Raw genomic sequence first — 57369 nt, forward strand, 5'->3', positions numbered from 1 at the left:
GCGCCTCGATCACGGGGCAGCCGGTGCACCTGCAGTCCCCGCTCGTGCCCGCGATCCTGCTGCTGGTGTCCCTGGCGAGCGTCAACCTCGGCGACCACCACAAGAAGGTGCTGTGGCGCGCCGTGATCGTCTCGCTGGCGATGCTGGTGGTCGGCGTGCTGGTTGGCGCGATCCCGTTCGCCGGCTGATCACACCGCAGGATGGTCGGCACGGTACCTTGTTCTCGTGCTGACCATCCTCGCCACCACCGGCCGCGTGCTGCTGCGCCACTGGCCGGCACTGCTGGCGTGGTACCTGGGCGGCATCCTGGTGCACTACTGGGTGACGGCGCTCGCCGGCTTCGTCGGCGCCTACAACTCCACCGGCGGTCTGCTGATCCTTCCGGTCGCCGTGCTGGCACGGCTGGTCAGCATGGTCGGGATGCTCCTGGTGCTGCGCGACGGGCTGCGATCGCTGCAGGCCGTCGCCCCGCTGCCCGAGTCGGCAGCCGAAAGGCGCCGCACCTTCGTGACCGCGCTGCTGGCGAGCATCCTGCCGTTCTTCGCGGTGTACTCGGCGCAGGGGATGCTGCGCGAGGATGCGCAGTCCTACGCGCTGCGCGCGCTGGCGAAGACCCGGGAGGAGATCGGCGCGACGCTCGGCACCGACCGCACGTTCGACCCGGGTGACAATGTGCTCGACCTGTCGTTCAACGTCTGGACGATCTCGGTCATCGTCATCGCGTTCGCCGCACGCTGGGCGTGGGGGCGCTGGGCGGATCGTCTGCCGAAGGGGCTTTCCCTGCTGGCCGTGTACTGCGAAGTCGTGTGGGTGTTCTTCTCGCTGATCCTGCTCGGGCAGCTGACGGACTCCGTGAACGGCTGGGTGGACACCCGCGTGGCGATGGCGTGGGTCGCCGACGCCCGCGAGACGGTCTCCGGCTGGTTCGTCCCGTTCGTGTGGCTGGGCGACGGGATCGGCTGGCTGCTCTCGCAGGTGGGCCCGGTGCTGCTCGCTCCGCTCGCCTGGCTCACCGTCGCCGGTGTGGTGTTCGGGCAGGCGATCGTCGCCGAGAAGCTCAGCATCCAGCACAGACTCGTCACCGAGATGCGTGAGCGCGCGGCGCGCGTGCCGAACCCGGTGATGCGACGGCTGCGCGATCTCGGCACCGAGCTGGGCTCGCGGTTCGTGCCGATCTGGCGCGCGATCCTGCTGATGTGGCGTGCGGGCCCGGTGATCATCGCCTCGTACGCGCTGCTGTACACCGTGGTCATCGTGGGGGAGTCGTGGCTGCGCTATGGCGAGAGCCGCCTGATCGGACCGCACGACCTGAGCACGTTCTGGGTGGTGTACTGGCCGGTGATCTACCTGCTGCCGCCGCTGATCATCGAGCCGATCCGCCTCTCGCTGATCGCCGCCGCCTACGACACCACGTTCGGGATGCTGCGACGCGCGCAGGACGCTCGGACGGATGCGGATGCCCCGACCACGGCGGAGGAGGCGGATGCCGCGGCGATCACCGCCGCGGCCGGCGTGCTGCCGACCGCGCCGCTGCCGGCCGGCGCCCCGGCACCCGTTGCCGCCCCGCCCGCGATCTGATCAGGGATCGATGCTGAATCGGACGTACTCGGAGCCGGGTCTGTGCGGCTCGATCACGACCCAGTACGGACCTTTCGCGTCGTCGGGGACGACGTAGGGCAGCACCAGCTGGTAGGGCTTCGCCTTCTCGTCCTCCGAGAACGTGACGCAGGTCTCCGGTTCGTCGGAGTTGTACTGCACACCGAGCTCGAGCCGTGCGGTGTCCCACTCGCGCCCGGTGCGCTGCTCGATGAGCCGCGGCGGAAGGCAGTAGGTGCCCTTGTCGTCGTGCGGGGTGACGTCGATGCCGACCAGGATGACCGTCGAGTTCTTCGGAACGTCCAGGCCGGTGGTGTCGGTGAGTGCCTTCGACTTGATCGGCCCCCAGGTCGACTTCGCGAGGTCGACGGTGCCGGACTTTCCGACATCCACGGCCCAGAGCGGCTGAGAGGAGTCGGGGAAGGCGTGCTTCCACTCCCACCAGGCCGCGCCGAGCACGGTGGCGGGGAGGAGGACGGCCAGGGCGATGAGCGCCGCGGAGTTGCTCCGCCACCATCCGCGGCGCTGCGCGGTCATTTCGCCCATCCGATCTCGTCCAGCGTGACCTCGTTGCGGATCGTCACGTCGTCGAGGTCGAGCGCGACCTCGATCACGCCGTCGGGGGCATCGTCGGTGGTTCGGGACAGGATCAGCGTGGCGGGGCCGGCGATCGCGCCCTCGGGCAGTTCGAAGGCGAGACTGCCGTGCCGAGGGACCCCCGTGAACAGGCCCATGTCGCGTGCGGTGGTGCCGCGTTCCGTGGCGGAGAACAGTCGATCTCCGATCCGCAGTCGCGCCACCAGTCGGGTGTTCACCGGAGTCTGCACGGCCGCCGCGTCGATGTCCACCACCAGCCAGGTGCCCTCGGCCCGCCAGCCGCGCTCGTCGACCACGGCGCGCCCGCCCCGAACCTCGGTGACCGTGACGGAGAGGTTGCGGGCCTGGGCGTGCTCTCCGACCGTGGTCGATGTCACGAAGCTCTCGTAGACCGCGTCCTCGGGCTGCTTGATCTGGGTGAGGAACCAGGCCGCGATGACGAGCAGGATCGACAGCACCCAGGGGGCCGCCGTGCGCAGGAGGCCGCGTCGTGGGGGCGCCGGCTCTGCCGCCGGGGTCGCGGGAGGCGCGGGGACGGTCATGGCGTCTCCTCCTCGGGCAGTGCCTCGACGGGGACGGTGACGTACGCGCCGGTGCGGAAGTCGTACCAGTACCCTCCGCGCCCCACGAAGCTGGCCTGGTAGTGCGTGGCGTCGGGCAGCGTGACGCGGATCTCGTCGCCTGCCGAGACGGCATCGGCGTCGACGACCCAGGCCAGCTGCACGCGCGTCGGCACTCCGGGCTGCAGGGTGGACGCGCTGCTCCCGTCCGCGACGCGATTGCGGCTGGGGGCGGCCAGCTTCATGCCGTCGACTCCGATCCCGCCGAGTGCATCCTTCTCACCCGTGGGGCGCGGCTCGTCGAACTCGTTGGTGACGTCGAGCACGACGACGAGAGTGCGCTGCCCCTCCTCGGGCGTGACTCCGCTGCCGCGCACGTACCCGCCGACGCCCGCACTGACCACGGTCATGTCCAGCTGCGAGCCGGTGTAGCTCTCGCCGGCGGAGATCTCGACGGGCTTCGGCTGCTCCTGCGGGGCGAGTCCGCCGAAGGCGGCCGTCGCGCCGAGCAGGATCGCGCCGGCGCCGGTGATGATCCATCCTGTGGGGACCTTGTCGGTCGTCTTCCTCACCCAGGACGTCAGGCGCGCTTCTGACTCCGCGCGCCCTGCCGCGTCGGCATCCGCCTCGTCGTTCTCCCCCACGGGCGCCCCTCCTGTCGGCACAAGCATAAGGTTCCCGGCCCCGCTGTCACCCACGTCATAGGCTGGATGCATGCCAGAGCCGTCTTCGTCCGCGGGGACTCTCCTCGCCGGTGCCGCTGTCGAACTCGCCCGCCGCTGGGTGGCCGAGGAGGCGGCGGAAGAGGTCGACCCCGCCGCCGCCCGCCTCGCCGGAGTCCTTCAGGACCGCAACGGACTGCCGTTCACCCTCGGCTTCGTCGACGGCGTGATGCGTCCGGAGAGCCTCGGCGCCGCAGCATCCACCCTGCACAGGGTCGCCCCGCTGACCCCCGACTTCCTGCCCTGGTACCTGCGCGGGGCGGTGCGTGTCGGCGGAGCCGTCGCGCCGGTGCTGCCGATGCCGACCGTGCCCATCGCCCGTCGCGTGCTGCGCGAGATGGTCGGCCACCTCATCGTCGACGCCCGGCCCGAGAAGCTGGGGCCGGCGATCGAGAAGCTGCGCGCCGACGGCTCTCGACTGAACCTCAACCTGCTCGGCGAGGCCGTGCTCGGTGAGGCCGAGGCGAAGCGCCGGCTCGATGGCATCCACGAACTGATCCGCCGCCCCGACGTCGACTACGTGTCGGTCAAGGTGTCGGCGGTGACCAGCCGCATCTCGATGTGGGCCTTCGACCAGGTCGTCGAGGAGACCGCGAAGCGGCTGCTGCCGCTGTACCTGACCGCCGCACTGACGAACACCTTCATCAACCTCGACATGGAGGAGTACCGCGACCTCGACCTGACGATCGCGGTGTTCACCCGCATCCTCGAGGACCCGCGGCTGCGCGACCTCGAGGCCGGGATCGTGCTGCAGGCCTACCTGCCCGACGCCCTTCCTGCGCTGCGCGAACTGACCGCATGGGCGCGCGAGCGCGTCGCGCACGGCGGCGCACGCATCAAGGTGCGCCTCGTCAAAGGCGCGAACCTCGCCATGGAGCACGTCGACGCCGTCACGCACGGCTGGACGCCCGCTCCCTATGACACCAAGCTCGACACCGACGCGAACTACCTGCGCTGCCTGGACGAGGCGCTGTGGCCGCGGAACACCTCCGCGGTGCGGGTCGGTGTCGCCGGGCACAACCTGTTCGACATCGCCTACGCCTGGCTGCTGGCGGGGGAGCGCGGTGTGCGACCCGACATCGAGTTCGAGATGCTGCTGGGCATGGCGCAGGGCCAGGTCAAGGCCGTCTCCCGCGAGGTCGGCAACGTGCTGCTGTACGTGCCGGTGGTCGCGCCCGCCGAGTTCGACGTCGCGATCAGCTACCTGGTGCGCCGCCTCGAGGAGAACGCGTCCCCGTCGAACTTCCTCTCCGCCGCGCTCGACTTCGGCACCCAGCCGCAGCTGTTCGAGCGCGAGAAGATGCGGTTCCTCGACTCGGTCACCCGCTCCCGCGATCACTCGCTGCGCATCGGCCCGCGCCGCCGGCAGGACAGGACGGCTCCCGCGCACGAGTCCGTGCGCCCGGCATCCATGGCTCCCGCTGCCGACGCCGACCTGACCGGCGTCGTGCTGGGCATCGCCGCAGGCACCGAGACGGATGCTGAGGACGAGGACTACCTGCAGACCGCCGTGTACGCACGGCGCGAGGCGACCAGGCCGCAACCGTCGGACGGCCTCCGCCGCGGTCGCGGAGGCGCCGAGCCCGGGGAGGGTGCACCCGGCTTCGCCAACACGGCCGACAGTGACCCGTCGCTCCCGGCGAACCGGGAGTGGGCGCGCGGCGTGTTCGATCGCATCACCGCCGCAGGCGTGTCGCAACTGGGGCTCTCCACCCTCGCCGCGGCGCGCATCGACGACGCGGACGTGCTCGCGGGCACCGTCGGACGGGTGCGGGATGCCGCGGCATCCTGGGCCTCACGCTCGGCGGCGGAGCGCTCCGAGATCCTGATGCGCGCGGCAGCGGCCCTCGAGGCACGGCGTGCAGACCTGATCGAGGTCGCCGCGATCGAGACCGGCAAGGTGTTCTCCGAGGGTGACATCGAGGTCAGCGAGGCCGTCGACTTCGCCCGCTACTACGCGTCGACGGCCAAGGAGCTCGACGCGATCGCCGGCGCCGCGTTCACCCCGGCGCGCGTGACCGTCGTCACCCCGCCGTGGAACTTCCCGCTGGCGATCCCGTCCGGCGGCGTGCTGGCCGCGCTCGCCGCGGGCTCCGGCGTGGTGTTCAAGCCCGCGCACCAGGCCCGCCGCTGCGCCGCCGTCATCGCCGAATGCCTCTGGCAGGCAGGCGTTCCGCGCGATGTGCTGAGCCTGGTGGACATCTCCGAGAGCGGGCTGGGCAAGCAGCTGATCACGCATCCGGACGTCGACAGGGTGATCCTCACCGGGTCGTGGGACACCGCCGCGCTGTTCCGCTCCTGGCGCCCCGACCTGCCGCTGCTCGCCGAGACCAGCAGCAAGAACGCCATCATCATCACCCCCACGGCCGATCTCGACCTCGCGGTGGCTGACCTGGTCAAGAGCGCCTTCAGTCACGCAGGGCAGAAGTGCTCGGCGGCCTCGCTCGCGATCCTGGTCGGGCCCGTGGGGCACTCGAAGCGCTTCGCACGCCAGCTGGCCGACGCAGTGAAGTCGCTGCACGTGGCCTGGCCCTCCGACCCCGAGGCCGAGATGGGCCCGGTCATCGAGAAGCCGCAGGGCAAGCTCGAATGGGCGCTGACCACGCTCGAGGGCGAGGAGAAGTGGCTGATCGAGCCGAAGCGCGTTCCCGGCGACGAAACGGGGCGGCTCTGGACTCCCGGCATCCGCACCGGCGTGCGACCCGGTTCGCGCACCCACCTGGAGGAGTTCTTCGGGCCCGTGCTGGGCATCATGCACGCGCACACGCTCTCGCAGGCGATCAACCTGCAGAATCAGGTGGCCTATGGGCTGACAGCGGGCCTGCACACACAGGACCCCGACGACCTCGCGGTCTGGCTCGACCGGGTGCAGGCCGGCAACCTGTATGTGAACCGCGGCATCACGGGAGCGATCGTGCAGCGGCAGCCGTTCGGCGGCTGGAAGCGCTCCTCGGTCGGCGCCGGTGCGAAGGCCGGCGGCCCGAACTACCTGATCGGGCTGGGCACCTGGCGGGCGCAGTCCCGCGGCAAGACCTCGAAGACCCTGCATCTTCGCGGGCTGGACAGCCGCATCTCGGCCGTGATCGAGGCCGCGCAGCCCTCGCTGGAGTTCGAGCAGTTCGAGCGGCTGCGTCAGGCGGCTCTCTCCGACGCCGTCGCATGGGACCGCGAGTTCGGGCAGGTGCGCGACGTGTCCCAGCTGATCGTGGAGCGCAACCTGTTCCGGTATCGGCCGGTGCCGGTCGCCGTGCGCGCGACCGCGGATGCCGGGCTCGCCGACGTGCTGCGCGTCGTGATCGCCGGCATCCGAGCCGGGGCGCCGTTCCTGCTCTCCGTGCCCGACGGGCTGCCGGCCGCGGTGCGCCGCTTCCTCGGCATCCTCGATCTGCCGATCTCGGTCGAGACGGACGCCGAGTGGATCGATCGCGTGCGCGGAGGGGATGCCGCGGAGCAGGAGGGCGTCGAGGCGGTCGTCGAGCACACGCCGATGCCCGGCCGGGTGCGCCTGGTCGGCGGACGCGACGCGGTCGCCGAGCTGCACGCGGCGCTCGCGACGGCGGTCGCCGGCGACCCCGACATCGCGGTCTACGACGGCGAGGTCACCATGGCGGGCCGCATCGAGCTGCTGCCCTTCGTGCACGAGCAGTCCGTGACGATCACCGCGCACCGCTTCGGCAACCCCGACGACTGGAGCGCGGGCATCATCTGAATGGTGGGCCGCGCGTTCGACTGTCCGGCATCCGGCGTGCGAAAATATGAGTGGCGTGCCTGAGTCGCATCTTCCCCGCACCGCAGCGGGTCGAACTTCCGCAAGGCCCCTGGACAGCGTCCGCCGCATCCTGAATTCGAGGAGCACCCATGACGACGCCTGAGACCGCGACCGCTGTCGCCCCGGCCCGCATCGCCCACCACCGCCGCTACCTGATGTGCAGGCCCACGCACTTCACGGTGAACTACAGCATCAACCCGTGGATGGAGCCGGCCAACCCGACCGACACCTCCAAGGCCGTCGAGCAGTGGCAGAAGCTGTACGACCTGTACCTCGAGCTGGGCCACGAGGTCGACCTCATCGAGCCCCTCGCCGGCTACCCCGACATGGTCTACACGGCCAACGGCGGCTTCGTGATCGACGGTCGCGCCTACGTGCCGGCGTTCTACTACGAGCAGCGCAAGGGCGAGGCCCCGGCGTTCGCCGACTGGTTCCGCGCGAACGGCTTCGACACCGTCATGCCCAAGGAGATCAACGAGGGCGAGGGCGACTTCCTGCTCGCCGGCGACGTGATCCTCGCCGGCACCGGCTTCCGCTCCGCCGGCGACAGCCACCGCGAGGTGCACGAGGTCTTCGGCCGCGAGGTCATCACGCTGAAGCTCGTCGACCCGCGGTTCTACCACCTCGACACCGCGCTGACCATCCTCGACCCGGTCGTCGAGCCCGGCCAGACCGCCGGCATCGCCTACCTGCCGCACGCTTTCGACGAGGCATCCCAGAAGATCCTCGCCGAGCGCTTCCCCGACGCGATCCTCGTCGCCGACGAGGACGGCGCGGTGTTCGGCCTGAACTCGGCGAGCGACGGCTACAACGTCATCATCTCGCCGCGCGCCACCGGCTTCGAGAAGCAGCTGCGCGAGCGCGGCTACAACCCCCTCATGGTCGACCTGTCCGAGCTGCTGCTCGGCGGCGGCGGCATCAAGTGCTGCACCCTCGAACTGCGGGGTGCCTGATGGGCGGCGTCGTCGACACGGCCCTCGAGCCGCACGTCGCCACCAACTACGCACCACTGCCGGTGGTCATCGCACGCGCCGAGGGTGCGTGGGTGACGGATGTCGAGGGCAAGCGCTACCTCGACCTGCTCGCCGCCTACTCGGCGGTGAACTTCGGACACCAGCATCCGGCCGTCGTCGCCGCGCTCACCGAGCAGCTCGGCCGCGTCGCCCTGACCAGCCGCGCCTTCATGAACGACCGGCTCGAGCCGTTCGCCGAGGCCCTCGCCCGGCTGAGCGGCAAGGAGATGGTGCTGCCGATGAACACCGGCGCCGAGGCCGTCGAGACCGGCATCAAGGTCGCGCGCGCCTGGGGCTACCGGGTCAAGGGCGTCGAGAACGGCAAGGCCCGCGTGGTCGTCGCCAAGGGCAACTTCCACGGCCGCACCACCACGATCGTCAGCTTCAGCGACGACGAGGAGGCGCGCGCGCCGTTCGGCCCGTTCACGCCCGGCTTCGACCAGGTGCCCTACGGCGACGCGGATGCCATCGCCGCGGCCATCACCGACGACACGGTCGCCGTTCTGGTGGAGCCGATCCAGGGCGAGGCCGGAGTCATCATCCCGCCCGAGGGCTACCTGCGCCGCATCCGCGAGATCTGCGACGAGCGCAACGTCCTGTTCATCGCCGACGAGATCCAGTCCGGTCTCGGCCGGGTCGGCGAGACCTTCGCCTGCGACCGCGAGGGCGTCGTGCCCGACCTGTACCTGCTGGGCAAGGCGCTCGGCGGCGGCATCCTCCCGGTGTCGGCCGTCGTCGGAAACCGCGACGTGCTGGGCGTCATCCGCCCCGGTGAGCACGGCTCGACCTTCGGCGGCAACCCGCTGTCGGCGGCCGTCGGCCTTCGGGTGGTCGAGATGCTCGAGTCCGGCGAGTTCCAGGAACGCGCACGCGCGCTCGGCGAGCACCTCGCAGGCGCGCTGCAGCCGCTGATCGGCCACGGTGTGACCGCAGTGCGCATCGCGGGCCTCTGGGCCGGAGTCGACATCGACCCGGAGCAGGGCACCGGACGCGAGGTCGCCGAGAAGCTCATGGAGCGCGGCGTGCTCGTCAAGGACACGCACGGCCAGACCATCCGCATCGCACCGCCGCTCGTGGTCCGCGCGACCGAGCTGGACTGGGCCGTCGAGCAGCTGAGGCTCGTGCTGGGGGCCTGAGAGTCAGCAATCCCCTGCGAGAAGCGCCTCCCGGCGCGAGACTCAGCGCGTGAGCGCTCGTCTCGTGTCGGGAGGCGCTTTTCGGTCAGGTCAGTCCTTCAGGAACGGCCCGGTGTCCTGCTCGCGCACCGTCGGGTCGTCGAGGCCGGCCAGCTCGTCCTCGCCGACGAGTTCGTCGATGTCGAGTGTCGATGGCGACGCATCGCCGTGGCTCTCGGCCGACAGCGCGCCCGGCGTGATCCGGATCGGCTCGGTCGGCGCCACAGGCAGGCCGAAACGACGCTGGATCCGCCGCATCCACCGCGGCTGCGCACCGAGCACGCCTGTCTCGTCGTGCGATTCGACCTCGAGCCCGTAGTACTCGCCGATCCTGTCGATGAACTGCGCCCGCTCGGCCTTCGCGTACGCGCGGCGCTCGCGGGTGAACGCCACGACCGTCGACCAGCACATCAGCAGCATCACCACGCTGAACGGCAGGGCGATGGTGATCGCCGCGGTCTGCAGCGCCGTGAGGCCGCCCGAGAGCAGCAACGAGATGGCCAGCAGGGCGGTGATCGCGACGAAGAACGTGCGGATCCAGCGCTTCGGCTCCGGCTTGCCGCCGGTGGCGATCATGCCCATCACCAGAGCGCCCGAGTCCGCGGACGTGATGAAGAAGATCGCGAGCAGCACGATCGCGCCGACGCTGACGATCGCCGAGCCCGGCACGTGCTGCAGCATCTCGAACAGCGCACCCTGCAGGTCGACCTGCCCGTCGGGGCCGGTCAGCGTGCCCGGGTTCGCGAGCTCCATCGCGAGTGCCGAGCCGCCGAGCACCGAGAACCACAGGATGCCGATCAGCGTCGGCACCAGGATCACGCCGACCACGAACTCGCGCACGGTGCGGCCCTTCGAGACCCGGGCGATGAAGATCCCCACGAACGGCGCCCAGGAGATCCACCAGCCCCAGTAGAACGAGGTCCAGGACGCCTGCCACTGCTCGCCCGCCTCGCCCTGGAAGGCGCTGACGTTGAACGACAGGCCGACGAAGTTCTGGATGTAGTAGCCGATCGACTGCACGAAGTCGCGCAGCAGGAACTCTGTGGGTCCGACCGCCAGCAGATAGAGCACGAGCAGGCCCGCGAGCATCAGGTTGATGTTCGAGAGCCATTTCATGCCCTTGGTCACGCCCGACAGCACCGACATCAGCACGAACACCGAGATGATCAGGATCAGGACGACCTGAGTCGTCTCATCGGGGTCGGCGATGCCGGCGGTGTGCAGGCCCGAACTCATCTGCAGCACGCCGAGACCGAGCGAGGTGGCGACGCCGAACAGAGTGCCGACCAGGGCGATGACGTCGATCGCGTGCCCCCAGCCGCCCTCGACACGCTTGCCGAGCAGCGGCTCCAGAGTCCACCGGATCGACACCGGCCGGCGACGCCGGTGGATGGCATAGGCGAGCGCGAGGCCGATCACCACGTAGATCGACCAGGCGTGCACGCCCCAGTGCAGGTAGGTCTGCCCGAGAGCGGCCTGAGCGAGCTGCTCGGGGGTGCCGGTGACGCCGGGGCGCGGGTTCGCGAAGTGGCTGAGCGGTTCGCTCACGCCGTAGAACACCAGCCCGATGCCCATGCCTGCCGCGAACAGCAGCGAGAACCAGCTGATCAGCGAGAACTCCGGCTCCTCGTCATCGCGGCCGAGCTTGATGTCGCCGAACCTGCTGAAGCCGAGGAACAGGCAGAACGCGACGAAGAACGCCGCGATCAGCACGTAGTACCAGTTGAAGGCGTTCACGATCGTGGTCTGGATGGTCTGGAACAGCGCCTCGGCGATCTTCGGCGCCAGCAGGGCGAACAGTACGAACAGCACGACGATCGCTGCGGAGGGCCAGAACACCCACCCCAGCACCTCTGGCGATCGGCGCTTCGCGCCCGCCCTCGCTTTCTGTGCTGCGCCCGTCGGATCAGCCCCGCCTCTGTCTCCGGTCATGCCTCCACGCTATCCGCGGGTGTTGCCCGCCGACAGGGCATGACACGGGAGTCGGAGGATCGAAGGGGCGCGGATACCCTGGTGCGGTGAGCGAGACGAGCGAAGCCGTGGACGCGCCGACGGCCCGCGAGGTCCCGCCGGACCGGTTCCTGTCCTTCGTGTGGCAGGCCTGGCCGTGGATGAACTGGCTGATGCCGGCGTTCTTCTGCGTGAGCGGCCTCTTCCGCGAGGGAGGCTGGATGGCCCTGATCATGCTCATGGTCTCGCCGATCCTGATCCCGGCCGCCGGCCTGCTCCAGTCCCTGCCGAGGATGCTGCTGCGCAGGAGCGGTGCCCGTCAGGCTCCTGCGCCGATCGCGCCTCTGCTCTTCGTGACCTGGTGGAGCTGGTTCCTGCTGGCGATCTCGATGCAGGATGCCGGCGACGGCCCCACGACGCCGTCGATCCTGGAGAACATCACCGGCACCATCCAGTCCTCGTCCTTCCTCGGCGCGGTCCTGGGGGCCGCGGCGCTGGGGATCCTGTTGTCGGGGTTCGCGATCCTGATGCTCGCCGTGACCCTGCCGCGCGGTGCCGCCTCCTCGCGACCGTGGCGGATCACCGCGATGGTCTCGGTCGTCGCCGTGCCGGCGCTGATCTTCGGGTTCGTGTTCGCGTTCGCCTCCGCAGCGGCGGCCGAGGTGCAGGCTCGGACCGATGCCGCGGGCGACACCGTCGCAGAAGCGCAGGCGCGAAGTCTCGAAGAGCAGGGCCAGCTGGCCGCGCAGCGCTACGAGAAGAACCAGCGCACGCTGTCCGAGGTGCGCGCGCTCATCGCGCCGGACGGCTGGGCAGAGGCGGCCGGCGGCGGCGCTCCCACCCGGGATGCGCCGGGATGCAGCAGAGAGGTCGACTGCTACGACGTGTTCGCCGGCTTCAGCAGCGATGCATTCGGTGAGGACGGGCCGCGGATCGACCTCGACGCACTGGAGACCCGGCTCACCGCGCAGGGGTGGGAGAAGGGGCGCTGGTTCGGCGCGGAGGATCGGGGGCTCGTGGTGACCGACGCCGACGGGGCTGAGCTGACGGTCACCGACTGGGGCGAGATCTCGCTGAACAGCCCGGCCTGGTGGGGCGACTGGTACGACTTCGCCGATCAGATCGAATCCGATCGGGACATCGCCGATCAGGAGCTCGCGCCGACGTACGCCGCCGACGAGTGGCCGCCGCTCTGATCAGTCCTGCATCCGCCGCTCGGCGCGCACCGTCTCCCATTCGTCGACGATCTCCGGCATCCGACGTGCCATGAAGCGGAAGAACTCGGCCATCTCCTCGGCACGATCGTGCGCGACGTGATCCGCGGCGTGCGCGGCGCCGATGGCGTCGATCTGCGTCGCCAGGCTCTCGTAGATGGGGGAGTTGTTGGTCATCAGGCCGTACCACGTGTCCGGGATGATCTCGTAGCGCACCAGCCGCTGGTCGGGGCGTGAGATGCGGCGGATCACCATGACCGTCTGCAGGTAGCGCACCGCGCCGGACACGGCGGCGGCACTCACGCCCAACCGCTCGCCGAGCTCACCGGCGGTGTATCCGCCGGCCGGTGCGGCGATCAGAGCCATCATCACGCGGGCCGGCATCCGCGGGAATCCGACCGCGGTGATCACTGCAGCGGCACTCTCGGCAGCATCCACTCCGAGGTGCTCGGCGGTGCCGTCTTCGGCGGTCATGTCAGTCCCCACTTCTCGATCCTCCCAGAGAACCCGCTCCGGTCGCGCGGACGGCTGGTTCCCAGCCTCCCGCACGAGCCGCCCGTGCGACCGGAGCGGAGCACGTCACCCCACCGGATGCAGCTCGCGGCGGCGCATCAGCGACAGGGATGCCACCGCGCCGACCGCGATGGCCAGCACGATCCACCACACGCCGCGCAGATCCACGTCGCCGTTCGCGACGATCGGCGAGACGGCGAACGGCGAGAACTTCGTGGTCCACTCCGGCAGCCCGAACAGGGGCCCGAACATGCCGAACACCGTCGCCAGCAGCACCACGGCCCAGGCCAGCGGGATGGTCGCCCGGGGGATCAGCACGAACAGCAGCGCCGCGACCACCGTGAACACGCACGCGGCGAGCATCTGCCCGAGCCCGACGACCGTGACCACGCGGAAGAGCTCCTTCTTGCCGTCGTTCGCCAGCAGGCCGAGGTAGGCCGCCGCCATCGCCGCTCCGCAGATGATCAGCACCGCGAAGGTCGCCACGAGAACGTAGTCGGTGAGCCAGCGCACGCGTCCGACGGGCTGTGCGAGCACGCTCTCGGCGGTGCCGTGGGCCTCCTCCTGGCGTGCCCGGACCACGATCTGCACGGCCGCGCAGGCCGCGAGTACGCCGAGCATCGTGAAGAACACCGTGATCAGGGTCTCGTCGATCGAGCCCGCCTTGGCGATCTTGTCCAGGATGTCCTGCACGGCCGGATTCGATCCGGAGATCTCACCGGCGAGGCCGCTCAGGGTCGTCGCCAGGATGCCGACCAGGGCTCCACCGATGGCCCAGCCGATGATGCCGCCAGAGGTGAGACGCCACACCAGCGCCTGCGGACGGGACAGAGCCGGCCGCGCGTACCGGCGGCCGTCGCGGGCGGGCACGAAGCCCTCACCCATGTCTCGCACCGACTGCAGCGCGATCGCGATGACCGCGAGCACCAGGCCGAACGCGAGGCCGAGCAGCGCCGGCCCCCATGCGTTCGTGTCGTATGGCCGTGCCTGTTCGGCCCAGCCGAACGGCGACAGCCACACCGGCCAGGCGCTGTCGATGCGGGTGAGATCGTTGCTGGGGGTGCCCGCGACATTGCCGATGCCGTTGATCAGGAACGTCGCGACAAGAATCCAGATGGTGAGCGAGTTCGCGCCGCGCGAGGTGCGCATCAGCTGCGCGGCCATCAGGCCGATGCCGAGGAACGCGATGCCGGAGGTCGCCGTGACGACGCCGGTCAGCCAGGAGCCCTCGGCATCGAGGCCGGAGCCGATCAGCGATGCCGCCACGAGCAGCCCCAGCACGACGTTGGCGAGCAGGCCGAGGAGGAGGGCCGCGACAGTCGGCTTCGTGCGTCCGGCCGGGGTGGCCGCGACCAGCTCGGAGCGGCCCGCCTCCTCATCGCCGCGGGTGTGCCGCACCGCGAGGAACGTGCTCATCAGAGCTGCGAGCATGGTGAGCCAGGGCAGGATCTCGAAGGACAGGAATGCGCCTTCGGAGGCTCCGGACGGCAGGCCGCGGAACATCATGATGACGGGGTTGGCCATCACCGCGGCGAGCACGTCCACGCGGTCGGCGTGGGTGGCGTACGACTGGGTGACACCGGCGAACCCGGCATAGGCCATCATCACCGTGGCGAGGATCCAGAGCAGCAGCTGCAGCCAGTCGCGGCGCAGGCGCTGTCGGAGCAGAGCGGACATCAGCGGGACACCTTCTCCTGGGCACGGCGAGACGCACGCGTCTCGCCCTCGTCCTCGGCGGCGCGGAGGGCGGCGAGGTCGTCGCCGTAGTGCCGCAGGAACAGCTCCTCGAGGGAGGGCGGCTCGATCCGCAGGCCCTCGACCGAGCGCTGCGCGAGCACGGGGAGCACGGCCGGGATCGCGTCGCTGTCGACGGTGAACCGGGCTCGGCCGTCGTCGACGGTGCCGTCGTGCGCCTCAGGGATTCCGGCCAGAGCCGCGGCATCCGTCGCCTCGAACGAGACCTCGGTGCGGGTCAGGTGGCGCAGCTCGGAGAGCGTGCCGGACTCGACGATCTTCCCGGCGCGGATGATGCTGACGCGGTCGCAGAGCAGCTCGACCTCGGAGAGGATGTGGCTGGACAGCAGTACGGTCGCGCCTGCCTGGTGCAGCCGCTGCACCTCGTCGCGGAACACGACCTCCATCAGCGGGTCGAGGCCGCTGGTCGGCTCGTCGAGGATGTACAGGTCGGCGGGGACGGCGAAGGCGGCGATCAGCGCGACCTTCTGCCTGTTGCCCTTCGAGTAGGCACGGCCCTTCTTGCGCGGGTCGAACTGGAAGGCGGTCATCAGGCGCTCCCGCTCAGCGCGATACGCGGCGGACTTCGTCTTGGCGCCGCGCAGTCGCGCGAGGAAGTCGATCGCCTCGCCGCCGGACAGGTTCGGCCACACGCTGACGTCACCCGGCACGTACGCGATGCGTCGGTGCAGGCGGGAGGCGGCGTGCCACGGCTCCTCGCCGAACACGGATGCCTCGCCGCCGGACTTGCGGGCAAGGCCCAGCAGGATGCGGATGGTGGTGGACTTGCCCGCACCGTTCGGGCCGAGGAAGCCGTGCACCTGGCCCGCTTCCACCTCGAGGTCGAGTCCGTCGAGGGCGTGCACGCGACCATAGGTCTTCGTCAGACCGCGCGTGCTGATGATTGTGTTCATGAGAGGCGACAGTACGCCCATTTCATGAATTCGTGAACTACGTGAAGGCGATCCTCACGAAACACTCACGGCGACCGAGTGCCAGCCGGTGGCGCCGTCCGGCGCCGGGGGAGCGGAAGCTCCGGTCTGCGGCTTCCCGTCGGCGCCGATCGCGCGGCAGCGGATGTCGTGATCACCGGCATCCGCGCGCCAGGGAAGCCGCCACTGCACCCACGTGTCATCGGAGATCGCCGTGGCGAGCTCGGCGCGCTGCCACGGGCCGCTGTCGACCTGCACCTCGACGCCGGTGATGCCGGAGTGCGGCTGCCAGGCCACGCCCGCGATCATCGTGTCGCCTGCGGTCAGCGGGGTGCCGGAACGCGGTACGTCGATGCGGGACTGCAGCTTGATCGGACCCTTCGCCGACCAGCCTCGATCGGTCCAATAGGCCGTCACGCGGTCGAAACGGGTGACCTCGAGGTCGGTGACCCACTTCGTCGCCGACACGTAGCCGTACAGGCCGGGGACGACCATCCGCACCGGGAAGCCGTGCTCGAGAGGCAGCGGTTCGCCGTTCATGCCGATGGCCAGCAGCGCGTCGCGGTCGTCGGTGAACACCTCGAGCGGCGTGCCGGCGGTGAAGCCGTCGACCGAGGTGGAGAGCACCATGTCGGCATCGGCATCGGGCTGCGCCCGCTTCAGCAGCTCGCGGATCGGGTAGCCAAGCCAGGTGGCGTTGCCGACCAGGTCGCCGCCGACCAGGTTCGACACGCACGACAGCGTCGCAGTGGTCTCCTGGAGGGGCAGCGCGAGCAGCTCGTCCCAGGTCAGCGTCACCTCGTGCGCGACCATTCCGTGGATGCGCAGCCGCCAGTCCGCGGGGTCGACGGAAGGCACGACCAGTGCAGTGTCGATCCGGTAGAAGTCCTGGTTCGGGGTGATCAGGGGAGTGATGCCGGGGACATCGAGCTCGGCGCCCGCGGGGATCGCCGGGGCGGGGGTCTTGGGCGCCGGCAGACGGATCGCCGTGCGGACGGCCGTGACCGCGGTCGAGCCGGCCCTGGCCAGTGAGCCTGCCACCGCGAGCACGACTCCGGCGGCGGCCGTGCCGGCTGCCCAGCCCAGGAACCTGCGGCGGGAGACTCCGTCGCTCGGTACGGATGCAGGCACGTTGTCGCGCCTGTCGGCGGACACGCCGAGGTCTTGGCCTGCGGGTGTACTTTCCGCCTGCATCCGTACCCGGTTCAGCAGCCGCAGCGCGGTCGCGGCGACGGCGCCGGCGAGCACCGACGGCAGCCAGGCCGTGAACCCGGCATCCGGTCTGGTGAGCGAGAGAATACCGACGCCGACCCCGAGAACCGCGAACGCGACGACTCCTGAGCGCGGCCAGCGCGCCTCGGCCAGGCCGGCCAGGGCGGATGCCGCGAGCAGCACGATCGCGATGCCGATCAGCAGCGCGGTCTTGTCGTTCGTGCCGAACCACGCGATCGCCGTGTCCTTCGCCCAGGCGGGTGCGGCGTCGATCAGCGCGCCGCCGACGACCGCGAAAGGGCTCGATGACGGGGCGAACAGTGCGGCGACGAACTCGCCGGCTCCCGCGCCGAGCAGCGCCGCGGCGACGCCGGCCGCGGCGGCCGGCCAGCGCGTCGTTCGGCTCATGACCTCAGCGTACGAGCGCCAGGCGCCGGCATCCTCGTTTCTCACGGATTCGTAAGCTTCGTCGTCCGCCACTCGGGTCGCATTTCGCCCGGTATGCACGGACCGCGAGGATCCAGATCGCAGTTCAGCCCGGTATACCGCGCGCATAGCGGGTTGAACTGCGACCGGAACGGTGGGGTGCTGCGCATAGCGGGGCGAATTGCGATCGGAACGGTGGGGTGCTGCGCGAACAGGGGCGAACTGCGACCCGAGCGACGAGGGCGCGCGGTCGAAGAGGTCGAGGGGCGCCGTCGTGGGAGGAGACGGCTCGGGCTGACGAAGTCAGTGACGCAGCGCTCGGGAGAACACCGCCATCAGCAGCGCCGCGGCGAACGCCACGAGCATCGTCGTGCCGAGCAGCGTCGCCGAGACTCCGAAAGCCGACACCAGCGGCGGCACGAGCGCACCGACCAGCAGCGTCATCGTGCCGAGCACGGCCGAAGCCGAGCCCGCTCCGCGGGTGATCCGCCCGAGCGCGAGCGCCGTCAGCGCCGGGTTGTTCACGCCGTGCGCCGACACCGCGACGAACAGCGGCACGAGCAGCCACGGCAGTGCCGAAGAGGTCACGGCTGCGAGCACCACAGCGATCGCGGCGGCGAGGCCGACCGTGAGCGCCAGTCGCACCATCCGTGCGCCCGGCACCCGCCCGGCCATCCGCCGGTTCAGCTGTGCCGCGCCCAGGATGCCGAGCGAGTTCACCGCGAACACCGCCGCGAAGCCCTGCGGACTCAGCCCGTACTGCTGCTGCAGCACGAACGGCGACAGCTGCAGATAGGCGAACAGCACGATCCCGGCCAGCGAGAGCGTCAGCGCGGTCAACATGAACCCGCGGTTGCCGAGCGCGGCGCCGATCCCACGGAAGTCGTTCCGGATGCCGCCGCTCGTGCGCTCGTCGCGGGGCAGCGACTCCGGCACGAGCAGCGCCGACACCACCAGCAGCAGGATGCCGATCACGGCGAGCGTCACGAACACGCCGCGCCAGTCGCTGAAGGTCACCACGGCGCCACCGATCAGCGGGGCGAGCACCGGCGCCACGCCCATGACCGCGGCGAGCGTCGAGAACGCGATCATGGCCTCGGTGCCGGAGAACAGGTCGTGCACGACCGCGCGGGCGATCACCATACCGCCGGCACCGCACAGGCCCTGCACCAGGCGGATCGCGATCAGCACCCCGATGGTCGGGGCGAGGGCGCAGAGCACCGAGGTGATCACGAATCCGGCGACGGCGATGATCAGCGGCATCCGCCGGCCGTACCTGTCGCTGATCGGTCCCCACAGCAGCTGACCGATCGCGAGGCCGATCATGCAGGCGCTCATCGTGAACTGCGTGAGCGACTCGGATGCGGCGAGATCATCGCCCAACTGCGGCAGCGACGGCAGATACACGTCGAGCGAGATCGGTCCGAAGGCGGTCAGCGCACCGAGCGCGAGCATGAGTGAGCGCGGATGCCCGTTCGCCATCGGTCAGGCCTCGGACGGCTCTGCGCCCGGCTTCGGCGCACGCGGACGCTCGGCGTCGGGCAGGCGCAGCGGCGTGGTCGACGCGGCGGGGTCGCTGTACGAGGTCGGCTCCATCGCCCGGACCACCGACACCGGGCGGGTCTCGTCGAGCGTGAGCAGGAACCTGCTGTCCTCATCACGGTGCAGACGGCCCGACCACATCATCCAGCTCACGCCGATCGCGCAGGCCAGCAGGCCGGCGACGCCGCCGACGTCGATCGCGGCGCGCGGGCCGAACGTGTCGGCGACCCACCCCGCGATCGGCGCCCCGATCGGCGTCGAACCCATCACGACCGCCATGTACAGGGCGAGGACCCGGCCGCGCAGCGCCGGGTCGGTCGTGGTCTGCACGTAGCCGTTGGCCGTGGTCAGCATGGTCACGGTGGAGAAACCGACGAACACCAGCACGACGGCGTACAACGCGTACGCGGGCATCAGTGCCGAGACGACGGATGCCACGCCGAAACCGCCCGCGGCGATCACGAGCACCCGCACCCTGGCCCGGTCGCGACGAGCGGCGAGCAGAGCGCCGGCCAATGATCCGATCGCGAGCACCGAGCTGAGCAGCCCGTAGCCGTCGGCGCCTCGTTCGAACTCGAGTGCCATCGTCGAGGCGAAGATCGGGAAGTTCATGCCGAAGGCGCCGATCAGGAACACCATCACGAACACGACCTTCAGGTCGCTGCGGCCCATCACGTAGCGGAATCCGGCGGCAAGGCCGCCTCCGCCGCGGCGGCCCTTCGCCCGCGGCACCAGCTCGTTCCTCCGCATCAGCATCAGGGCGATGAGCATCGCGAGGAAGGTCACGGCGTTCGCGACGAACACCCAGCCCGAGCCGATCGCGACGATCAGCACACCGCCGACCGCAGGCCCGATCATGCGGGCCATGTTGAACGACGCCGAGTTCAGGGCGACCGCGTTCGACGCGTCCTCCATGCTCACCATGTCCGAGACGAAGGCCTGCCGGGCCGGGGCGTCGAAGGCGTTCGTGATGCCGAAGCACAGCGCGAAGCCGAACATCATCGGCAGGGTCAGCACGCCGGTCAGCAGCGTCGCGGCCACGCCGAGCGCCAGGAGCATCAGCACCGTCTGCGTGACCAGCAGCACCTTGCGCCGGTCGAAGCGGTCGGCGACATAGCCGGTCAGGCCGACCAGCAGCAGCGGGGGCCCGAACTGCAGCGCCATCGTGATGCCCATGGCGGAGGCGTCGTTGTCGGTGAGCTCGGTGAGCACGACCCAGTCCTGCGCGGTGGACTGCATCCAGCCGCCGATGTTCGAGATGACGGCGCCGATGAACCAGGTGCGGTAGTTGAAGTTCGCGAAGGAGCGGAACATCGGCGACGCCGCGAGGCTCATCGCTCGGCCACCTTCCGCATCAGGGCGCTGGCTTCGCGCAGCGTCTGCAGGTCGTCCTCGCTGAAGTCCAGGCCGGCGAGAGCGTCCGCGAGCGCTGTGTCGCGCCGGGTGATGGTCGCGGCGACGATGTCGGTGCCGGTCGGAGTGATGTCGATCTGCACTCTGCGGCGGTCGTCCTCGTCTGGCACGCGCACGACGTAGCCGGCCTCCTCGAGACAGTTCACGGTGCGGTTCATCGACGGCGCCGAGACGTGCTCGCGCTCGGCGAGCGAGCCGAGCGTGGCCCGACCGTGTGCGCGCAGAGTGGCGAGCACGGCGAACTGAGCGTCGCTCATCGAATCGACCGCGCGCTCGCGGCGGAGCCGTCTGGCCAGGCGGAACGTCGCCAGCCTCAGATCGACGGCGGCGGCACGGAACGAGTCTTCGGAAGCAGTCACTATTTAGCTAGTCTAACTAAATTTCTCCTGGAAAGCGATATCCAGAACCGGATCGGACATGGATGCCGCATGGACAGGAACCGGTTTCTCGGCTACCGTGATTCGGGTGAACCTCGTCGACGATGCGAGTCGGTACCGCAACCCGATCATCGATTCCGACGTGCCCGATCCGGATGCGATCCGCGTGGGCGACCGCTTCTACCTCGTGGCGTCGAGCTTCCACCGGGCGCCCGGCCTGCCGGTCTTCGAGTCGCGCGACCTGGTGTGCTGGACCCGCATCGGGTACGCGCTGGAGCGCAACGAACCGGCGGCCTGGTTCGCTCTTCCGCGGCACGGCGCAGGCGTGTGGGCGCCGTCGATCCGGCACCACGACGGACGGTTCCACATCGTCTTCCCGGATCCCGATCAGGGCATCTTCGTCGTCACCGCCGAGGACCCCGCCGGGCCCTGGTCCGCGCCGCGTCTGCTGCTGCCCGGCCTCGGGCTGATCGACCCGTGCCCGCTCTGGGACGACGACGGCAGCACCTACCTCGTGCACGGCTGGGCGCGCTCGCGGGCCGGCCGCAAGAACGTGCTCACGGTCGTGCCCGTCGACGAGGGGCTCGTCACCACGACCGGTCCCGCAGTCGACGTCATCGACGGCGATGTCCTCGAGGGCTTCACAACCCTCGAGGGCCCGAAGTTCCACAAGCGCGACGGGGAGTACTGGATCCTCGCGCCAGCGGGCGGCGTGGCGACCGGCTGGCAGACCGCGTTCCGCGCCGACAGTCCGTACGGCCCGTACCGACACAGGGTCGTGCTCGCCCAGGGCGACACCCCCGTGAACGGTCCGCACCAGGGAGCCTGGGTCGACGACGGCGAGGGCGGCGACTGGTTCCTGCATTTCCAGGACCGTGGCGTGTTCGGGCGCGTGCTGCACCTGCAGCCGATGGCCTGGGACGTCGACGGGTGGCCGCTCCTGGGCCGGGCTGTCGCCGGCGGCCCCGCCGAGCCCGTGCTCGAGCACCCGTCGCCGCTCGGTGGGCGGCAGGGCGCGCGCAGCCTGGCCTGCTCCGACGACTTCACCGACGGGTGCCCCGGCGCGCATTGGCAGTCGGAGGCCGGCCCCGACCCGCGCGCGGTCGTCGCCCCCGGGGAGAACAGCTGGTCCGAAAACACTCTGGCGCTCCGCGGAAGCCTCGACGGCGGCAGCATCCGCACCCTGCCGCGGGTGCTCTCGCAGCCGCTGCCCGGATGGAACAGTACGGCGTCCGTCGACGTCGAACTGGTGGACGCCGCACCGGGCGCCCGCGCAGGCATCGCGATCCTCGGTCTGGACTACGTCTGGGCGGGCGTGCGGCGCACGCCCACCGGCGACGTCGCGGTCGTCGCCGTGCGCGAGCGCGACGACCAGGAGGAGCGGGTCGTGGCAGCGGTGCCGCTGCGAGAGCCGCGCCTGCGCGCGACCCTCGACGTGGATGATGACGCTCGTGTGCGCGTGATCCTGCAGCCGGACGGTGCCAGGATCGACGTGGACCCGCGGTTCCGTGCGGTTCAGGGGCAGTGGGTCGGCGCGGCGATCTCCCTGTTCGCGGCTGGGGTGCACGGCGCGGACGAGACGATCGCACGGTTCGCCGAATTCCGCATCACGACGGGGGATCGATGACGATGGCAGGCAAGCGAGCACGCACGACGCCGACCCGCGAGACGACGATCATGGACATCGCCCGCACCGCCGGGGTGTCGAAGGCGACCGTGTCGCGGGTGCTCAACTCCGTGCCGACCGTGAACGAGGAGATCGCGCAGCGGGTGCGGCAGGTGATCGATGAGCTCGGCTACACGCCCAGCCAGACGGCGCGTTCGCTCTCGCTCGGGGTCAGCCGCACGGTCGGGGTTCTCGTGCCCGACCTCGGCAACCCGATGTTCCACCAGGTGCTGCACGGCTTCAACCGCGCCGCCGCACGCGACGGGTACCGCGTGGTCGTCGCCGATGCGTTCGAGGATGCCGACAGCGAGGCCGAACTGGCCAGAGACCTGCGCGACCGCACCGATGCCGTCGCGCTGTTCTCTCCCCGGATGACGCGGGCCGACCTGCTCGCACTGCTGCCGCGCGTCGCACCGGTGGCGGTGTTCAACCGCACCACCGGCCTGAACGCGGGATCGGTGCTGATCGACTACCACGAGGGTGTCATGGTGCTGGCCCGCCATCTGATCGCACTCGGCCACAGGAGGATCGCGTTCCTGGTCGGACCCGCATACGCGCGGGCGAACTGGGAGCGCGAGCGCGGCCTGAACGAGATCCGTGAGCAGGAGCCCGACGTCGAGATCGTCGACGTGCCCTGCGGACACTCCTTCGAGGAGGGGTACAGCGCATGGCCCGCCATCCGCGACAGCGCGGTCACCGCGGTGATCGCGTACAACGATGTGGTGGCGCTCGGACTGCTCGGACGGCTCTCCGAGGAAGGCGTCACCGTTCCGGCGCAGTTGTCGGTCGCCGGTTTCGACGACATCCCGTTCGCGCGCTACTCGTCGCCGTCGTTGACCACGATGACCTCGCGGCTCGGCGAGATCGGAGAGCGGGTGTGGGCGGTGCTGCGCGCCGAGATGACGGATGCGCCGGAGCGCGAACCCATCATGTTCTCGCCCGAGCTCGCCGTGCGCGGCAGTACCAAGGAGCTTCCATGACGATCGACGTGCTGCCCGGCGGCCTGATCCGTTACGACGACGGCACCGAGGTGCGGCGCGGCCTCTCGCCGCGGCCGTACCTCACCGCGAAGACGCCGGGCGGTGCGCCCGCCACCGAGGTCTCGCCCGACGATCACCTGCATCACCTCGGGCTCAGCCTGGCCCTGCCGGACGTGAACGGCGCGTCGTTCTGGGGCGGCAGCACGTTCCGTCGCGGCGAGGGCTCGGTCATGCTCGACAACCACGGCTTCCAGCAGGTGACGGGTCGCGAGAGCATGCCCGGTCGGGTGGACGAGCGGCTGGTCTGGCGCGCCCGCGACGGGCGCGCTCTGCTGCACGAGGAGCGCACGATCATCGCATCCTTCGACGCCGACATCGTCGCCGTGAACTGGACCACCCGGCTCACGCCCGCGGACGGCGAGGCCACGTTCGGCAGCCCGCAGACCAACGGCAGGCCCGGTGCGTTTTACGGCGGGCTGTTCTGGCGCACGGCGCTGCGCACCGCGCGCATCCGCACCGCGGACGGCGCCGGTGTGGATGCCGCGCACGGCTCGCCTTCGCCATGGGTCGCGCTCGAGGGCGACGACGCATCGTTCGTCGCGGCGACCAGCACCGGCATGCCATGGTTCGTGCGCTCCGAAGGGTACGTGGGGTTCCTGCCGGCGGTGGCCGTCGAGGAGCGGCGCGTGCTCGAACCGGGGGAGACCCTGCTGCTCGACCTGGTGGTCGCGATCTCGGATGCTCCGTTCGCCGACCCGGCGGAGGTCGCCGGCCGGCTGCTCGCCGGTGTCCGCGACGCGGTATGAACCCGCAGGAACTGGTCACCCGGGCCGCTCAGGTCGGCATCGGCATCTGTTCGCTGCGGGCCAGCACGGGTGGACGCACCGTCGTGAGCCTCGGCTCCGACGAGCCGCACCGGATGTTCTCGGTGTCGAAGTCGATCACCGGGCTCGCCATCCTGCTGCTCGCCGAGGAGCGGATGCTGCGCCTCGACGATCCGGTGATCGCGCACTTCCCGGAGATGGCGCCGGTGCATCCGTGGCTCGCCGCGACCCGCATCGACGACATGCTCGCCATGATCGGCCCGCACCGGCGCACCACCTACGACGAGGATGCCGGAGGCTGGCTGGAGTCGTACTTCCGGGTGGAGCCGGTGAGGCCGCCCGGCGTCCGGTTCACCTACGACACCAGCGCGTCGTACGTGCTGGCCGCGCTCGTCGAACGGCTGGCCGGAATGCCGATGCTGGAATACCTGCGCCCACGGCTGCTCGATCCGCTCGGGATCGGGGCGGAGGCGCGGTTCGTCACCGGGCCGGAGGGCATCAGCCATGGCGGCTCGGGGCTGGTCATCGCGCCCGGCGACCTGCTGCCGGTCGCGGAGGTGCTGAACGCCGGCGGCGCCGGCGTGCTGCCCGAGGCCGTCGTCGCAGGGCTGCTCGAGCCCCGCAGCGACCCGTCCCCGCAGAACTGGGGCATCCCGTTCCTGACCGGCTACGGCCGGCAGATCTGGCTGCCCGGCGACGGCACCTGGATGATGTTCGGGATGCATGGCCAGTTCGTCTACGGCGACCCGGCCCGCGCCGTCGCCGCGGTCGTGGCTTCCGACCCGCTGCCCGGGATGGCTCCTGGCGCCGACCGGCAGGTCGCGCGGATGCTGCTCGAGGCGCTCGCCGCCCCGATCAGCCCTTGACCGACCCGATCATCGCGCCCTTGACGAAGAAGCGCTGCACGAACGGGTAGACGATCAGCATCGGCAGGGTGGCGACGAAGATCACCGCCATTCGCACCGACTGCGCGGGCGGCACCACATCCACCGCGGAGTCGTCCGCGTTCATGCCGCTCGCGACGATCACGATCTGGCGCAGGAGCACCTGGATCGGCCACTTCTCGGAGCTGTTGATGTAGAGGATCGCGCTCTGGTAGGTGTTCCAGTAGTAGACCGCGTAGAACAGGCCGATCGTCGCCAGTGACGCCATCGACAGCGGCAGCACGATGCGCCAGAACACGCCCAGCTCGGTGCATCCGTCGATGCGTGCGGCCTCCTCGAGGCTCTCCGGCATGGCCTGGAAGAAGCTGCGCATGATCACGAAGTTGAACGCGTTGATCGCGACCGGGATGATCAGCGACCACAGCGAGTCGATCATGCCAAGGCTCTTCACCACGATGAACGTGGGGATCATGCCGCCGCTGAAGAGCATGGTGAACACGACCAGGAAGTTGATGACCCGCCGACCCTTGAGGTGCTTCTTCGACAGCGCGTACGCCATGAACGCGGTCAGCACCAGGCTGATCATCGTGCCGCCGATGGTGACGACGGCGGAGACGCCGAGCGCCCGGAAGATCGTCGGCGTCGACAGGATGTAGCGGTAGGCGTCCAGCGAGAACGTGTGCGGCCAGAGGATGAACGGGCGCGTGGCCAGCTCACCCGGCGTGGACAGGGAACTCGCCAGCACGTTCACGAACGGCAGCACGCACACCAGGGCGAACGCGGTCAGCAGCAGGGCGTTGACCACGACGAAGACCCGGCGGCCGGGGGTGATCCGACGGCGCTTGCGGTTCTCGCGGCGCACCTGGATCGGGATGGTCGCGCTGTCCACGCGAGGGGTGCTGGTCATCTCATGCTCCGCTCTGCGGCCGGGCGCAGGCGCGCAGCGGCTTCGGATGCCGTGCCGCGCGCCTGCGTCCGGGTCTCGGTCACTTCTTCTTGCTGTCCTTGTACGACGCGGTGAACTCGTCGACGACCTTGTCCAGTCCCTTGCCGCCCAGGCTGTCGATCGCCGCCTCGTAACCGTCCATGTCGAGCTGACCGACCATGAACTTGTTGTACGCATCGTTCGCGCCCTGCGCGATCGTCGACCAGCTCTGGTCGAACGTGTCGGACGACAGCGGCAGCGAGGGGTCGACGACCGCGAACTCGGTGTTCTCGTCCATCAGCTTCTGGCCCTCGTCGACATACGGCGTGCTGCTCTTGAAGGTCATCACGATGTCGGACGGGCGGGACGACGAGTACGGCTGCACCTCGGCCCCCCACTTCGGCTGATCACTGATCGTGACGACGCCGTCGGAATCGATCGTGTAATGATCGCCCTCGATGCCGTTGGTCATCAGGTCGAAGGACTTCTCGTCGAGCAGCTTGTCGATGAACGCGAGCACCGACTTCAGCTCGTCCTCGGTCTTGATCTTGGTGGTCGAGATGCCCAGCCAGCCGCCGAATCCGCCGTTGGTGTCGGACAGGATGCGCCGCGGCACGTCGCCGTAGGTCATGTCGTTCACGAGGGCCCAGGCCATCGGGGTCTTCGGGTCGGCGCTGGTGGCGAGGTTCATGTAGTTCTTCGCCTCGAACAGGCCGGTCACCACGATGCCGCCCTTGCCCTGGGCGATGGCGTCCTGCTGGTTCTGCTTCTGCATCGTGACGAATTCCTGATTCACCGCACCCTGGTCGTACAGGTCGCGGTACCACTCCATGGCGTCCTTGAAGGCGTCCGTGGTGAAGGACGGGACGACCTCGTCATCGTCGGTCACCTCGAAGTTGTTGCCGGCGCCGAAGTAGCCCGCCAGCATCCGGAAGCCGAGCTTGAAGCTCTCGGCGCGATCGATGAACCCGGTGGTGTCGTCCTTGCCGTTGCCGTCCGGGTCGTCGTTCGTGAACGCGACGGCGACCTTGGCGAGGTCATCCAGGGTGTGCGGCGTCTCGAGGCCCAGCTTGTCGAGCCAGTCCTGGCGGATCAGCACGCCGTAGCGGGCCATCTGCTTCTGGAACGGCACGCCGTACAGGTGGCCGTCGACTCGTGCCGACGCGATCGTCTGCTTGTCGATCTTCGAGAGGTTCGGGTAGTCCTTCAGGTACTTCTCGACGTCCCAGAACTGGCCCGACTTCAACGCCTGGCGCACCGAGGTGTTCGAGATGTTGGTGAGCGAGGTGATGTCGGCGAGGGAGTCGGAGGCCAGGGCGGCATTGATCTTCTCGTCCTTCGAGGCGTCCGGCACCCACTGGAACTCCAGTGCCGAGCCGGTGTGCTTCTCGAGGGCGGTCTGGATCGGGCCGTCCGACTCGGGCGTGGTCGGCGTGTGCAGCATCGCCATCCAACTGATCTTCTCGGCGGTCTTCGGCTTGTCCGCACTCGCTCCCGCGTCTCCTGAGCTGCACGCGGTGAGCGCGAGCGCGGCGACGGCGACGGAAGCGACGGCGATTCCGAGCCTGCTGTGGTTCCTCATTCTGATGTTCCTCTCGCAAGGTGGACACGGGCATGCGCGCTTTCGCGAGCCCTGGGGGGTGAGGTCTGAGGATCGTCGGCGGTCAGCGACCCGAACACGACGCGCGTGACGAAGCCGATCGCGGCGGCGGGGATGCCGATGCCGAAAAGCAGGAGCGCGGGGAGCGCGAAGGTCGCCAGCAGCCACACGGCGCCGGTCACCGCCGCGCCGGCGACGATGGTCCACTGCAGCGACCCGATGCCGAGCATCAGCGCCGCCGCGATCTGCTGGTGCGGCCCGCGGATGTCGGTCGCCGCCATGACGGGGAAGACGTAGGCGGCGATGATGGCGATCACGACCAGGGCGACGATGTTCGCGAAGCGCAGCATCCATGTGCCGGCGCCGAGGATGTTGGTGCTGACGATCAGCGTCGCCGCGGTGAGGATCCAGCCCATCGCCGCCGCCCGCCAGTACTGCTCCCGGAAGTGGCCGAGGAACGCCCGAGTCACCGGCGGCGTCTCGCCGAACCGGAACCAGCGGTCGACGTACGCGGCGACGGCGAAGGACGCGGGGCCGATGCCGAACAGCACCAGCCCGGCCAGGGTGGCCGCGATCCAGAGCAGGTTCAGGTACGCCAGCTTGTACGCACCGCGCAGGAACAGGTTGAGCTTGACGAAGGCGTCGAAGGAGAACATCAGAACACGCCCTCCTCGCCGAACTTCTTCGCCATCCGGTTCGCCCCGACCACGAGCACCAGACCGACCAGGCCCTTGAACAGGCCGACGGCGGTGGCGTAGCTGAGCTGCCCGTTCTGGATGCCGGCTGTGTAGACGTAGGTGTCGAAGATCTCGCCGACCTCGCGGTTCAGCGAGTTCAGCATCAGGAACATGTGCTCGAAGCCGAGTTCGAGGAAGTCGCCGATCGCGAGGATGAACATCACGATGATGACGGGACGGATCGCCGGAAGGGTGATGTGCCAGGTCTGCGACCAGCGGCCGGCGCCGTCGATCTCGGCGGCCTCGTACAGCTGCAGGTCGACTCCGGTCATCGCGGCGAGGTAGATGATCGTGCCCCAGCCGGCGGTCTTCCAGACCTCCTGCATCGTGTACAGCGGGCGCAGCCAGTTCGGATCGGTCAGGAACGGGATCTCGGGCAGCCCCCAGGACTGCAGCAGCTCGTTGATGCTGCCGCCGTCTGTGGTCAGCAGTACGTAGAAGAGCGACACGACGATCACCCACGACATGAAGTGCGGCAGGTAGATGACGGTCTGGATGCTGCGCTGGAAGAACTTCAGGCGCAGCTCGTTCAGCATCAGGGCCAGGATGATCGGCACCGGGAACGAGAAGATCAGCAGCAGCAGTGAGATGACGACCGTGTTGGTCAGCAGCATCCCGAACGTGTCCTCGGTGAAGAACCGGACGAAGTGGTCGAACCCGACCCACGGACTGCCGGCGATGCCCCGGAACGGCGAGTAGTCCTGGAAGGCGATCACGAGACCGGCCATCGGCACGTACTTGAAGATGATGAAGTACGCGATGCCGGGCAGTGCCATCAGGTACAGCGCCTTGTGGCGCCAGATGTGCTGCCACCAGGTGCGGCGGCGCCGCGGGGGCAGGTCGACGGGCGGCTGCTCCACGCCGTCGCGGACGCGGATCGGTGCGAGATCGATCGCCATCGAGGGCCTCTTCCTGCGCTCATCGTCGAGTCGGGGTGGGGATCCCGGCCGAGAAAACGCTTTTCCAGGAACCGGTTTCCCGAGAGTAGCACGGGACAGGGGCGGCGACAACCGTCGGTTTCCGACATGCTTTACAACGTTATCCGAGAGCGCTCCCACGGCGAGCGGAGGCCGCGCGGTTCCGCTGGTGGCGCGGTACGCGCCAGAATGGTTCCCGTGACCATCGCCCTCGAACTCGCCGTCCAGGACACCGCCGGAGTGCGCATCGCCCGGGAGATCGGCGCAGCTCGCGTCGAACTGACCCAGGCGCTCGCGCTGGGCGGGCTGACCCCGTCGCCGGCGACGCTCGACCGCGCCGTCGAGGCCGCCGGGGGAGAGGTCGAGGTGCACGTGCTGGTGCGCCCTCGCGCCGGCGGATTCCGCTACGACATGGACGAGGTCGCGCTGATGGCGCACGATGTCCGGCACGCCGTCGCGGCCGGCGCCGCGGGCGTCGTGATCGGATGCCAGGCCGCTGACGGCGCTCTCGACCGCGACGCGATCGCACGACTGGTGGACGCCGCGGGCGCAGCATCCGTCACCCTGCACCGCGTGATCGACGTCACCCCCGACCCTCTGGCGAGCCTGCGCCTCGCGCGCGAGCTCGGCCTGCGTCGCGTGCTCACCTCGGGCGGGCGCTCGGCCGCGGTCGACGGCGTCGATCTGCTCGGCGACCTCGTGAGTGAGGCAGCCGGTGGGATCCAGATCATGGCGGGCGGCGGCATCGATGCATCGAACGTCGCCGAGGTCGCCAGGACCGGCGTGGACGCCGTGCACTTCTCCGCGAAGAAGACGGTGTTCGCGAACGACGACGTGAAGCTGGGCTCGTCCGACGACGGCGGCCACGAGGTCACCGACCCCCAGGCGGCACTCGCGATCGTCCGCGCACTGGGTCTCTGATCTCCTCAGCCCTTCGTCTCGCTTCGCGGCCCCTGAGCGAGGAGCACAGCGAATCGAAGAGTGCTCAGGAACCGGACCCTGAGCGAGGAGCGCAGCGACGAGGCGAAGGGTGTCCGCGCATCCGTAGACTCGAGGGCATGGCTGCTGAGGCGAGGACGACGGAGTTCATCGACGGTGACGGCATCGCGATCGTCTACGACGTGTACCAGGCGCAGGGGGCCGCGAGGGGCGTCGTGCAGCTGCTGCACGGCGTCGGCGAGCACGCCGGGCGCTACGGCGCGCTGATCGAGGCGCTCACCGGCGCGGGCTTCCACGTCTACGCCGATGACCACCGCGGGCACGGACGCACCGGGATCCGTCAGTGGGACGGTCCGGCGAAGCTGGGCCGCCTCGGCAAGGGCGGCATGCGGGCCGCTGTCGACGCGCTCTGGCAGCTCACCGGGATCATCAGGGCCGAGCATCCGGAGCTTCCGCTCGTGCTGCTCGGACACTCCTGGGGATCGTTCCTCTCGCAGAAGCTGCTGAACGCGCATCCCGGGGCCTATGACGCCGTGATCCTGAGCGGTTCCGCGCACCTCACCCCGCTCGACCTGAACGCCCTGCCGCTGAACGCGAAGTGGAACGGCCCGGATGCCGACGGGCTGGAGTGGCTCTCGCGCGACCCCGAGGTGTGGCGCGACTTCCACGACGACCCGCTGACCACCGAGGTGCCGCTACTGAAGCTGTTCGGCGTGATCGACGCCGCTCGACTGTACGGCCGCCCGGGCAAGAGCCTCGGCCACGACGTTCCGATCCTGCTCCTGGTGGGGCGCGACGACCCGGTCGGCGGGCCGCACAGCGTGCACAAGCTGGCCGACGGCTACCGGAAGCGATCCGGTCTGACCGACGTCGCGACGCTGGTCTACCCCGACGGCCGGCACGAGATCTTCAACGACGTCGACCAGGAGCAGGTGCGCAATGACGTGCTGGCCTGGCTGGAGAAGCACTTCCCCGCCGGGGGCACTGCCGGAAAGTAGGCTGGTTCCATGCACGGTGAGTACAAGGTCCCCGGGGGGAAGCTGGTCGTCGTCGATCTCGAGGTGCGCGATGACGTGATCCGCGACTTCCGCCTCGCCGGTGACTTCTTCCTGGAGCCCGACACTGCTCTCGACGACATCAACGCCGCCGTCGAGGGGATGCCGGTCGAGGCCGACGCCTCGACCATCGCCGCAGCCGTCCGCGGCGCCCTGCCCGACGGCGCGCAGCTGCTGGGCTTCTCTCCCGAGGCCGTGGGCACCGCGGTGCGCCGCGCCCTGGTCACCGCGCCCGGCTGGCGCGATTTCGACTGGGAGATCGTGCACGAGAAGGCCGTGTCGCCGCGGATGAACCTCGCGCTCGACGAGGTGCTCACCGGTCGCGTCGGCGAGGGCCGCCGCAAGCCCACGCTGCGCATCTGGGAGTGGGACGAGTCGGCCGTCGTGATCGGGTCGTTCCAGTCGTACCGCAACGAGGTCGACCCCGAGGGCGCCGCCCGGCACGGGTTCGACGTCGTGCGCCGCATCTCCGGCGGCGGCGCGATGCTGATGGGCTCCGGACAGATCATCACGTACTCGCTGTACGTGCCGGCATCCCTCGTGCAGGGCATGACCTTCGCCGACTCCTACGCGTTCCTCGACGACTGGGTGCTGCAGGCGCTCCGGTCGCTCGGCATCGACGCGACCTACCAGCCGCTGAACGACATCGCCTCGCCGACCGGCAAGATCGGCGGCGCTGCGCAGAAGCGTCTCGCCAACGGCGGGGTGCTGCACCACGCCACGCTGTCGTACGACATCGACGGGCAGATGATGACCGAGGTGCTGCGCATCGGCCGCGAGAAGCTCAGCGACAAGGGCACGGCCTCGGCCGCGAAACGCGTCGACCCGCTGCGCAGTCAGACCGGCCTGCCGCGCGCGGAGATCATCGAGCGCTTCAAGGACACCTTCCGCTCGCTCACCGGGGCCGAGGACGGCGGAATCACGCCGGACGAGTACGCGGATGCCGAGGCGCTGGTGGAGTCGAAGTTCGCCACAGACGCGTGGCTGCATCGGGTCCCGTGACCCCGCACGTTGAGCGCCCTTCGTCTCGTCGCTCCGCTCCTCGCTCAGGAACCGCGGAGCCTGCTCCTGTCGAGATCATCGAGGGTGACAATCTCGAGGTCGCCGAGTCCCTGGCATCCGGCTCGTTCACGCTGATCTACCTCGACCCGCCCTTCAACACCGGGCGCGCGCAGACGCGCGAGCGCGTCGTCGCGACGCGCGCCGACGACGAGACGGATGCCGGCGACGGGCCGCTCGTCGAGATCAGTCACGGCTTCCACGGTCACCGCTACGAGCGTGTGCGCAGCATGCTGCACGCCTACGACGACCGCTTCGACGACTACGGCGACTTCCTCATGCCGCGGCTGCAGCAGGCCTGGCGTCTGCTCGCCGACGACGGCACGCTCTACTTGCATCTCGACTACCGTGAGGCGCACTACGCGAAGGTCATGCTCGACGCGGTGTTCGGGCGCGACGCCTTCCTGAACGAGCTCATCTGGGCCTACGACTACGGCGCGAAGTCGCGCCGGCGCTGGCCCACCAAGCACGACACGATCCTGGTCTACGCGAAGACGCCAGGCGGGCACTTCTTCGATTCGGATGCCGTGGATCGCGAGCCCTACATGGCTCCCGGCCTGGTCACGCCGGAGAAGGCCGCGCGAGGCAAACTGCCCACGGACGTCTGGTGGCACACGATCGTGCCGACCACGGGCCGGGAGAAGACCGGATATCCGACCCAGAAGCCCGAGGGCGTGCTGCGCCGCATCGTGCAGGCGTCCTCGCGACCGGGGGATCGCGTGCTCGACCTCTTCGCGGGCTCGGGGACGACCGGCGCCGTGGCATCCGCCCTCGGCCGCTCCGCGGTGCTGGTGGACTCGAATCCCGAGGCGATCCGCGTCATGCGTGAGCGGATCCCGCACGCGGAGGTGCGCAGCACAGGTCGTGGAGCGAGTCGAAGCGCCGAGACGTCGCGTGGGACTCAGGAACACAACGCTCGCGACTGAGTGCCATCGGGGCTAGGCTCACACGGAACGGCGTGTGCGCCAGGCGCACGCGGGTCCCCAGCGCAAAGGAGCGCCCATGCCCACCGTCCTCAACCGCGTCGTCGCGGGCCTCGCCCTCGCGACGGCCGCAGCGCTCGCGCTCTCGCCCGCCGCATCCGCCGCCCCGCCTGCCGCGAACGGGCCCACCCGATCCGGGAGCGACAGCGCGACGGTCACGGCACCCGATGGCCGCGTCTTCATCACCGACGAGCAGGGCCGCGCCCTTCAGCTGCGCGGCTACAACGCGTCGAAGTACGTCAACGACCGGCTCACGCCCGGTGACGTCGAGAAGATGGCCGACCAGGGGTTCGACTTCATGCGCCTCGTCGTGATGTGGCAGTACTTCGAGCCCGAGCAGGGCGAGTACGACCAGGCGTACTTCGACTACGTCGACTCCGTTCTCGACGCGGCCGACCGCGAGGGCGTCCGCGTCATGATCGACATGCATCAGGACGTCTACGGGGCGGCGTTCGGCTCCGGCGGTGCCCCGGAGTGGGCGACGCGCACGGACGGCCTTCCCTTCGAGGCCGACCCGGCGAACTGGTTCAACAACTACTTCCAGCCGGCCGTGATGCGCGCTTTCACGCACCTCTACGAAGACGAGGACCTGCAGCGCTCGCAGCAGGACCTCTGGAAGAAGATCGCCGGATCGTTCAAGAGGCACAAGAGCCTGCTCGGCTACGACCTGTTCAACGAGCCGTTCGGCGAGTTCCTCGAGTCCGACGGCGGGGACTGGGCGACGGCCTCGGCCCGCATGGAGTCGGGGCAGATCAGCGACATGTACGACCGGCTCATCCCGGCCATCCGCAGTGTCGACGACGACTCGTGGATCTTCGTCGAGCCCACCGTGCTGGTCGGCTACGGCGTGCCGACGCAGCTGCGCTCCTTCGACGACCCGCGCGACGGTGCGGCCAGGATCGGTTACGCGCCGCACTTCTACAACACGGGCGTCGAGGAGGGTGGCGACTGGACGCAGGACAGCTTCGTCACGGACTACGAGGCGGCGATCTCCGCGTACCCCACCGCGAACGGCATGCCGATGATCGTCGGCGAGTGGGGCGTGCCCAACTCGCGGACGCCGGGCAATGCGGCGCTCGTGGCGGCGCAGGTCTCGGCGATGGAGCGCTTCGCCAGCGGCTGGGCGATCTGGTACTACTGCGCCAGCAACGGCGGCGGTTACTGCGCGATGAACGGCGACGGCGCGGCGGCTCCCGGCAATGAGCCGGCCTACGGGCCTTACGCGCGTGCGATCGCCGGGCTCCCCGGCACTGAGCACTTCGATGCCGTGACCGGTGAGTACACCGCGACCTTCACGGCGGGCGGCGGGCGGACCGAGATCTGGGTGCCCCGCGCGACCTACGGCGCCGGCGCCGACGTGGAGGTCACCGGCGGCAAGGCGCACTACAACGCCAAGAAGCAGACGCTGGGCATCACCGCGAAGCCCGGATCGACGGTGAGGGTGACGCTCGCGAAGTGATCGTCGGGGCTGCGGCCGGCGCCCTTCGTCACTTCGGCTCGCTTCGCTCGCTCAGTACGGCGCTCGCTCGCTCTTCGCTCGCTCAGGAGCCGGTTTGTGCGACGTCACGGCCGCAGCAGCTCCAGGAACTGCTCGAGGTCGGCGACCATGTCGATCGACGGCGTGACCATCCAGGCCGTCTGCAATCCGTCGGCGAGGGCGTGTCCGGCGCGCATGATCCACTCCGGATCGAGGTCCGCGCGTATCTCGCCGCGCTCTTGGGCGGCGAGGAGCTGTGCACGGAACGCGTCGTGCACCCGAGCGGTGCGCTCTCGGAAATAGGCGTGCGCGGGATGCCCGGGGTCGCCGGCCTCGGCCTGCAGCTGGGAGTACAGCTGCACGAGTCCGGGAACTGAGGCATTGTGCCGCATGACCTGCAGGAAACCGGCCATGCCGTCGTCGCTGGCGCCCTCCTCGAAGTCCTGCTCGTCGCGGGCCTCCAGGATCGCGACGAACAGCTCTTCCTTGCTGCCGAAGTAGTGCAGCAGGCCGGCGGGGCTCAGCCCCGCGGCGTCCGCGATCTCGCGCACTGACGCCGCACGGTAGCCGTGCGACGCGATGACGGCGAGCGCGGCCTGGAGGATCTCCTCGCGCTTGGCGATGCCCTTCGCGTACACACCTCGTCCTGCCATGTGTCCAGCGTACTGGTGCCTCCTGAAAGCCGAACGTCGTTCGGAATCATCTTGCGAGGCGGCATCTGATCTGCGACGATGTCTCTTGAATAACGAACAGCGTTCGGTATTTATCGAAACCCGACCCGCTCGACGAGGAGCACCTCATGACCCTTCCCGACCCTGCCGCGGAGCTCGCTCCCACCGGGCTGATCTCTGCCGAACCACCCGCCGCCGGCGAGCCCGCCGCCAGCCCGCCCGCGCAGCGACGCCTGCTGCCGAGCATGCTGACCGCCTCACTCACCCTGTACGCCACCTATGCCGGGCTCATCGCGATCCTGCTGCCCACGCAGATCCAGCTGCTGTTCGGCGACGCGCACAAAGAGGCGAATCTCGCGATCGTCACGACCACCTCCTTCGTCTTCACGCTGTTCGCCCAGCCGCTCGCGGGTGCGTTCAGCGATCGCACCCGCTCGCGCTTCGGCCGTCGTGCACCCTGGATGGTCGTCGGCGCACTCGCCGGCGGCATCCTGCTGTTCGGCCTCGGCTCGCTGCAGCAGCTGGTCTGGATCACGATCTTCTGGGTGCTGATCCAGGTCTCGCTGAACTTCCTGCAGGCGCCGCTGACCACGATCACGGCCGACCGCTTCCCGCGCGCGAAGCGCGGTGGGGCGAGCGCGATGCTCGGAATCGGCATGCAGCTCGGCGGCACGATCGGCGTCATGCTCGCGAGCGCTCTCGCCGCGCAGTTCGGCGTCGCCTACTCGATCTTCGGCGCCGCGGTGATCGTCGTCACGCTGCTGTTCGTGGTGCTCAACCGCGACTGGTCGTCCAAGGATGCCGCGGTCGCGCCCTTCCGATGGGGCGCATTCTTCAAGGGCTTCTGGGTGAATCCGCGCAAGCACCCCGACTTCGGATGGGCGTTCGCGGCGCGGTTCCTGCTGATCCTCGGCTACTTCGTGGTCTCGACCTACCAGTTGTACCTGCTGCAGCAGTACATCGGGCTGTCGCTGTCCGAGGCGCAGGGCGCCGTGCTGACGCTCACCCTGGTGGCCTTCGTGCCCACGCTGCTGGCCATCGGCTTGGCGGGCTGGTGGAGCGACCGCGTCGGTCGCCGGAAGGTGTTCATCTACGTGGCATCCGTCGTGATGGTGGTCGGGTTCGTGATGCCGCTGATGATGCCGAGCATGACCGGAATGATCGTGATGAGCATCCTGAACGGCATCGGGTTCGGCGTGTACATGGCCGTCGACGCGGCGCTGATGACGGAGGTGCTGCCGAGCGAGGGGACGGATGCGGGCAAGGACCTCGGCATCCTCAACGTCGCCACGAACATCCCGCAGGCGCTCAGCCCCGTGATCGCTCTGCTGATCATCTCGTCGCTGGGCGGCTACGCGATGCTGTTCGTCTTCGCGATCGTCTTCGTGGTGCTCGCCGCCGTCGCCACCGCGCCGATCAAGGGAGTCCGTTGATGGCCGCCGCAGAAGGGAACGCAGTCATGACCGAATTCGTCGAGGTGCAGACCGCCGCAGGCCGGGTGCGCGGAGCGTGGCGTCCGACCACGGGCGGCAGGGGGAACCCGCAGTCGGCGGCGTTCCTCGGCATCCCGTTCGCCGAGGCGCCGGTCGGTGAGCTGCGTTACGCCGCGCCGGTGCCGAAGGCGCCGTGGCAGGGTGTTCGGGATGCTCTGGCGTTCGCGCCCACTGCGCAGCGCGGCGACCCCGGTGTGACGCTCATCCCCGAGCCGTCGATCCCTGGCGAGGCGACGCTGAACGTGAACGTGTTCACGCCCTCGCTCGGCGGCGCGCTGCCGGTGCTGGTGTGGATCCACGGCGGCGGGTACTTCGCGGGGTCGCCGGCGAGCCCCTGGTACGACGGGCGCAACTTCAACCGCGACGATGTCGTCACCGTGACGCTCTCCTACCGGCTCGGGTTCGACGGCTTCGGCTGGATCGAGGACGCCCCGTCGAACCGCGGTGTGCGCGACTGGATACTGGCCCTGGAATGGGTGCAGCAGAACATCGCCGCGTTCGGCGGCGACCCGTCGCGGGTGACCATCGCCGGGCAGTCCGCCGGCGGCGGTGCGGTCATGACCCTGCTCGGCATGGAGGCCGCGCAGCACCTGTTCCACGGCGTCTATGCGATCTCCGGCGCGCTCGCCGACGTGTCCGCGGAGCGCTCGGAGGCGTTCGGTCGTCAGCTCGCGGCATCCGGCGGCGTGCAGCCGACGCGAGCCGGGTTCTCGTCGCTGAGCGAGGACAAGGTGCTGGAGCTGCAGAAGGCGGCGACGGCCTTCGACGGCGGCGACATGTCGAAGATCATCGACGAGGGACTGCCGCTCGGCCCATCCGTCGACGGCGACCTCATCACGCGGCCGACGACGGAGTCACTGCGCGCCGGCGTCGGCGCCGACAAGCCGCTCGTGCTCGGCGCGACCGACGACGAGTTCACCATGGCGCTCGCGGATGCCGCGAAGATGCTGCGCTGGGTTCCCAAGGGGATGCTGCTCGGCAGGCTCGGCGTGCCGCGCGACCGGCGAGCGGCGTACCTCGCCGCGAACCAGGACGTCGTGAAGCTCGGCAAGGCGCGGCTGGCCGGCCGGGTGCTGACCGACCGGATGTTCCGCACCGCGATCCTCGGCATCGCCGCCGCGCGCGGCCCCGCGCCGACGTGGGTGTACCGGTTCTCGTGGCCCTCGGGGCACTTCGGCTTCGCCGAGCACTGCCTCGACGTGCCGTTCTTCTTCGACTGCCTGGACGGCCCCGCGATGGAGCCGCTCGCGGGACCCAACCCGCCGCAGGCTCTCGCCGACGCAGTGCACGGCGCCGCCGTGTCGTTCATCGTCTCGAGCGATCCGGGCTGGCCGGCGTGGGATGCCGCGGGGGTGGCACGCGTCTGGGACACCCCCTCGTCCGACCTCGTCGACGCCTACGCCGCGGTGCGCGCGCTGGTGTAGCCGCTCACGCCCTGCGTGTTCAGGTCGCAGTTCGTCGCGCTTCGGCATCGGGGCATCCGCTCGGGTCGCAATCGATCACGCTCTTCGACGGTCTTTCCGGGGCGAACTGCGACCTGGGCAGCGTCCGGCGGAAGGGACGACGACTCAGCGGGCGGCGAACGCCTCTGCGAGGGCGTCGCGGACGACGCGGATGCGGTCGTCGTCGCGCGCGGCGGTGCGCACCGCGGTGAACACCTCGCGCACCGGACGCCCCGGCAGATCGGCGAGGGTCGTCGTCGGCTGCGACGAGCCCCAGATCAGATCGGGGATCATCGCCACGGCGTGACCGGCCTCGACCAGTCGCACGTGCGCGGTGAGGTCGTCCGCCTGGAAGCGCACGTCGGGCTCGAAGCCCGCCGCCCGGCACTGCTGCACCGCCCACTGCCGCACCGCCGTGCCGGCGGGCTCCATCACCCAGGCGCGATCGCGCAGGGCGCGCAGCGGCGCCGGCTTCTCGGCCGGAGGCATCGCGATGCGGATCGGGTCCTCGCCGAGCAGGTCGTGATCGACGCCGTCGTGCCGCTCGCGGGTGTGACCCGGATACTGCTCGGCGATCACCAGGTCGAATCGGCGGGCGGTGAGCTCGAACAGGCTCTCCTCCGGGGGGAGCTCTGCGAGCTCGACGCGCAGCTGCGGCATCCGCTCGGCGAGGATCGTGAGCGCCGCTGGGACGATCGCCTCCGCGGCGGTCGGCATGGCGGCGATCCGCACGGGTTCGAGGGCCTGCAGGTCGGTGTTCAGGGCGGCGCGCGCCGCCTCGTCCAGTTCCAGGGCGCGGGCGGCGTGCTCGGCGAGCATCCGTCCCGCCGGCGTCAGACGCACCCGTCGGCCATCCGGTTCGAGCAGCGCGACGCCGGCCTCGCGCTCCAGCAGCGACAGCTGCTGCGACACGGTCGACGGCGAGTAGGCGAGGGATGCCGCGACCTCGGCGATCGTCCCGCGCAGTGCCAGCTCGTGCAGCATCCGCAGCCTTCGCAGCTCGAACATGGGATCCTTTCGGAAGCATCGAGTATCTCGAACATTATCCATCGAAAACGGTCGCTTTTCATAGACGGTTGAAGAGCGCACACTGAGATCATGACGACCCCTGTGCCCGCTGCCGAAACCTCCGTCTCCGACCTCTCGGACCTCGCCGACGACGCCGTCGCCCTCGTCCGCCAGTGGCTCGTCGAGAGTCGCGAGGTGCCGACGGATGCCGCCGGTGAGCGCCTCGCCGGTGTGCTGCGCGACCCCAACGGCCTCGACTTCACCGTCGGCTTCGTCGACGGCGTCGTGCGCCCCGAGGACACGAAGGTCGCCGCGGCCAAGCTCAAGGAGCTCGTGCCGCTGACCCCGAAGTTCCTGCCCGGCGTGATGCGCGGCGCGATCGGCCTCGGCGGCGCGACCGCGACCATGCTGCCCGGGATCGTGGTGCCCTCCGCCCGCGCCGTGCTGCGCCAGATGGTGCGTCACCTCATCGTCGACGCGCGCGACGAGAAGCTCGGCGCCGCGATCAAGCACATCCGCGAGACGCAGGGCGTGAAGCTCAACGTCAACCTGCTCGGCGAGGCGATCCTCGGCCGTGAGGAGGCCGTGCGCCGTCTGGAGGGCACCCGCCGCCTGCTGCAGCGCGACGACGTCGACTACGTCTCGATCAAGGTCTCCTCGACCGTCGCTCCGCACAGCCCGTGGGCCTTCGACCACGCCGTCGCCGACGCCTCCGAGGCGCTGCTGCCGCTGTACGACATCGCCGTCAAGGGCGACAAGTTCATCAACCTGGACATGGAGGAGTACAAGGACCTCGATCTCACGATCGCGGTGTTCACCGGCATCCTCGACCGTCCGCAGTTCAAGAACCTCGAGGCCGGCATCGTGCTGCAGGCCTACCTGCCCGACGCCCTCGGCGCCATGATGCGCCTGCAGGAGTGGGCCGCGGCCCGCGTCGCCGACGGCGGAGCGCCGATCAAGGTGCGCGTCGTGAAGGGCGCCAACCTGCCGATGGAGACCGTCGACGCCGAGTCGCACGGCTGGGAGCTGGCGACCTGGTCGACCAAGCAGCAGTCGGATGCCTCGTACAAGGCCGTGCTCGAGTACGCGCTGCGTCCCGACCACGTCGGGAACGTCCGCATCGGCGTCGCAGGCCACAACCTCTTCGACATCGCCCTGGCCTGGCTGCTCGCGAAGCGCCGCGGGGTCGAGAACGGCATCGAGTTCGAGATGCTGCTCGGCATGGCCACGGCGCAGGCGCAGGTCATCAAGCGCACCGTCGGCTCGCTGCTGCTCTACACGCCGGTCGTGCACCCCGATGAGTTCGACGTAGCGATCGCCTACCTGATCCGCCGGCTCGAGGAGGGCGCGAGCCAGGAGAACTTCATGTCGGCGGTCTTCGACCTCGACGAGGACCCGAAGCTGTTCGACCGCGAGAAGGAGCGCTTCCTGGCATCCATCCGCGACGTGCCCACCGAGGTCCCCGGCCCGAACCGCGTGCAGAACCGTCAGCTGCCCGCCCCGGCGATGCCGACCGACGGCTTCGTGAACACTCCCGACACCGACCCGTCGCTGTCGGCGAACCGCATCTGGGCCGACGGCATCCGCGCCCGCATGGCCGAGTCCGAGCTCGGTGACGCGACCGTCGCCGCGAACACACTGTCGACCGCCGAGCAGGTCGCCGAGCGCATCGCGACCGCCGTCGCAGCCGGCGAGGCCTGGCGAGCGCTGGGCGCCGAAGGGCGTGCCGCGATCCTGCATAACGCGGGCGAGATCCTCGAGGCGCGTCGCGCCGACCTGCTCGAGGTCATGGGCTCAGAGGCCGGCAAGGTCATCGAGCAGGGCGACCCCGAGGTATCCGAGGCGATCGACTTCGCGCACTACTACGCCGAGAGCGCGCGCAAGCTGGCGCAGGTCGACGGCGCCGAGATGCACGCGGTCGGCCTGACCGTCGTCACCCCGCCGTGGAACTTCCCGGTCGCGATCCCCGCAGGCTCGACCCTGTCGGCCCTGGCCACAGGGTCGCCCGTCATCATCAAGCCCGCCCGCCAAGCCCGCCGCTCCGGCGCGGTCATGATCGAGGCGCTGTGGGAGGCCGGCGTGCCGCGCGACGTGCTGCAGTACGTGCAGCTCGACGGACGCGACCTGGGAACCCAGCTGGTCAGCGACCCGGCCGTCGGCCGCGTCATCCTCACCGGTGGTTTCGAGACCGCCGAGCTGTTCCGCGGATTCCGTCAGGACCTGCCGCTGCTCGCCGAGACCAGCGGCAAGAACGCGATCATCGTCACCCCGTCCGCCGACCTCGACCTGGCCGCGAAGGACGTCGCCTACTCGGCGTTCGGTCACGCCGGCCAGAAGTGCTCGGCCGCCTCGCTGGTCGTGCTCGTCGGCTCCGCCGCGAAGTCGGAGCGGTTCCGCCGCCAGCTGGTCGACGCCGTCAGCGCCTACGACGTTGGTTCGCCGGTGGACGGCTCGAACCGCATCGGCCCGCTGATCGGCCCGGCCGAGGGCAAGCTGCTCTCCGCGCTCACCACGCTGCACGCGGGGGAGTCCTGGATGCTCAAGCCCGAGAAGCTCGACGAGGCCGGACAGCTCTGGCGTCCCGGCATCCGTGACGGTGTGAAGCGCGGCAGCGAGTTCCACCGCGTGGAGTACTTCGGCCCGGTGCTCGGCATCATGACCGCCGACACCCTCGACGAGGCGATCGACATCGTCAACGACATCGACTACGGCCTGACCAGCGGCATCCACTCCCTCGACGAGGACGAGGTGCAGCAGTGGCTGGCCCGCATCGAGGCCGGCAACGTCTACGTCAACCGCGGCACCACCGGTGCGATCGTGCAGCGCCAGCCGTTCGGCGGCTGGAAGAAGGCCGCCGTCGGCGCCGGTTCCAAGGCCGGCGGCCCGAACTACCTCGTGGGCCTGTCCGAGTGGACGGATGCTCCCGTGCGCTCCGCGACCGCGCTCGACGAGCTCGGCTCGTCGGCCGTCGCCCTCGTCGAGGGCGATGACGCGGCATGGCTGCGCGGCGCTCTCGCCACCGACATCGACGCCTGGGCGTCGGAGTTCGGCGTGGTGCGGGACGCCACCGGCCTGACCACCGAGCAGAACCTGCTGCGCTACCAGGCCGTTCCGGTCACGGTGCGCTACGAGGGCGAGCGCGTCGCGGAGCTGCTCCGCGTCGCGGCCGCCGGTCGTCGCGCCGGTTCGCGCGTGACCGTGAGCACCGCCTCGGTGCTGCCGGCCGCCGTCGCCACCTGGCTCGGGTCGCACGACGTGGTCGTCGCCTACGAGGACGGCACCGCCTGGGCCGCGCACGCGCAGCGTCTCGCGGCCACCGACGGCCGGGTGCGTCTGATCGGGGCATCCGCCCTGACGACCGCGGCTGCCGTCGACGGCTCGCCGAGCCTCGCGCTGTACGCGAACCCGGTCGTCGCGGCCGGCCGCGTCGAGCTGCTCACCTTCCTGCGCGAGCAGGCCGTGTCGATCACCGCGCACCGCTTCGGCACCCCGCACCGCTACGACGTGCCGGTGCTGCAGCCCGTGCGCTGAGCGCCCGGCTCCCCGTCTTGAGGGGTCAGAATCTGCGAAGTCCCGCTCCTTGGATGCCGCAGATCCTGGCCCCTCTTGTCTTGCGCCCGTGGGAGCCGAGCCAGGGTGAGGTAGTCAATCCACCCGAGCGCGGCTCCCACGGGAGTTCAGGAGTGCAGTGAGAACGCGAGCGTCTCACCGGCGGTGCCGGACACGTCGATCGTGAGGCGCACACCGGCCCCGCGGCGGGCGAAGGAGATGCGTGCGGCATCCGCACCCTTGACCCGCTTCACCGCGGTGTTTGCGAGATCGACGGTCAGTGCGGACGCCGACTGGGTCGGGTCGCTGACCGACATCCGCACCATCCCCGGGTTCTTCCGGACGATCACGCACGCGGCCCGATCGACGGACAGGTCACCGACGGTGCCCGCCCGCCAGAACGAGGCGGCGGTGACGAACGAGGAGTGCCTGATCGCCTGCGCGGTCTCGTCATTGCGCAGCACCTCGACCTTCGGTGCCGTGGCGGCGACCCTGGTCGCCTCGACATCCGCGCCGGGGAGCACGAGATAGGCGTACCCGCCGGATGCCGCGGAGCCGGTGCCGTGCGAGATGTGCAGCGTGCCGTACGAGCGGCGCTGCACGACCTCGGTGCCCGCGGCGGCGCCGGTGTTGATGCCGCGCCAGTTGCCCTCCCTGGTGCCGACCCCGGCCACGAGCCGCGCGTCGTCGAGGAAGACGTAGCCACCGGTCCCGTCCAGGTGCGCCCATCGCGGGCTCGTCAGAGCGGTCTCCGAGGTGACTTCGGCGCCGTCGACGAGGAGCGTGCGCGCATCCTTGCCGAGATTGCGATGCTCCACCACCGTGCGCACTTCGCCGGTACTGCCCGTCGCGATGTCCGCACCGAGGGCCACGAGTCCCTGCGGCAGAGTGAACCAGGCCTTGCGGGCCACGAGCCCGGTGCCGCCCGGCGCGACCAGGTGCATCGCCGCGAGCGCGGTGTCCTCGAAGGTCACCCCGCCTGTCCACTCGTTGGCCGGCGTCTGCTCGCCCCATTCGCCCTCGGGGTTGCGGGGCAGCGGAGTGAGATCGACGGTGGTGCCGGGAGGTGCTGCGAGGTCGGCCGTCGGCCAGAACTCGTCATCGAAGTGGTCGTCGTCTTCGCGCAGGTACAGATACGTCATGCCCTGGCTGGTCTTCACGCCGGTGAAGTTCTCGGCCTCGGTCCCCTCGTGCCAGGCGATCCGGTTCGAGCACATCGCCACGCACAGCGCCCATGAGCCGTCGGCTGAACGGTGCACGAGGCGGTCCATCGCGGGGAAGAACCTCGGTCCGGTGGGGTCTGCCACGGGCACCACGTCGGAGGCGAGCAGCTCCGTCACGAGCGACAGCCGCACGATGCTCGTGGTCGAGGAGATGTTCGCGGCCGTGCTGCCCTCGATCCACTGCCGGCACAGTCCGCGCCAGCGCTCCGCCGTGGCAGGGTCGGCGGACTGCGCCAGACGCAGCGTGTGCTCGATGAGGTCGTTGCCGTCGGTGACGCTGCGCTCCGCGAAGCGGGAGACCGCGCGGCCGCGCACCGCATCCATCATCTGGCCGCGGAACATCAGCGGGGCGAACGAGGCCTCCACGACGCCGGTGATGTTGCTGCGGCTGGGATCGGTGATGTCGAACGAGCTGCCGGCCAGCAGTGAGAAGAGCTTTGCGAGACCGCCGAGCAGCACCAGCCCGTAGGTTCCGGTGTAGCCGATCGTGGAGTGCTGGACGAACGAGCCGTCGCGGAAGAACCCGTTGCCCTCCGTGACGTACTGCCAGGTGTCGCTGAGCGCCGATACGGCGCTGTGCAGCAGATCCGCGTCCGGCTGCACGATCGACCGGACGATGATCCCCTGGCAGATGTCGACGCGGTTCGCCCCGTCGGAGAACTGAGGCCCGGTGGGGTGCTGCTGCTTGCGCGGATCGCGTTCGGGCAGGAAGTGATCGATCGCGTCGCAGTAGGCGTCGATCTCGGCCGCGGACAGGTGCTCGTGCAGGATCGCCATGGCGTTCGCGAGCGGCTGCGGTGCGCCGATGTTCCACGACCACCAGTTGCCCCACCAGGCGGTGCCGGTGTTGTAGATCTTCTCGTGCATGTGCGCGAGACCGCGCAGCGCGGTATCGAGCACCGTCTCGGAGCCCTCGTGCTTCGACCCGGGGGTCGCCCAGGAGACGGCGAGGGAGAGGATTCCGACGTAATTCATCCTCATCGAGTTGGACTTCGCGATGTCGGTGGCGCCGATGGCCCAGTCCTGATCCGAGAAGAATCGCGTGGCAGTGGGGCTCACCTTCGCGAGCAGTGTGTCGGTCGCCCTGTCCTGCCGTGCGATGACAGCGGCGAACGCCGAGGGGTTCGCGGCGATGATGCTGCGACCGGTCAGCGTCTCGACCCAGCGGAGGCGGAGCGCCTCGATCTCTGGAACGTCGACGGCCAGCGGGCGGACGGCGGCGGAGGCGGACAGCGGGCCGGTCTGGGCGAGCAGAACGGCGGCCGCGGCGAGTCCGCCGAGCTGCAGCACGTTCCTGCGGGAGGGGGTGAACATACGATCTCCTTCGGTCGATGTCAGCGACGCTAGAAGGAGGAGAGACGAGGAATCAATGTTGATTCCTCGTGTTCGCGGCCCGTTGACTGGCAGCGATGAACGAACCCGATGCGAGACCGAACGTTGTCGTCGTCATGGCCGACCAGTTCCGCGCCGCGGCGATCGAGCCCGGTGGCGACCCGGTGGCGACCCCGCAGCTGGATCGCCTCGCCGCCGAAGGATGCGTGATGACCCAGGCGGTCAGCTCGTATCCCGTGTGCAGCCCGCATCGGGCGATGTTCCTCACCGGGCTGCGCCCGGGGGAGAACGGCGTCACCCTGAATGTGCACTCCGAGTCGGCGGAGGACGGCGTGGGTCTGCGTGACGGGCTGCCCACCTGGGCGAGCGTACTGCGGGATGCCGGTTACCGCACCGGCTACATCGGCAAGTGGCACCTGGAACCTCCCGTACCCGACGACGAGCGCTTCGGTGAGGGACGCCGCGACGACGGCAAGGTCTGGGACGCGTGGTCGCCCCCGGAGCGGCGGTTCGGCTTCGATTTCTGGTACTCCTACGGCGCCGCCGACCGGCATCTCGCGCCGCACTACTGGACGACGGATGCCGGCCGTGAGGCCCGCGTCGACGTCGACGCCTGGTCGGCGGAGCATGAGGTCGACGTCGCGCTCGAGTTCCTCGAGGCGCCGAGCGAGCAGCCCTGCGCGTTGATGGTGTCGCTGAACCCGCCGCATCAGCCGTTCGATCAAGTGCCGGAGAGATATCGACGGCTCTACGCGGAGCGCACCGAGGAGGAGCTGCTGGTCCGACCGAACGTGCCGCACGGGACGGCGATCGCCGATGAGGCAGCCGTGATCGCCCGCGACTACTTCGCCGCGATCACGGGCGTCGACGAGCAGATCGGACGGTTGGCCGACGCGGTCGAGGCGACAGGACGGCCGACCGTGCTGCTGTTCACTGCGGATCACGGGATGCAACTGGGTAGTCACGGGCAGCTGTACAAGAACGTCGCCTATGAGGAGTCGATGCGGCTGCCCATGATCGTGCACGCGCCGGGCATCGTGCCGCCCGGCGTCTGCGAGGCGACGGTGTCGTCGCTGGACTTCGCGCCGACGATCCTGGGCCTGGCCGGTGCGGATGCCGGGATCTTCCCCGGGCACGACCGTTCGCCGCAGCTCCGCGGCGAGGTGGCCGGCGGAACGGACTCGGTCGTCTACTACCGGTACCCGTCCCGCAGCGACCCGTCCAGCGCCCGCGGGCTGCGCACGCCGGGGGAGAAGCTCATCGCGACCTGGCATCCGGAGCGGGGCCTTCAGGTCGAATACTTCGACCTCGTCGTCGACCCGTACGAGCTGGACAGCCAGACGGATGCCCCGGAGGCGGCAGATCTGGCAAGGGCGCTGCTCGCAGATCTGGCCGCCGTCGGCGATGCCTGGCCTGGCCGGGCATCGCTCGCCGCGACGTACGGCGACTGAGCCTTACCGAGGACAGGAGATCCGCCGAGAACAGGACGATTCCACGGCAGCCGTCCTGTCCTCGCGGGCTCTCCTGTTCTGAGATGAGGCACGGCGCTGTGGTCAGCCCCGGGACGGCAGCCGCACGTCCGCGCGCCACCTCTCGTGCGCCGCTGTCAGTTCGCTGACCAGGTCGGGTCGGGCATCCGCCAGGTTGACCGCCTCCCCGCGGTCCGTAGAGAGATCGGTGAGGAACAGGCCGTTCCCGGTCTCGGTGTGCTCGGTGCGGGCCACGTACAGCGCCGTGGGATCGTCCCCCGACACCGAGAGCAGCTTCCAGTCGCCGCGACGCACGGCCCACTGCCATCCGCAGTCCCAGTGCAGTTCGCGGGCAGAGGGCAGTTCGCGGTCGGCGTCGCCTGTGGCATCCGCCAGCGTCTGCCGCAGGTCGACGCCATCGCCGGCATGACTGGTCTCGGCCGCAGCGGCGAACGTCGCGGCGAGATCGAGCGCGCTGACCGGCGCTGAGACCACCGAACCCGGTGCGGTCACTCCGTGCCAGCGCACCAGGAACGGCACCCGGATGCCGCCCTCCCAGAGCGTGTACTTCGTGCCGCGCAGGTCGCCGTTGTCGCCGTAGTTGCACTGCGACCCGCCGTTGTCGGTCAAGTAGACCACGATCGTGTCCTGGCCCTCGACGGCGTCGAGCAGCCTGCCGATCGCGCGGTCCATCAGTTCGAGCTGCGCGAGATAGTACGCCCGCCCGTCAGGCAGGTTCGGGCTGATCGCCCCGTCGTACCAGTCCAGATACTCGGATGCTCCGGGGTGCCAGTCCTCGAAGCCCTGCAGGCCTCGGGCCTCGAGCTCTTCATCCGGAAGCTGCCAGCAGAAGTTGTGCACCGCGTTGAACGCCACCATCGCGAAGTACGGCGCGTCACCCGCACCGCCGATGAAGTCGATCGCCCGGTCCGCGATCTCGTCGGTGGTGAAGCCGTCGAACTCGGCAGGGTCCTCACCCGACCAGAACGGCTGCACCGCCATCGGATGAGCGGCCTCACCGTACTGCTCGACGGCGGCGGCCGAATGATGCAGATAGTGCAGCCGGCCCATCGACTGCCCGGCCAGCCCGTAGAACGACTCGTCGAAGCCGTGGTGCGGTGGGGCGCCGCGATCGGCGGAGGTCTCGTCGCCGTAGTGCACCTTGCCGAAATAGCCGGTCGCGTAACCGGCCCCGCGCAGCGTCTCGGCGATCGTGGGCTCGGTGCCGATGTGCGCGGAGTCGAACCACAGACCGCCCCAGCGCTGCTGGTACTGCCCGGTGATCATGCCCGCGCGCGACGGCGAGCAGATCGGCGCGGTGACGTAGGCGTCGGTGCAGGTGGCACCCTCCGCGGCGAGACGGTCGAGCACCGGGGTCTTCACGCCCGTCGTGCCGTGCGCGGACCGGTCGGCGTAGCCGTGGTCGTCCGAGACGATCAGCAGGATGTTCGGGCGGATCACGGTGCCTCCTGGGGTGCGGGCGGTTCTGTTCAGCGTAGGGCGGCTGCGCCGTCCCACCCCGGTGGGGAGAAGGCACCCGCCGGATCGTCGCCCAGCGGTGTCCGCTGGCCGGCGCCCCAGACCGGCAGCGCCGATCCGTCGGCCTCCCGTGTCGCATGCTCGGCGAACCAGCCGTGCATCCGCTGCCGCATCCGAGCGATCTCATCGTCACGCGACGGGTCGTCGATGAGATTCGCGCGCTCGCCGGGGTCCGTCTCGAGGTCGTAGAACTCGTGCGGACCGTACGGGAAGCGATGCACGTACTTGCGGCGCCGGGTGCGGATCATCCGCACGGGACCGTATTCGCTGTGCACGACGACCGCGCGCTCCTCGTCGGATGCCTCGGTCGGGGCATCCGCGAGCCGGGCCGCGAAGCTGCGACCGGGTCCCTGCTCGAACGCCGCCCGGTCGACCCCGGCCAGCTCCAGCAGAGTCGCCGGGAAGTCGTAGGCGCTGAGCAGATCGTCCACGACCCGCCCCTCCGCCACGCGCCCCGGCGCGGAGACGATGAACGGCACCATCACTGATTCGTCGTACATGTTCATCGGGAACGTGCCGTTGCCCTTGCCCCAGATGCCGTGCTGGCCGCAGTTGAAGCCGTTGTCGCTGAGGAAGACGACGATCGTGTCCTGCTCCAGACCGTGCGCGCGCAGCCGGTCGAGCACCCGTCCGATCGCGGCATCCATGGCCGTGACCGCGGCGAAATAGCCGATCAGCGCCTCGCGGGCGTCGGGCTCGCCGCCGATCGGGCCGCCGCCGAGAGTCTGCAGCCAGGGATGCGGCTCCTCCTGGGGGCAGCTCTCGAACGCGCAGTCGCGGTACAGGTCGGTGTACTGGTCGGGATGCTGCCCGGCGAAGGGTTTGTGCGGGGCGGTGAAGTTCACGGCGAGGAAGAACGGGGCCAGGAAGAGCGGGTCGTCCTGCCCTGCCTCCTCGTCGAGGAACGAGATCGCGTCATCGGCGATCGCGTCGGTGAGATAGCCGGTGGCGACCTCCGGAACGTCCCCGCGCAGCATCGGGGCGTCGTGATACGGACTTCCACCGCCCTCGAGCGCATACCAGTGCACGAACCCGCGCCGCGGCACGTCGCTCGCGCCGAGGTGCCATTTGCCGGAGAGACCGAGCCGGTACCCGGCATCCGCCAGCGCGTCGGTGTATGCCGGCTGCCCGGCGAGCAGATCGACGCTGTCCGGCCCCGTGTTCGGGCCATCCAGGTAGTCGTGCACGCCGTGCGTGGAGGGGATCCGACCGGTGAGCAGGCTGGCCCTGGCGGGCGAGCACACCGGCGAGGCGCAGAAGAACCTGTCCAGTCGCGTGCCGCGGGCGGCGAGCGCATCGAGGACGGGGGTGCGGATGTCTGCATTGCCGGCCGCGCCGAGTGCCCACGGCCCCTGGTCGTCGCTGAGGAAGACCAGGATGTTCGGGCGGTCGTTCATGCCGGTACCGGTCCGAGCATGCTCGCCGTGCCGGTCTGCGCCGACCGGTAGCTCGCCAGGATCAGCTCGACGACGTGCCGCGCATGCTCGAGAGGCACCGCAGGTGCCCCGCCGTCGACGACCTGCAGGAAGTCCGCCAACTGCGCGGTGAACCCGGTCTGGATGTCACGATCCGTCGGCTCATGCAGCAGACGGGTGCGCCCGTCCACGCGCACGGTCGTGCCGGCGCGGGGGTCGGCCTCGACGACACCGCCCTCGCAGACCACGGTCAGGCTGTCGCTGCGCGTCGGAGGGTCGCTCACCACGGCGACCGCGACCCCGACGCCGTTCTCGAGCCGTAGTCGCAGCACACCGTCGGTCTCCACCGGAGAACCGAAGCGGTTCGCCACGGACGCCGAGATCTCGGCCGCCGGCGCTCCGCCGAACCAGAGCGAGCGGTCGAGACAGTGCGCGCCGATGTTGAACAGCGCTCCACCGCCCGCCACCTCGCGGGAGAAGAACCAGGGGGACCGCGTGCCTGGACGGTAGTCGGTGCTGCGATTGTCACGGATCAGTTGCACGGCGCCGAGATCCCCGGACGCGATGAGCCCGTGCGCGGCGGTCTTGTCGGGCAGGAAGTGCTGGATGTGGCCCACCGTCAGCGCGACGCCTGCCCTCTCGCAGGCCTCGGCGATGCGGTCGCAGTCCGCCACCGACGTGGCCATCGGCTTCTCGACCAGGACGTGCTTGCCCGCCTCGGCCGCCTCGATCGCGATCGGAAGGTGCAGCGCGTGCGGGGTGTTCACGATCACTGCGTCCACGGCATCCGCATCGAGCATCCGCCGATGATCGGTGAACACCTTCGCCCCGGGGGAGAGGTCGGCGGCGCGTCGGGCCGCCGATTCGTCGATGTCGCAGACGGCGGTGAGCTCCGCCCCCGCGAGGACGGCGGCCGCGCGCACGTGGAAGGGCGCGACCGCGCCCGCTCCGATCAGACCGATGCGCATTCTTCTCCTCGTTCCATGGCTCCAGCTCAGGATTCGCGTCCGCCGCAGGAGCGGCGGATCACGATCCTGGGCCGCAGCCTGATCTGATGCAGGGGACAGTCGTCCCCCTCGATGAGCCGCCGAAGCAGCACGTCGGCCGCCATGCGGCCGATCCGGTACTTGGGCGGGGCGACCGCGGTCAGCGGCACCTCCGCCAGGTCGGCCACCTCGTCGTCGTACGAGACGAGCGCGATGTCCTCGGGCACGCGCAGGCCGTCGCGGCGGATCGCGCCTTCGAGCAGGGTCGCCTCGCGGTCGCCGAATACCAGCGCCGCCGTGGCCTCGAAATCCCGGATGCGCCGGTACGCCGACTGCGCGGAGTCGGCCACCCAGTCAGCCTTGGACTGTGCGAACTCCAGCGAGCCGGCCAGACCGAGATCGGCCACGGCGTGCCGGTATCCGCGGACGACCCCTGCCTCTGTGGGAGTGCGCTCTCGGGTCAGGAGCGCGATACGGGTGTGGCCGAGCGCTGCGAGGTGGCGCACGGCGTCGTAGGCTCCGCCGCGATGATCCGAGCAGACGTGCTCGGTGGTGTCAGCGGGACCGAGATCGGGCAGGCTGCGCTCCACCAGCACGACGGGAACCGGCAGATCCATGAGCTCGCGTGCGCGGGCGGCGGGGTCCTCGATGCCGGTGAGCGTCGGGGCGATCAGCAGGCCGTCGATGTCGGCGTCGAGCAGCGAAGCGATCGCGGGTGCCTCGCGTTCGCGGTCGTAGCGGTAGGTCGAGAGCTGCAGTGTCGCCCCGGCGGCGGACAGCGACTCGTCGATGCCCTGGAGCACGCGCGGGTAGTACAGCTGCGTGTCGGGCAGCAGCACGCCGATGCGCCGGCGGGCCTTCTCGTCGCGAGGGCGGATGTGCGCCACGAAGCTGCCCGCGCCCTGGCGACGCACGACGATCCGCTCTGCGACGAGTTCGTCGAACGCACGACGGACCGTCGTCAGCGAGAGTCCTGTCTCGGTCGCGAGCTGCTGCTCGGTCGGCAGCTTCTCGCCGGCGGTCCAGGTGCCGGCGAGGATGCCGCGCCGCAACTGGTCGGCGAGCATCTCGAACTTCAGCGCCTTGGCGTCGGCATCGCGCACCACGGATCCTCGTCGATCGGTCATGGCGCCTCCTCTCGTGGCAGTCCTTTCATTCTCCTGTCGCAAAAGAGAGGAATAAAGAGGGATTCGTCTCTTTGATCGGGATTCCTCTGCACTGTGGCTCGCTGCATGGGGCGCATTTCCCACATCGAGGGGAGGAATCTTCGTAGTACTCCTTGAATGCTCTCTTCTGCTCCGGCGATAGTCGTGCACGGAGCGGCGACGTGGCCGCTCCCGAACGAAAGGAAACCCGATGGCGAAGATCCGAAAGCTCTCCGCACTCGTCGTTGTCGGCGCGCTGGCGCTGACCGCCGCGGGCTGCGCATCCACCCAGGGCGGCGACTCGAGCGAGGGCGGCTCGCTCACCTACTGGTCGATGTGGAAGGAGGGTGAGGCGCAGCAGAAGGTCCTCGCCTCCGCCATCGACGACTTCGAGAAGGAGACCGGCATCACGGTCGACGTGCAGTGGCAGGGACGCGACAACACGAAGAAGGTCGTCCCCACTCTGAACACCAACAAGGTGCCCGACCTCATCGACGGCTCGTTCGCCAAGCTCGCCCCGGTGCTCGCCGAGAGCGGCCAGGCGAAGGCCCTGACGGACGCCTACGCCGCCGAGGTCGACGGGCAGAAGGCCGGCGACCTCATTCCGAAGGCCTACCTCGCCGGCGACGTGCTCACTCGCAAGGGCGAGGATGCGCCCTGGATGCTGCCCTACTCGCTCACCAGCGACGCGTTCTGGTTCAACGCCGCCACGCATCCCGACCTGGTCTCGGCTCCTCCGGCCGATTGGGACGCGTTCATCGCGGAGCTCGACAAGCTCAAGGCGGCGAACGAGGTGCCGATCGCCATCGACGGCGACGTGTCCGGCTACAACGCCTACTGGTACACCGCCGCGATCGTGCACATCGCCGGCCCCGGGGCCCTGAACAAGATCGCCGCAGACAAATCCGGCAAGGCGTGGGACGAGCCCGAGGCGCTCGAGGCCGCCGAGATGGTGCAGCAGCTCGTCGACGGCGGCTACTTCATCCCCGGCTACAACGCCAGCAAGTGGCCCGCGCAGCAGCAGGCCTGGGCCGGCGGCAAGGCCGCACTGCTGTTCAACGGCACCTGGATCCCCACCGAGACCGGGACCTATGCGGCGGACGGCTTCGAGTACTCGTCGTTCCCGTTCCCCACTGTCGACGGCGGTGACAAGGTCGCGCGCGCCGACTTCGTGGGCTTCTCGGTGCCCGCAAGGGCGAAGAACTCCGCGAACGCGCAGAAGTTCGCGACGTTCTTCCTGCAGAAGAAGTACCAGGACGCACTGGGAACCGATGCGAAGATCCTGCCCGTTCGTCAGGACGCCGCGACCAGCCCGGAGATGGCGACCGTCAAGGCGGCCCTCGACTCCGCCGACACTTTCTACCAGCAGAACGACGGCATCAGCTTCCCCGGCTACTCCGAGAAGCTGTTCTGGCCGGCGGCCGACCAGCTCATCCTCGGGAAGATCTCCGCGAAGGAGTTCGTGGAGACGATGAAGTCGGGTCAGGTCGACTACTGGAAGCAGAACTCATGACCCAGACGGCAGCGATGCCGGGAGTCGCCACCGGAGCGGGAGGCCCTCGAGGCTCCCGCTCCGGCGGCAACGCCATCGACCGCGCGCGCAGGCGGCTGTTCGTCCCGTTCGTCGGGCCGGCGCTGCTGTTCTACAGCGTGCTCTTCGTGGGACCGGCGGTCTACGCGATCTGGATCAGCTTCAATAAGTGGTCGGGCGCCGGTCCGATGGAATTCGTCGGCTTCGGCAACTACGTCGGGCTGTTCTCGGACAAACTGTTCCTCAAGTCGTTCGGCAACACCCTGTTGCTGCTGTTCGTCGTGGGCGCCGCGATCTTCATCGTCTCGTTCGGCCTCACCCTGGTGCTGCGCGACATGGCGGGACGCAAGATCGCCCGATCGGTGATCTTCTTCCCGCACCTTGTCAACGCGATGATCTTCGGCGTCCTCGCCGGTTTCGTGCTCAATCCCGGCGGCCTGGTGAACACCCTGCTACGATGGCTCGGCGTCACCGACCCGCCCGCATGGCTGGCGCAGGACAATCTGTTCCCGCTGATCATGGTGATGCTCACCTGGATCACGACCGGCTATTACACGACGATCCTCATGGCCGGCGTCGACCGCATCCCGCCGTACTACTACGAGGACTGCGCGCTGGCGGGCGCGAACGCCTGGCAGCGCCTGCGGTACGTGATCCTCCCGCTCACCTGGGACGTGTTCGGCACCTGCGCGGTGCTCTGGACGATCTCGTCGGTGAAGATCTTCGAGATCATCTGGATCTTCGGCGGCTCCACCGGGCAGGGCATCCCGCCCACCCAGACCTGGAGCACCGCGGTGTACACGTACGTCACCGCGTTCTCCGGAGAGTCCATCCCCGCGTACGGCATGGCCAGCGCCTCCGCGATCCTGTCGCTCGCCCTGGTGTCCGTGCTCGTCGTCCTGCTCCGTCGCGTGATGAAGCGCGACGCGATCGAGTTCTAGGAGTGCTCATGACCTCTGCACAGGTGCTTCCCGAAGAGATCACCACTCAGGCGCTCGTGACGCCGCCCACCGGCCGGGTGCCGCGTCCGCGCAGGCGTGGAGCGGCGATCGGCCACGACCGCAGCATCGTCCGCGGCATCGGACTGGTGCTGCTCTGGGCCTTCGTGGTGCTCAACATCGCGTGGATGGTCTGGATGGTGATCCAGGCGTTCCGCGACACCCGCTCGATCCTCAGCGATCCGTGGGGTCTGCCGACCTCGCTCGACCCGACGAACTTCGTCACGGCGTGGACGGTCGGGGACTTCGCCACAGCGACCCTGAACAGTGTCGTGACGACGGGAGTCTCCTCGTTCCTCACGGTCGCGATCGCGGCTCCGGCCGCCTACTACCTCGGTCGTGTCGAGAACCGGTTCACCAGCTCGCTGACCCTCTACTTCGTGCTTGGCCTCGGCATCCCCGCGCAGGTGATCCTCATCCCGCTGTTCGTGATGCTGAACGAGATGTATCTGACCGACAGCCTGATCGGCCTCAACCTCGTCTACATCGGCGTCTCGATGCCGTTCACGGTGTTCCTGCTGATCGCCTTCTTCCGCTCGCTGCCGGCGGAGCTCGAGGAGGCCGCGGCGCTGGACGGCACCACGGCGTTCGGCACGTTCTGGCGCATCACCCTGCCGCTCGCGAAGGGCGGCATCCTGACCGCGTTCGTGCTGCAGGTGATCTCGCACTGGAACGAGACGCTGCTCGCTCTGACCCTGCTGCAGTCCACCGACAAGTACACCCTGCCCGTGGCGCTGATCTCGTTCATCCAGCAGCAGACGTACTCCGGTGCGGACTGGGGCGGATTGTTCGCCGGCCTCTGCATCGTCGTGCTGCCGATGCTGGCGATCTACCTCTGGCTCGGCCGCCGCCTCACCGAGGGGCTCACGCTCGGCATGGGGAAGTGATGGTGGAGCGTCAGGCCAGCGGCAGCGCGTCGTCGTAGGCCGAGGTCGAGACAGGCGGCACATCGCCGAACACCCGCGTCGTCCCGGGGTCGGTCCGCCACGCGGGCCAGCCCGGGACTCCGCTCGTGATGAACGCGACGGCCGCGGCGTGCATGTCGTCGGCGAGGCCCTGTGGGGGAGCGTCGCCTGCCATCGCCGAGACGCGCTCCGCACCCAGGCAGTCCCACCAGAACGGCACATCGAGACAGTGGCTCGACCAGCCGTTGCGCGGTGAGGCCCACGCGAACCGGTACACCCAGGTCGCAGCATCCGCCCTGGCCTCGGCGACGCGCACGACGAGCGAGCGGAACACACGATCGGTGACGAAGCGGCCGAAGGTCGCGGCCGTGCCCTTCCTGCGCTGCGGGCGGTTCGCCGCGAGCCAGCTCCGCCGCTCGGCGAGTGCCGGCGCGATCAGGCGCAGGGCGAGGGACGCCGGCACGAACCGCAGGCTGCGGGGCGCGGCATCCAGCGCCGGGGTGAACTCGTCGTCGGTCGCACCGATCAGCAGTGGCTTGTCCGCACCCACGCCTGCGGCGAGCGCGTCGACCGTCGGACGGGTGAGGAGCTCGCCGTCGATGACCGGGCCCCAGGGCAGGCCGTCGGCGAGCACGGCGGTGGTTGCCTTCAGCCCGGTCTTGCCGAGCAGGGACGCCTCGTACTGCTTCTGCGTGAGCGACCTCTCGGTCGCCGAGCGGAATCCCGCCAGAGTCGGCTCGACGCCGACCATCTCGGCCAGCAGGGCGCTGCGCCTCGCGACGAGAGGGCGTGGCAGGTCGCCGAGGGCCCCCGAGATCGAGACAGCGGAGTGGAACAGGTGCTGCGCGGCGGGCATGCCGAGCAGGGTGAGCACCGCGCCGCCGCCGGCGGACTGCCCGGCGATGGTCACTCGGGCGGGGTCGCCGCCGAAGGCCGCGATGTTGCGCTGCACCCACTCCAGCGCCGCCAGCCAGTCCCGCACTCCGCGGTTGTCGGGCGCACCGTCGATCACACCGAAGCCGTCGAAGCCGAGCCGGTACGAGACGGTCACCGTGACGACTCCGTCGCGCGAGAACGTGCGGCCGTCGTACCAGGGGCTCGCGGGGGAGCCCGAGGAGTAGCCACCGCCGTGGATCCACACGAGCACCGGAGCCGAGCCGTCCGTGGCGGGGGTGAAGACGTTGACGTTCAGCGTCGAGGAGCCCTTGACCGAGGGTTCGGGGATGAGCGCGTTCGGCTCCTCGCGGCGCTGAGGCGTCGCGCCGTAGGCGGTCGCATCGCGCACCTCGGTCCATGGCTCCACGGGCTGCGGCGGCAGGAAACGGCGCGCACCGGTCGGTGGCGCGGCGAACGGGATGCCGAGGAATGCGGCATCCTGCTGCCGGCGGATGCCGCGGACAGGGCCGGAATCGGTCATGACGATCGGTGCTTCGCTCATCGTCTCCAGTATCCCGCGAGGGACGCCTCGGGAGTTGTCCACAGGTACGACGCGAAGTGTCGCGGCATCTGAGGCGCTGTGCCAGACTGTTCCGGACGAAACGCGAGGATGCACGTTGACCAGACCTCTCGCAGGACCCCAGACCCTGCTGCGGACGATGAACGCACGAGCGATCCTGGAAGCGCTGGCCAGGCGCGGCGCATTGACCAGGGCCGAGCTGATGCACGAGACCGGACTGTCGCGCACCGCCGTCACGCAGGTGCTCCGGATGCTGGAATCACGCGACGCCGTGGCATCCGCCGGCGTCGACAGGGCGACCAAGGGGCCGGCTGCGACGCGGGTCGGGCTGAATCCACGGCTGGGTCTCGCGGCCGCCATCCACATCGACCATCACGACATCCACGTCGTGCTCCTCGACGCCGCGGGCGCCGTGC

The 57369-nt window shown here is 69.7% G+C and carries 46 protein-coding genes (2 of these 46 running past the window's edge); 23 read left to right on the plus strand and 23 right to left on the minus strand.

Annotated elements, in window-relative coordinates; translation table 11 throughout:
* Both ACFVDO_RS10140 and ACFVDO_RS10145 read left to right on the plus strand, forming a co-directional pair.
* Window positions 1-188, plus strand: the end of a protein-coding gene (locus tag ACFVDO_RS10140) for a CitMHS family transporter (protein ID WP_378856132.1). 1342 nt of this gene lie to the left of the window's left edge; only the last 188 of its 1530 coding nucleotides appear in the window; the start codon falls outside the window, past its left edge; it ends in the stop codon at window positions 186-188.
* A 37-nt stretch (window positions 189-225) separates the two neighbouring features.
* On the plus strand, window positions 226-1578 hold the full coding sequence (locus ACFVDO_RS10145; protein WP_378856116.1) for a hypothetical protein: 1353 nt from the start codon (window positions 226-228) through the stop codon (window positions 1576-1578).
* On the opposite strand, the gene ACFVDO_RS10150 is transcribed toward ACFVDO_RS10145, so the two are convergent.
* From ACFVDO_RS10150 to ACFVDO_RS10160, 3 genes are read right to left on the minus strand one after another with little or no spacing between them, the layout of a single operon-like run.
* Window positions 1579-2133 carry a hypothetical protein gene (locus ACFVDO_RS10150; protein ID WP_378856114.1) on the minus strand — a complete coding sequence of 185 codons (555 nt, stop codon included), beginning with the start codon at window positions 2131-2133 and terminating at the stop codon, window positions 1579-1581.
* Window positions 2130-2735 (minus strand): hypothetical protein, encoded by a 606-nt coding sequence (locus ACFVDO_RS10155; RefSeq protein ID WP_378856112.1) that lies wholly within the window; start codon window positions 2733-2735, stop codon window positions 2130-2132. Before ACFVDO_RS10155 ends, ACFVDO_RS10150 begins: the two co-directional genes overlap by 4 nt.
* Entirely contained in the window at window positions 2732-3397 is a 666-nt protein-coding gene (locus ACFVDO_RS10160) for a hypothetical protein (protein ID WP_378856110.1), read from the minus strand. Before ACFVDO_RS10160 ends, ACFVDO_RS10155 begins: the two co-directional genes overlap by 4 nt.
* Window positions 3398-3467: 70 nt before the next feature.
* Between ACFVDO_RS10160 and ACFVDO_RS10165 the strand changes: the two genes are divergently transcribed.
* From ACFVDO_RS10165 to rocD, 3 genes are all read left to right on the plus strand, one after another.
* A complete protein-coding gene (locus tag ACFVDO_RS10165) occupies window positions 3468-7184 on the plus strand; it encodes a proline dehydrogenase family protein (RefSeq protein WP_378856108.1) in 3717 nt (1238 codons plus the stop codon).
* A 149-nt stretch (window positions 7185-7333) separates the two neighbouring features.
* Window positions 7334-8197, plus strand: coding sequence for a dimethylargininase (gene ddaH, locus ACFVDO_RS10170; protein ID WP_378856106.1), 864 nt, complete (start codon window positions 7334-7336; stop codon window positions 8195-8197).
* Window positions 8197-9393 carry an ornithine--oxo-acid transaminase gene (gene rocD, locus ACFVDO_RS10175; protein ID WP_378856104.1) on the plus strand — a complete coding sequence of 399 codons (1197 nt, stop codon included), beginning with the start codon at window positions 8197-8199 and terminating at the stop codon, window positions 9391-9393. The genes ddaH and rocD overlap by 1 nt, the downstream gene beginning before the upstream one ends.
* A 90-nt stretch (window positions 9394-9483) precedes the next feature.
* Here rocD and ACFVDO_RS10180 read toward each other — a convergent pair whose 3' ends face one another.
* On the minus strand, window positions 9484-11364 hold the full coding sequence (locus tag ACFVDO_RS10180) for a BCCT family transporter (protein ID WP_378856102.1): 1881 nt from the start codon (window positions 11362-11364) through the stop codon (window positions 9484-9486).
* A gap of 86 nt (window positions 11365-11450) precedes the next feature.
* Between ACFVDO_RS10180 and ACFVDO_RS10185 the strand changes: the two genes are divergently transcribed.
* Window positions 11451-12578 (plus strand): hypothetical protein, encoded by a 1128-nt coding sequence (locus tag ACFVDO_RS10185; RefSeq protein WP_378856100.1) that lies wholly within the window; start codon window positions 11451-11453, stop codon window positions 12576-12578.
* Here the strand turns inward: ACFVDO_RS10185 and ACFVDO_RS10190 are convergent, their stop codons facing one another.
* The 7 genes from ACFVDO_RS10190 to ACFVDO_RS10220 form a co-directional block, all read right to left on the minus strand.
* A complete protein-coding gene (locus ACFVDO_RS10190) occupies window positions 12579-13070 on the minus strand; it encodes a GbsR/MarR family transcriptional regulator (RefSeq protein ID WP_378856098.1) in 492 nt (163 codons plus the stop codon).
* Window positions 13071-13175: 105 nt separating this feature from the next.
* Window positions 13176-14786, minus strand: a complete 1611-nt coding sequence (locus ACFVDO_RS10195; RefSeq protein ID WP_378856096.1) for an ABC transporter permease — start codon at window positions 14784-14786, stop codon at window positions 13176-13178.
* Complete coding sequence (locus tag ACFVDO_RS10200) at window positions 14786-15757, minus strand: ATP-binding cassette domain-containing protein (protein WP_378856094.1); 972 nt, start codon at window positions 15755-15757, stop codon at window positions 14786-14788. The genes ACFVDO_RS10195 and ACFVDO_RS10200 overlap by 1 nt, the downstream gene beginning before the upstream one ends.
* A 54-nt stretch (window positions 15758-15811) precedes the next feature.
* The gene (locus tag ACFVDO_RS10205; RefSeq protein WP_378856092.1) at window positions 15812-17395 is read right to left on the minus strand and encodes a molybdopterin-dependent oxidoreductase; all 1584 of its coding nucleotides are present in this window, start codon (window positions 17393-17395) and stop codon (window positions 15812-15814) included.
* A gap of 321 nt (window positions 17396-17716) precedes the next feature.
* Window positions 17717-18895: a multidrug effflux MFS transporter gene (locus tag ACFVDO_RS10210; protein WP_378856090.1), complete on the minus strand. Its 1179-nt coding sequence runs from the start codon at window positions 18893-18895 to the stop codon at window positions 17717-17719.
* 3 nt (window positions 18896-18898) lie between these two features.
* A complete protein-coding gene (locus tag ACFVDO_RS10215) occupies window positions 18899-20269 on the minus strand; it encodes an MFS transporter (protein ID WP_378856130.1) in 1371 nt (456 codons plus the stop codon).
* Window positions 20270-20286: 17 nt separating this feature from the next.
* Window positions 20287-20727 (minus strand): MarR family winged helix-turn-helix transcriptional regulator, encoded by a 441-nt coding sequence (locus tag ACFVDO_RS10220; RefSeq protein ID WP_378856088.1) that lies wholly within the window; start codon window positions 20725-20727, stop codon window positions 20287-20289.
* A gap of 106 nt (window positions 20728-20833) precedes the next feature.
* Here ACFVDO_RS10220 and ACFVDO_RS10225 point away from each other — a divergent pair, with 106 nt between their 5' ends.
* From ACFVDO_RS10225 to ACFVDO_RS10240, 4 genes are read left to right on the plus strand one after another with little or no spacing between them, the layout of a single operon-like run.
* The gene (locus tag ACFVDO_RS10225; protein ID WP_378856086.1) at window positions 20834-22372 is read left to right on the plus strand and encodes a family 43 glycosylhydrolase; all 1539 of its coding nucleotides are present in this window, start codon (window positions 20834-20836) and stop codon (window positions 22370-22372) included.
* 2 nt (window positions 22373-22374) lie between these two features.
* On the plus strand, window positions 22375-23391 hold the full coding sequence (locus ACFVDO_RS10230) for a LacI family DNA-binding transcriptional regulator (protein WP_378856084.1): 1017 nt from the start codon (window positions 22375-22377) through the stop codon (window positions 23389-23391).
* On the plus strand, window positions 23388-24197 hold the full coding sequence (locus ACFVDO_RS10235; RefSeq protein ID WP_378856082.1) for a DUF6807 family protein: 810 nt from the start codon (window positions 23388-23390) through the stop codon (window positions 24195-24197). The genes ACFVDO_RS10230 and ACFVDO_RS10235 overlap by 4 nt, the downstream gene beginning before the upstream one ends.
* Window positions 24194-25081, plus strand: coding sequence for a serine hydrolase domain-containing protein (locus tag ACFVDO_RS10240; RefSeq protein WP_378856080.1), 888 nt, complete (start codon window positions 24194-24196; stop codon window positions 25079-25081). The genes ACFVDO_RS10235 and ACFVDO_RS10240 overlap by 4 nt, the downstream gene beginning before the upstream one ends.
* On the opposite strand, the gene ACFVDO_RS10245 is transcribed toward ACFVDO_RS10240, so the two are convergent.
* The 4 genes from ACFVDO_RS10245 to ACFVDO_RS10260 form a co-directional block, all read right to left on the minus strand.
* Window positions 25071-26006 carry a carbohydrate ABC transporter permease gene (locus ACFVDO_RS10245; RefSeq protein ID WP_378856078.1) on the minus strand — a complete coding sequence of 312 codons (936 nt, stop codon included), beginning with the start codon at window positions 26004-26006 and terminating at the stop codon, window positions 25071-25073. The genes ACFVDO_RS10240 and ACFVDO_RS10245 overlap by 11 nt on opposite strands.
* A 79-nt stretch (window positions 26007-26085) precedes the next feature.
* Entirely contained in the window at window positions 26086-27606 is a 1521-nt protein-coding gene (locus tag ACFVDO_RS10250) for an extracellular solute-binding protein (protein WP_378856076.1), read from the minus strand.
* Complete coding sequence (locus tag ACFVDO_RS10255; protein WP_378856074.1) at window positions 27603-28280, minus strand: YesL family protein; 678 nt, start codon at window positions 28278-28280, stop codon at window positions 27603-27605. Before ACFVDO_RS10255 ends, ACFVDO_RS10250 begins: the two co-directional genes overlap by 4 nt.
* Window positions 28280-29260, minus strand: coding sequence for an ABC transporter permease (locus ACFVDO_RS10260; protein WP_378856072.1), 981 nt, complete (start codon window positions 29258-29260; stop codon window positions 28280-28282). Before ACFVDO_RS10260 ends, ACFVDO_RS10255 begins: the two co-directional genes overlap by 1 nt.
* Window positions 29261-29467: 207 nt before the next feature.
* On the opposite strand from ACFVDO_RS10260, the gene ACFVDO_RS10265 reads away from it, so the two are divergent.
* The 5 genes from ACFVDO_RS10265 (at window position 29468) to ACFVDO_RS10285 (ending at window position 34773) form a co-directional block, all read left to right on the plus strand.
* On the plus strand, window positions 29468-30199 hold the full coding sequence (locus tag ACFVDO_RS10265; RefSeq protein ID WP_378856070.1) for a copper homeostasis protein CutC: 732 nt from the start codon (window positions 29468-29470) through the stop codon (window positions 30197-30199).
* 137 nt (window positions 30200-30336) lie between these two features.
* Window positions 30337-31215, plus strand: a complete 879-nt coding sequence (locus ACFVDO_RS10270) for an alpha/beta fold hydrolase (RefSeq protein WP_378856068.1) — start codon at window positions 30337-30339, stop codon at window positions 31213-31215.
* Between the two features lie 9 nt (window positions 31216-31224).
* Window positions 31225-32274 carry a biotin/lipoate A/B protein ligase family protein gene (locus ACFVDO_RS10275; protein WP_378856066.1) on the plus strand — a complete coding sequence of 350 codons (1050 nt, stop codon included), beginning with the start codon at window positions 31225-31227 and terminating at the stop codon, window positions 32272-32274.
* A gap of 74 nt (window positions 32275-32348) precedes the next feature.
* Complete coding sequence (locus tag ACFVDO_RS10280; protein ID WP_378856128.1) at window positions 32349-33257, plus strand: DNA-methyltransferase; 909 nt, start codon at window positions 32349-32351, stop codon at window positions 33255-33257.
* A 76-nt stretch (window positions 33258-33333) separates the two neighbouring features.
* Window positions 33334-34773 carry a cellulase family glycosylhydrolase gene (locus ACFVDO_RS10285; RefSeq protein WP_378856064.1) on the plus strand — a complete coding sequence of 480 codons (1440 nt, stop codon included), beginning with the start codon at window positions 33334-33336 and terminating at the stop codon, window positions 34771-34773.
* A 104-nt stretch (window positions 34774-34877) separates the two neighbouring features.
* On the opposite strand, the gene ACFVDO_RS10290 is transcribed toward ACFVDO_RS10285, so the two are convergent.
* Window positions 34878-35444, minus strand: a complete 567-nt coding sequence (locus ACFVDO_RS10290; protein WP_378856062.1) for a TetR/AcrR family transcriptional regulator — start codon at window positions 35442-35444, stop codon at window positions 34878-34880.
* Between the two features lie 146 nt (window positions 35445-35590).
* Between ACFVDO_RS10290 and ACFVDO_RS10295 the strand changes: the two genes are divergently transcribed.
* Both ACFVDO_RS10295 and ACFVDO_RS10300 read left to right on the plus strand, forming a co-directional pair.
* Window positions 35591-36895 carry an MFS transporter gene (locus ACFVDO_RS10295; protein WP_378856060.1) on the plus strand — a complete coding sequence of 435 codons (1305 nt, stop codon included), beginning with the start codon at window positions 35591-35593 and terminating at the stop codon, window positions 36893-36895.
* Window positions 36896-36921: 26 nt separating this feature from the next.
* Window positions 36922-38379, plus strand: coding sequence for a carboxylesterase/lipase family protein (locus ACFVDO_RS10300; protein ID WP_378856058.1), 1458 nt, complete (start codon window positions 36922-36924; stop codon window positions 38377-38379).
* A gap of 144 nt (window positions 38380-38523) precedes the next feature.
* Here the strand turns inward: ACFVDO_RS10300 and ACFVDO_RS10305 are convergent, their stop codons facing one another.
* On the minus strand, window positions 38524-39405 hold the full coding sequence (locus ACFVDO_RS10305; RefSeq protein ID WP_378856056.1) for a LysR substrate-binding domain-containing protein: 882 nt from the start codon (window positions 39403-39405) through the stop codon (window positions 38524-38526).
* A 90-nt stretch (window positions 39406-39495) separates the two neighbouring features.
* Here ACFVDO_RS10305 and ACFVDO_RS10310 point away from each other — a divergent pair, with 90 nt between their 5' ends.
* Window positions 39496-42936 carry a bifunctional proline dehydrogenase/L-glutamate gamma-semialdehyde dehydrogenase gene (locus tag ACFVDO_RS10310; protein ID WP_378856054.1) on the plus strand — a complete coding sequence of 1147 codons (3441 nt, stop codon included), beginning with the start codon at window positions 39496-39498 and terminating at the stop codon, window positions 42934-42936.
* Window positions 42937-43082: 146 nt separating this feature from the next.
* On the opposite strand, the gene ACFVDO_RS10315 is transcribed toward ACFVDO_RS10310, so the two are convergent.
* Complete coding sequence (locus tag ACFVDO_RS10315) at window positions 43083-45491, minus strand: polysaccharide lyase 8 family protein (RefSeq protein ID WP_378856052.1); 2409 nt, start codon at window positions 45489-45491, stop codon at window positions 43083-43085.
* Between the two features lie 95 nt (window positions 45492-45586).
* On the opposite strand from ACFVDO_RS10315, the gene ACFVDO_RS10320 reads away from it, so the two are divergent.
* Window positions 45587-46960: a sulfatase gene (locus ACFVDO_RS10320; protein ID WP_378856050.1), complete on the plus strand. Its 1374-nt coding sequence runs from the start codon at window positions 45587-45589 to the stop codon at window positions 46958-46960.
* Between the two features lie 102 nt (window positions 46961-47062).
* Here the strand turns inward: ACFVDO_RS10320 and ACFVDO_RS10325 are convergent, their stop codons facing one another.
* Genes ACFVDO_RS10325 through ACFVDO_RS10340 form a run of 4 tightly spaced genes read right to left on the minus strand, consistent with a single transcriptional unit; the run spans window position 47063 to window position 52045 of the window.
* Window positions 47063-48439, minus strand: a complete 1377-nt coding sequence (locus tag ACFVDO_RS10325; RefSeq protein ID WP_378856048.1) for a sulfatase — start codon at window positions 48437-48439, stop codon at window positions 47063-47065.
* Between the two features lie 29 nt (window positions 48440-48468).
* Window positions 48469-49914: a sulfatase-like hydrolase/transferase gene (locus tag ACFVDO_RS10330; protein WP_378856046.1), complete on the minus strand. Its 1446-nt coding sequence runs from the start codon at window positions 49912-49914 to the stop codon at window positions 48469-48471.
* Entirely contained in the window at window positions 49911-50900 is a 990-nt protein-coding gene (locus tag ACFVDO_RS10335; protein ID WP_378856044.1) for a Gfo/Idh/MocA family protein, read from the minus strand. Before ACFVDO_RS10335 ends, ACFVDO_RS10330 begins: the two co-directional genes overlap by 4 nt.
* Window positions 50901-50926: 26 nt before the next feature.
* A complete protein-coding gene (locus tag ACFVDO_RS10340) occupies window positions 50927-52045 on the minus strand; it encodes a substrate-binding domain-containing protein (protein ID WP_378856042.1) in 1119 nt (372 codons plus the stop codon).
* A gap of 229 nt (window positions 52046-52274) precedes the next feature.
* On the opposite strand from ACFVDO_RS10340, the gene ACFVDO_RS10345 reads away from it, so the two are divergent.
* Genes ACFVDO_RS10345 through ACFVDO_RS10355 form a run of 3 tightly spaced genes read left to right on the plus strand, consistent with a single transcriptional unit; the run spans window position 52275 to window position 55479 of the window.
* A complete protein-coding gene (locus tag ACFVDO_RS10345; RefSeq protein ID WP_378856040.1) occupies window positions 52275-53576 on the plus strand; it encodes an ABC transporter substrate-binding protein in 1302 nt (433 codons plus the stop codon).
* On the plus strand, window positions 53573-54535 hold the full coding sequence (locus tag ACFVDO_RS10350; RefSeq protein WP_378856038.1) for a carbohydrate ABC transporter permease: 963 nt from the start codon (window positions 53573-53575) through the stop codon (window positions 54533-54535). Before ACFVDO_RS10345 ends, ACFVDO_RS10350 begins: the two co-directional genes overlap by 4 nt.
* A gap of 8 nt (window positions 54536-54543) precedes the next feature.
* A complete protein-coding gene (locus ACFVDO_RS10355; RefSeq protein WP_378856036.1) occupies window positions 54544-55479 on the plus strand; it encodes a carbohydrate ABC transporter permease in 936 nt (311 codons plus the stop codon).
* Window positions 55480-55489: 10 nt separating this feature from the next.
* On the opposite strand, the gene ACFVDO_RS10360 is transcribed toward ACFVDO_RS10355, so the two are convergent.
* Entirely contained in the window at window positions 55490-56935 is a 1446-nt protein-coding gene (locus tag ACFVDO_RS10360; RefSeq protein WP_378856034.1) for a carboxylesterase/lipase family protein, read from the minus strand.
* A 115-nt stretch (window positions 56936-57050) separates the two neighbouring features.
* On the opposite strand from ACFVDO_RS10360, the gene ACFVDO_RS10365 reads away from it, so the two are divergent.
* Window positions 57051-57369, plus strand: the 5' end (the start) of a protein-coding gene (locus ACFVDO_RS10365; protein ID WP_378856032.1) for an ROK family protein. The gene runs 818 nt beyond the window's last position; 319 of the gene's 1137 nt are visible here — the first part of the coding sequence; its start codon is at window positions 57051-57053; its stop codon lies off the right edge, out of view.

Origin of the sequence: Microbacterium sp. NPDC057741 (genome assembly GCF_042798735.1) — a bacterium.
Taxonomy (GTDB): Bacteria; Actinomycetota; Actinomycetes; order Actinomycetales; family Microbacteriaceae; genus Microbacterium.

What these genes read in the sequence shown, in the direction of transcription:
- ACFVDO_RS10150 (WP_378856114.1), bottom strand. Translation starts at nt 2,133, where the DNA reads ATGACCGCGCAGCGCCGCGGATGGTGGCGGAGCAACTCCGCGGCGCTC.
- ACFVDO_RS10155 (WP_378856112.1), bottom strand. Translation starts at nt 2,735, where the DNA reads ATGACCGTCCCCGCGCCTCCCGCGACCCCGGCGGCAGAGCCGGCGCCC.
- ACFVDO_RS10165 (WP_378856108.1), top strand. Translation starts at nt 3,468, where the DNA reads ATGCCAGAGCCGTCTTCGTCCGCGGGGACTCTCCTCGCCGGTGCCGCT.
- ddaH (WP_378856106.1), top strand. Translation starts at nt 7,334, where the DNA reads ATGACGACGCCTGAGACCGCGACCGCTGTCGCCCCGGCCCGCATCGCC.
- rocD (WP_378856104.1), top strand. Translation starts at nt 8,197, where the DNA reads ATGGGCGGCGTCGTCGACACGGCCCTCGAGCCGCACGTCGCCACCAAC.
- ACFVDO_RS10180 (WP_378856102.1), bottom strand. Translation starts at nt 11,364, where the DNA reads ATGACCGGAGACAGAGGCGGGGCTGATCCGACGGGCGCAGCACAGAAA.
- ACFVDO_RS10190 (WP_378856098.1), bottom strand. Translation starts at nt 13,070, where the DNA reads ATGACCGCCGAAGACGGCACCGCCGAGCACCTCGGAGTGGATGCTGCC.
- ACFVDO_RS10195 (WP_378856096.1), bottom strand. Translation starts at nt 14,786, where the DNA reads ATGTCCGCTCTGCTCCGACAGCGCCTGCGCCGCGACTGGCTGCAGCTG.
- ACFVDO_RS10200 (WP_378856094.1), bottom strand. Translation starts at nt 15,757, where the DNA reads ATGAACACAATCATCAGCACGCGCGGTCTGACGAAGACCTATGGTCGC.
- ACFVDO_RS10205 (WP_378856092.1), bottom strand. Translation starts at nt 17,395, where the DNA reads ATGAGCCGAACGACGCGCTGGCCGGCCGCCGCGGCCGGCGTCGCCGCG.
- ACFVDO_RS10210 (WP_378856090.1), bottom strand. Translation starts at nt 18,895, where the DNA reads ATGGCGAACGGGCATCCGCGCTCACTCATGCTCGCGCTCGGTGCGCTG.
- ACFVDO_RS10215 (WP_378856130.1), bottom strand. Translation starts at nt 20,269, where the DNA reads ATGTTCCGCTCCTTCGCGAACTTCAACTACCGCACCTGGTTCATCGGC.
- ACFVDO_RS10230 (WP_378856084.1), top strand. Translation starts at nt 22,375, where the DNA reads ATGGCAGGCAAGCGAGCACGCACGACGCCGACCCGCGAGACGACGATC.
- ACFVDO_RS10235 (WP_378856082.1), top strand. Translation starts at nt 23,388, where the DNA reads ATGACGATCGACGTGCTGCCCGGCGGCCTGATCCGTTACGACGACGGC.
- ACFVDO_RS10240 (WP_378856080.1), top strand. Translation starts at nt 24,194, where the DNA reads ATGAACCCGCAGGAACTGGTCACCCGGGCCGCTCAGGTCGGCATCGGC.
- ACFVDO_RS10245 (WP_378856078.1), bottom strand. Translation starts at nt 26,006, where the DNA reads ATGACCAGCACCCCTCGCGTGGACAGCGCGACCATCCCGATCCAGGTG.
- ACFVDO_RS10250 (WP_378856076.1), bottom strand. Translation starts at nt 27,606, where the DNA reads ATGAGGAACCACAGCAGGCTCGGAATCGCCGTCGCTTCCGTCGCCGTC.
- ACFVDO_RS10255 (WP_378856074.1), bottom strand. Translation starts at nt 28,280, where the DNA reads ATGTTCTCCTTCGACGCCTTCGTCAAGCTCAACCTGTTCCTGCGCGGT.
- ACFVDO_RS10260 (WP_378856072.1), bottom strand. Translation starts at nt 29,260, where the DNA reads ATGGCGATCGATCTCGCACCGATCCGCGTCCGCGACGGCGTGGAGCAG.
- ACFVDO_RS10265 (WP_378856070.1), top strand. Translation starts at nt 29,468, where the DNA reads ATGGTTCCCGTGACCATCGCCCTCGAACTCGCCGTCCAGGACACCGCC.
- ACFVDO_RS10270 (WP_378856068.1), top strand. Translation starts at nt 30,337, where the DNA reads ATGGCTGCTGAGGCGAGGACGACGGAGTTCATCGACGGTGACGGCATC.
- ACFVDO_RS10275 (WP_378856066.1), top strand. Translation starts at nt 31,225, where the DNA reads ATGCACGGTGAGTACAAGGTCCCCGGGGGGAAGCTGGTCGTCGTCGAT.
- ACFVDO_RS10285 (WP_378856064.1), top strand. Translation starts at nt 33,334, where the DNA reads ATGCCCACCGTCCTCAACCGCGTCGTCGCGGGCCTCGCCCTCGCGACG.
- ACFVDO_RS10290 (WP_378856062.1), bottom strand. Translation starts at nt 35,444, where the DNA reads ATGGCAGGACGAGGTGTGTACGCGAAGGGCATCGCCAAGCGCGAGGAG.
- ACFVDO_RS10295 (WP_378856060.1), top strand. Translation starts at nt 35,591, where the DNA reads ATGACCCTTCCCGACCCTGCCGCGGAGCTCGCTCCCACCGGGCTGATC.
- ACFVDO_RS10300 (WP_378856058.1), top strand. Translation starts at nt 36,922, where the DNA reads ATGACCGAATTCGTCGAGGTGCAGACCGCCGCAGGCCGGGTGCGCGGA.
- ACFVDO_RS10305 (WP_378856056.1), bottom strand. Translation starts at nt 39,405, where the DNA reads ATGTTCGAGCTGCGAAGGCTGCGGATGCTGCACGAGCTGGCACTGCGC.
- ACFVDO_RS10310 (WP_378856054.1), top strand. Translation starts at nt 39,496, where the DNA reads ATGACGACCCCTGTGCCCGCTGCCGAAACCTCCGTCTCCGACCTCTCG.
- ACFVDO_RS10315 (WP_378856052.1), bottom strand. Translation starts at nt 45,491, where the DNA reads ATGTTCACCCCCTCCCGCAGGAACGTGCTGCAGCTCGGCGGACTCGCC.
- ACFVDO_RS10320 (WP_378856050.1), top strand. Translation starts at nt 45,587, where the DNA reads ATGAACGAACCCGATGCGAGACCGAACGTTGTCGTCGTCATGGCCGAC.
- ACFVDO_RS10330 (WP_378856046.1), bottom strand. Translation starts at nt 49,914, where the DNA reads ATGAACGACCGCCCGAACATCCTGGTCTTCCTCAGCGACGACCAGGGG.
- ACFVDO_RS10335 (WP_378856044.1), bottom strand. Translation starts at nt 50,900, where the DNA reads ATGCGCATCGGTCTGATCGGAGCGGGCGCGGTCGCGCCCTTCCACGTG.
- ACFVDO_RS10340 (WP_378856042.1), bottom strand. Translation starts at nt 52,045, where the DNA reads ATGACCGATCGACGAGGATCCGTGGTGCGCGATGCCGACGCCAAGGCG.
- ACFVDO_RS10345 (WP_378856040.1), top strand. Translation starts at nt 52,275, where the DNA reads ATGGCGAAGATCCGAAAGCTCTCCGCACTCGTCGTTGTCGGCGCGCTG.
- ACFVDO_RS10350 (WP_378856038.1), top strand. Translation starts at nt 53,573, where the DNA reads ATGACCCAGACGGCAGCGATGCCGGGAGTCGCCACCGGAGCGGGAGGC.
- ACFVDO_RS10355 (WP_378856036.1), top strand. Translation starts at nt 54,544, where the DNA reads ATGACCTCTGCACAGGTGCTTCCCGAAGAGATCACCACTCAGGCGCTC.
- ACFVDO_RS10360 (WP_378856034.1), bottom strand. Translation starts at nt 56,935, where the DNA reads ATGAGCGAAGCACCGATCGTCATGACCGATTCCGGCCCTGTCCGCGGC.